58 protein-coding genes (2 of these 58 running past the window's edge) are annotated in these 54,649 nt (G+C 61.5%); 33 read left to right on the top strand and 25 right to left on the bottom strand.

The features are described 5' to 3' along the window. From DBR00_RS19035 to DBR00_RS19025, 3 genes are all read left to right on the top strand, one after another. Positions 1–823: the 3' portion of an SdiA-regulated domain-containing protein gene (locus tag DBR00_RS19035; protein ID WP_108486780.1), read on the top strand. The gene continues 119 nt to the left of window position 1, outside the view; only the last 823 of its 942 coding nucleotides appear in the window; its start codon lies off the left edge, out of view; the stop codon is at positions 821–823. An 83-nt stretch (positions 824–906) separates the two neighbouring features. Beyond that, positions 907–1,254 carry a NirD/YgiW/YdeI family stress tolerance protein gene (locus DBR00_RS19030; protein WP_108486779.1) on the top strand — a complete coding sequence of 116 codons (348 nt, stop codon included), beginning with the start codon at positions 907–909 and terminating at the stop codon, positions 1,252–1,254. A gap of 104 nt (positions 1,255–1,358) precedes the next feature. Beyond that, positions 1,359–2,279 carry an SdiA-regulated domain-containing protein gene (locus DBR00_RS19025; protein WP_108486778.1) on the top strand — a complete coding sequence of 307 codons (921 nt, stop codon included), beginning with the start codon at positions 1,359–1,361 and terminating at the stop codon, positions 2,277–2,279. On the opposite strand, the gene DBR00_RS19020 is transcribed toward DBR00_RS19025, so the two are convergent. After that, positions 2,260–3,657, bottom strand: a complete 1,398-nt coding sequence (locus DBR00_RS19020; RefSeq protein WP_108486777.1) for a NorM family multidrug efflux MATE transporter — start codon at positions 3,655–3,657, stop codon at positions 2,260–2,262. The two genes, DBR00_RS19025 and DBR00_RS19020, sit on opposite strands and share 20 nt — an antisense overlap. A 137-nt stretch (positions 3,658–3,794) precedes the next feature. Between DBR00_RS19020 and DBR00_RS19015 the strand changes: the two genes are divergently transcribed. Then, positions 3,795–4,724, top strand: coding sequence for a LysR substrate-binding domain-containing protein (locus tag DBR00_RS19015; protein ID WP_108486776.1), 930 nt, complete (start codon positions 3,795–3,797; stop codon positions 4,722–4,724). Between the two features lie 326 nt (positions 4,725–5,050). Next, positions 5,051–5,839 carry a gamma-glutamyl-gamma-aminobutyrate hydrolase family protein gene (locus tag DBR00_RS19010; RefSeq protein WP_108486775.1) on the top strand — a complete coding sequence of 263 codons (789 nt, stop codon included), beginning with the start codon at positions 5,051–5,053 and terminating at the stop codon, positions 5,837–5,839. A gap of 57 nt (positions 5,840–5,896) precedes the next feature. Here the strand turns inward: DBR00_RS19010 and DBR00_RS19005 are convergent, their stop codons facing one another. Together DBR00_RS19005 and DBR00_RS19000 are read right to left on the bottom strand one after the other, a co-directional pair. Further along, a complete protein-coding gene (locus DBR00_RS19005; RefSeq protein WP_108486774.1) occupies positions 5,897–7,396 on the bottom strand; it encodes a YifB family Mg chelatase-like AAA ATPase in 1,500 nt (499 codons plus the stop codon). A 39-nt stretch (positions 7,397–7,435) separates the two neighbouring features. After that, on the bottom strand, positions 7,436–7,705 hold the full coding sequence (locus tag DBR00_RS19000; protein WP_108486773.1) for an accessory factor UbiK family protein: 270 nt from the start codon (positions 7,703–7,705) through the stop codon (positions 7,436–7,438). Between the two features lie 427 nt (positions 7,706–8,132). Between DBR00_RS19000 and glnK the strand changes: the two genes are divergently transcribed. From glnK to sutA, 4 genes are all read left to right on the top strand, one after another. Beyond that, on the top strand, positions 8,133–8,471 hold the full coding sequence (glnK, locus tag DBR00_RS18995; protein ID WP_021700071.1) for a P-II family nitrogen regulator: 339 nt from the start codon (positions 8,133–8,135) through the stop codon (positions 8,469–8,471). Positions 8,472–8,507: 36 nt separating this feature from the next. Next, complete coding sequence (locus DBR00_RS18990) at positions 8,508–9,824, top strand: ammonium transporter (RefSeq protein WP_108486772.1); 1,317 nt, start codon at positions 8,508–8,510, stop codon at positions 9,822–9,824. Between the two features lie 166 nt (positions 9,825–9,990). Then, on the top strand, positions 9,991–11,241 hold the full coding sequence (locus DBR00_RS18985; RefSeq protein ID WP_108486771.1) for an ammonium transporter: 1,251 nt from the start codon (positions 9,991–9,993) through the stop codon (positions 11,239–11,241). Between the two features lie 275 nt (positions 11,242–11,516). Further along, positions 11,517–11,846 carry a transcriptional regulator SutA gene (sutA, locus tag DBR00_RS18980; protein ID WP_108486770.1) on the top strand — a complete coding sequence of 110 codons (330 nt, stop codon included), beginning with the start codon at positions 11,517–11,519 and terminating at the stop codon, positions 11,844–11,846. A 160-nt stretch (positions 11,847–12,006) separates the two neighbouring features. Here the strand turns inward: sutA and DBR00_RS18975 are convergent, their stop codons facing one another. The 6 genes from DBR00_RS18975 to DBR00_RS18950 are packed head-to-tail and all read right to left on the bottom strand — an operon-like array spanning position 12,007 to position 16,564. Beyond that, on the bottom strand, positions 12,007–12,702 hold the full coding sequence (locus tag DBR00_RS18975) for an HAD family hydrolase (RefSeq protein ID WP_108486769.1): 696 nt from the start codon (positions 12,700–12,702) through the stop codon (positions 12,007–12,009). After that, positions 12,699–13,595 (bottom strand): tyrosine recombinase XerC, encoded by an 897-nt coding sequence (gene xerC / locus DBR00_RS18970; RefSeq protein ID WP_108486768.1) that lies wholly within the window; start codon positions 13,593–13,595, stop codon positions 12,699–12,701. Before xerC ends, DBR00_RS18975 begins: the two co-directional genes overlap by 4 nt. A gap of 38 nt (positions 13,596–13,633) precedes the next feature. Beyond that, positions 13,634–14,332: a DUF484 family protein gene (locus tag DBR00_RS18965; protein WP_108486767.1), complete on the bottom strand. Its 699-nt coding sequence runs from the start codon at positions 14,330–14,332 to the stop codon at positions 13,634–13,636. Between the two features lie 13 nt (positions 14,333–14,345). Further along, entirely contained in the window at positions 14,346–15,176 is an 831-nt protein-coding gene (gene dapF / locus DBR00_RS18960) for a diaminopimelate epimerase (protein ID WP_108486766.1), read from the bottom strand. Between the two features lie 5 nt (positions 15,177–15,181). Beyond that, on the bottom strand, positions 15,182–16,429 hold the full coding sequence (lysA, locus tag DBR00_RS18955) for a diaminopimelate decarboxylase (RefSeq protein ID WP_108486765.1): 1,248 nt from the start codon (positions 16,427–16,429) through the stop codon (positions 15,182–15,184). 9 nt (positions 16,430–16,438) lie between these two features. Further along, complete coding sequence (locus tag DBR00_RS18950; protein ID WP_108486800.1) at positions 16,439–16,564, bottom strand: lipoprotein; 126 nt, start codon at positions 16,562–16,564, stop codon at positions 16,439–16,441. A gap of 147 nt (positions 16,565–16,711) precedes the next feature. Between DBR00_RS18950 and DBR00_RS18945 the strand changes: the two genes are divergently transcribed. The 5 genes from DBR00_RS18945 (at position 16,712) to DBR00_RS18925 (ending at position 19,714) form a co-directional block, all read left to right on the top strand. Next, a complete protein-coding gene (locus tag DBR00_RS18945; RefSeq protein WP_108486764.1) occupies positions 16,712–17,752 on the top strand; it encodes an AraC family transcriptional regulator in 1,041 nt (346 codons plus the stop codon). Positions 17,753–17,804: 52 nt separating this feature from the next. Then, complete coding sequence (gene cyaY, locus DBR00_RS18940; protein WP_108486763.1) at positions 17,805–18,137, top strand: iron donor protein CyaY; 333 nt, start codon at positions 17,805–17,807, stop codon at positions 18,135–18,137. Then, entirely contained in the window at positions 18,118–18,324 is a 207-nt protein-coding gene (locus DBR00_RS18935) for a DUF1289 domain-containing protein (RefSeq protein WP_108486799.1), read from the top strand. The genes cyaY and DBR00_RS18935 overlap by 20 nt, the downstream gene beginning before the upstream one ends. A gap of 118 nt (positions 18,325–18,442) precedes the next feature. Then, positions 18,443–18,853 carry a nucleoside diphosphate kinase regulator gene (rnk, locus tag DBR00_RS18930; RefSeq protein ID WP_108486762.1) on the top strand — a complete coding sequence of 137 codons (411 nt, stop codon included), beginning with the start codon at positions 18,443–18,445 and terminating at the stop codon, positions 18,851–18,853. A gap of 60 nt (positions 18,854–18,913) precedes the next feature. Further along, a complete protein-coding gene (locus DBR00_RS18925; RefSeq protein ID WP_108486761.1) occupies positions 18,914–19,714 on the top strand; it encodes a lipase family protein in 801 nt (266 codons plus the stop codon). A 1-nt stretch (position 19,715) separates the two neighbouring features. Here DBR00_RS18925 and DBR00_RS18920 read toward each other — a convergent pair whose 3' ends face one another. The 6 genes from DBR00_RS18920 to argH all read right to left on the bottom strand — a co-directional run bounded on the left by DBR00_RS18920 (position 19,716) and on the right by argH (position 25,647). Continuing rightward, positions 19,716–22,637 (bottom strand): class I adenylate cyclase, encoded by a 2,922-nt coding sequence (locus tag DBR00_RS18920; RefSeq protein ID WP_108486760.1) that lies wholly within the window; start codon positions 22,635–22,637, stop codon positions 19,716–19,718. Between the two features lie 213 nt (positions 22,638–22,850). Then, positions 22,851–23,105, bottom strand: coding sequence for a TIGR02647 family protein (locus DBR00_RS18915; RefSeq protein WP_108486759.1), 255 nt, complete (start codon positions 23,103–23,105; stop codon positions 22,851–22,853). Positions 23,106–23,201: 96 nt separating this feature from the next. Continuing rightward, positions 23,202–23,468 carry a hypothetical protein gene (locus DBR00_RS18910; RefSeq protein ID WP_108486758.1) on the bottom strand — a complete coding sequence of 89 codons (267 nt, stop codon included), beginning with the start codon at positions 23,466–23,468 and terminating at the stop codon, positions 23,202–23,204. Positions 23,469–23,492: 24 nt separating this feature from the next. Next, positions 23,493–23,972, bottom strand: a complete 480-nt coding sequence (locus DBR00_RS18905; RefSeq protein ID WP_108486757.1) for a GNAT family N-acetyltransferase — start codon at positions 23,970–23,972, stop codon at positions 23,493–23,495. 6 nt (positions 23,973–23,978) lie between these two features. Further along, positions 23,979–24,221 (bottom strand): hypothetical protein, encoded by a 243-nt coding sequence (locus tag DBR00_RS18900; RefSeq protein WP_108486756.1) that lies wholly within the window; start codon positions 24,219–24,221, stop codon positions 23,979–23,981. A gap of 31 nt (positions 24,222–24,252) precedes the next feature. Continuing rightward, positions 24,253–25,647, bottom strand: coding sequence for an argininosuccinate lyase (argH, locus tag DBR00_RS18895; protein ID WP_108538099.1), 1,395 nt, complete (start codon positions 25,645–25,647; stop codon positions 24,253–24,255). A gap of 254 nt (positions 25,648–25,901) precedes the next feature. On the opposite strand from argH, the gene DBR00_RS18890 reads away from it, so the two are divergent. The 8 genes from DBR00_RS18890 to rsd all read left to right on the top strand — a co-directional run bounded on the left by DBR00_RS18890 (position 25,902) and on the right by rsd (position 33,225). Beyond that, positions 25,902–26,984 (top strand): sensor histidine kinase, encoded by a 1,083-nt coding sequence (locus DBR00_RS18890; protein ID WP_108489094.1) that lies wholly within the window; start codon positions 25,902–25,904, stop codon positions 26,982–26,984. Then, entirely contained in the window at positions 26,981–27,727 is a 747-nt protein-coding gene (locus tag DBR00_RS18885; RefSeq protein ID WP_108489095.1) for a LytTR family DNA-binding domain-containing protein, read from the top strand. The genes DBR00_RS18890 and DBR00_RS18885 overlap by 4 nt, the downstream gene beginning before the upstream one ends. 92 nt (positions 27,728–27,819) lie before the next feature. Then, a complete protein-coding gene (gene hemC / locus DBR00_RS18880; protein WP_108489096.1) occupies positions 27,820–28,758 on the top strand; it encodes a hydroxymethylbilane synthase in 939 nt (312 codons plus the stop codon). Next, the gene (locus DBR00_RS21210; protein WP_108489097.1) at positions 28,755–29,528 is read left to right on the top strand and encodes a uroporphyrinogen-III synthase; all 774 of its coding nucleotides are present in this window, start codon (positions 28,755–28,757) and stop codon (positions 29,526–29,528) included. Before hemC ends, DBR00_RS21210 begins: the two co-directional genes overlap by 4 nt. Positions 29,529–29,544: 16 nt before the next feature. Further along, the gene (locus tag DBR00_RS18870; RefSeq protein ID WP_371920681.1) at positions 29,545–30,750 is read left to right on the top strand and encodes a uroporphyrinogen-III C-methyltransferase; all 1,206 of its coding nucleotides are present in this window, start codon (positions 29,545–29,547) and stop codon (positions 30,748–30,750) included. Next, on the top strand, positions 30,747–32,006 hold the full coding sequence (locus tag DBR00_RS18865; protein ID WP_108489099.1) for a heme biosynthesis HemY N-terminal domain-containing protein: 1,260 nt from the start codon (positions 30,747–30,749) through the stop codon (positions 32,004–32,006). Before DBR00_RS18870 ends, DBR00_RS18865 begins: the two co-directional genes overlap by 4 nt. 7 nt (positions 32,007–32,013) lie before the next feature. Then, positions 32,014–32,556, top strand: a complete 543-nt coding sequence (locus tag DBR00_RS18860) for a DUF3833 domain-containing protein (RefSeq protein WP_108489100.1) — start codon at positions 32,014–32,016, stop codon at positions 32,554–32,556. A 195-nt stretch (positions 32,557–32,751) separates the two neighbouring features. Then, complete coding sequence (rsd, locus tag DBR00_RS18855; protein ID WP_108489101.1) at positions 32,752–33,225, top strand: sigma D regulator; 474 nt, start codon at positions 32,752–32,754, stop codon at positions 33,223–33,225. Between the two features lie 12 nt (positions 33,226–33,237). On the opposite strand, the gene DBR00_RS18850 is transcribed toward rsd, so the two are convergent. Continuing rightward, complete coding sequence (locus DBR00_RS18850) at positions 33,238–33,882, bottom strand: FKBP-type peptidyl-prolyl cis-trans isomerase (protein WP_108489102.1); 645 nt, start codon at positions 33,880–33,882, stop codon at positions 33,238–33,240. Between the two features lie 126 nt (positions 33,883–34,008). Here DBR00_RS18850 and DBR00_RS18845 point away from each other — a divergent pair, with 126 nt between their 5' ends. Next, the gene (locus DBR00_RS18845; RefSeq protein WP_218276643.1) at positions 34,009–34,851 is read left to right on the top strand and encodes an AlgP family protein; all 843 of its coding nucleotides are present in this window, start codon (positions 34,009–34,011) and stop codon (positions 34,849–34,851) included. Here DBR00_RS18845 and DBR00_RS18840 read toward each other — a convergent pair. After that, positions 34,848–35,312: a TIGR02444 family protein gene (locus DBR00_RS18840; protein WP_108489103.1), complete on the bottom strand. Its 465-nt coding sequence runs from the start codon at positions 35,310–35,312 to the stop codon at positions 34,848–34,850. The genes DBR00_RS18845 and DBR00_RS18840 overlap by 4 nt on opposite strands. Before the next feature lie 50 nt (positions 35,313–35,362). On the opposite strand from DBR00_RS18840, the gene DBR00_RS18835 reads away from it, so the two are divergent. The 4 genes from DBR00_RS18835 (at position 35,363) to rhtB (ending at position 39,345) form a co-directional block, all read left to right on the top strand. Continuing rightward, entirely contained in the window at positions 35,363–37,273 is a 1,911-nt protein-coding gene (locus DBR00_RS18835) for an ATP-binding cassette domain-containing protein (protein ID WP_108489104.1), read from the top strand. Further along, the gene (locus tag DBR00_RS18830) at positions 37,270–37,857 is read left to right on the top strand and encodes a mechanosensitive ion channel family protein (protein ID WP_256583079.1); all 588 of its coding nucleotides are present in this window, start codon (positions 37,270–37,272) and stop codon (positions 37,855–37,857) included. The genes DBR00_RS18835 and DBR00_RS18830 overlap by 4 nt, the downstream gene beginning before the upstream one ends. A 6-nt stretch (positions 37,858–37,863) precedes the next feature. Next, the gene (locus DBR00_RS18825) at positions 37,864–38,631 is read left to right on the top strand and encodes a TerC family protein (protein ID WP_108489105.1); all 768 of its coding nucleotides are present in this window, start codon (positions 37,864–37,866) and stop codon (positions 38,629–38,631) included. 84 nt (positions 38,632–38,715) lie between these two features. Beyond that, complete coding sequence (gene rhtB / locus DBR00_RS18820; protein ID WP_108489106.1) at positions 38,716–39,345, top strand: homoserine/homoserine lactone efflux protein; 630 nt, start codon at positions 38,716–38,718, stop codon at positions 39,343–39,345. Positions 39,346–39,360: 15 nt separating this feature from the next. Here the strand turns inward: rhtB and DBR00_RS18815 are convergent, their stop codons facing one another. Further along, positions 39,361–40,134, bottom strand: coding sequence for an SDR family NAD(P)-dependent oxidoreductase (locus DBR00_RS18815; protein WP_108489107.1), 774 nt, complete (start codon positions 40,132–40,134; stop codon positions 39,361–39,363). A 121-nt stretch (positions 40,135–40,255) separates the two neighbouring features. On the opposite strand from DBR00_RS18815, the gene DBR00_RS18810 reads away from it, so the two are divergent. Beyond that, complete coding sequence (locus DBR00_RS18810; protein ID WP_108489108.1) at positions 40,256–42,136, top strand: FTR1 family protein; 1,881 nt, start codon at positions 40,256–40,258, stop codon at positions 42,134–42,136. A gap of 37 nt (positions 42,137–42,173) precedes the next feature. Here DBR00_RS18810 and DBR00_RS18805 read toward each other — a convergent pair whose 3' ends face one another. Genes DBR00_RS18805 through DBR00_RS18790 form a run of 4 tightly spaced genes read right to left on the bottom strand, consistent with a single transcriptional unit; the run spans position 42,174 to position 45,319 of the window. Further along, positions 42,174–42,917 (bottom strand): penicillin-binding protein activator LpoB, encoded by a 744-nt coding sequence (locus tag DBR00_RS18805; RefSeq protein ID WP_108489109.1) that lies wholly within the window; start codon positions 42,915–42,917, stop codon positions 42,174–42,176. 1 nt (position 42,918) lies between these two features. Beyond that, positions 42,919–43,509, bottom strand: a complete 591-nt coding sequence (gene lpoB / locus DBR00_RS18800) for a penicillin-binding protein activator LpoB (RefSeq protein ID WP_177480041.1) — start codon at positions 43,507–43,509, stop codon at positions 42,919–42,921. A 14-nt stretch (positions 43,510–43,523) separates the two neighbouring features. Further along, on the bottom strand, positions 43,524–43,919 hold the full coding sequence (locus DBR00_RS18795; RefSeq protein WP_108489111.1) for a YcfL family protein: 396 nt from the start codon (positions 43,917–43,919) through the stop codon (positions 43,524–43,526). A gap of 11 nt (positions 43,920–43,930) precedes the next feature. Continuing rightward, on the bottom strand, positions 43,931–45,319 hold the full coding sequence (locus DBR00_RS18790) for a COG3014 family protein (RefSeq protein ID WP_108489112.1): 1,389 nt from the start codon (positions 45,317–45,319) through the stop codon (positions 43,931–43,933). A 311-nt stretch (positions 45,320–45,630) separates the two neighbouring features. Here DBR00_RS18790 and DBR00_RS18785 point away from each other — a divergent pair, with 311 nt between their 5' ends. Further along, positions 45,631–46,080: a YaiI/YqxD family protein gene (locus DBR00_RS18785; RefSeq protein WP_108489113.1), complete on the top strand. Its 450-nt coding sequence runs from the start codon at positions 45,631–45,633 to the stop codon at positions 46,078–46,080. 100 nt (positions 46,081–46,180) lie between these two features. Here the strand turns inward: DBR00_RS18785 and DBR00_RS18780 are convergent, their stop codons facing one another. Together DBR00_RS18780 and elbB are read right to left on the bottom strand one after the other, a co-directional pair. Then, on the bottom strand, positions 46,181–46,651 hold the full coding sequence (locus tag DBR00_RS18780; RefSeq protein ID WP_108489114.1) for a thioesterase family protein: 471 nt from the start codon (positions 46,649–46,651) through the stop codon (positions 46,181–46,183). A gap of 411 nt (positions 46,652–47,062) precedes the next feature. Next, entirely contained in the window at positions 47,063–47,725 is a 663-nt protein-coding gene (elbB, locus tag DBR00_RS18775; protein ID WP_108489115.1) for an isoprenoid biosynthesis glyoxalase ElbB, read from the bottom strand. Positions 47,726–47,915: 190 nt separating this feature from the next. Between elbB and DBR00_RS18770 the strand changes: the two genes are divergently transcribed. From DBR00_RS18770 to ppk1, 3 genes are all read left to right on the top strand, one after another. Beyond that, positions 47,916–49,151, top strand: coding sequence for a sterol desaturase family protein (locus DBR00_RS18770; protein WP_108489138.1), 1,236 nt, complete (start codon positions 47,916–47,918; stop codon positions 49,149–49,151). A 245-nt stretch (positions 49,152–49,396) separates the two neighbouring features. Further along, positions 49,397–50,410, top strand: a complete 1,014-nt coding sequence (gene hemB / locus DBR00_RS18765; RefSeq protein ID WP_108489116.1) for a porphobilinogen synthase — start codon at positions 49,397–49,399, stop codon at positions 50,408–50,410. Positions 50,411–50,428: 18 nt separating this feature from the next. Next, on the top strand, positions 50,429–52,636 hold the full coding sequence (ppk1, locus tag DBR00_RS18760) for a polyphosphate kinase 1 (RefSeq protein WP_108489117.1): 2,208 nt from the start codon (positions 50,429–50,431) through the stop codon (positions 52,634–52,636). 59 nt (positions 52,637–52,695) lie between these two features. On the opposite strand, the gene ppx is transcribed toward ppk1, so the two are convergent. Next, positions 52,696–54,198 (bottom strand): exopolyphosphatase, encoded by a 1,503-nt coding sequence (gene ppx / locus DBR00_RS18755; protein WP_108489118.1) that lies wholly within the window; start codon positions 54,196–54,198, stop codon positions 52,696–52,698. A gap of 277 nt (positions 54,199–54,475) precedes the next feature. Here ppx and trxA point away from each other — a divergent pair, with 277 nt between their 5' ends. After that, positions 54,476–54,649: the 5' portion of a thioredoxin TrxA gene (gene trxA, locus DBR00_RS18750; protein WP_108489119.1), read on the top strand. 153 nt of this gene lie beyond the right edge of the window; only the first 174 of its 327 coding nucleotides appear in the window; the start codon lies at positions 54,476–54,478; its stop codon lies beyond the right edge, outside the window.

Raw genomic sequence — 54,649 nt, 5'->3', positions numbered from 1 at the left:
TTTCTGGTTTCAGGAACTGCAGGTGGGGGCAGCCGAGCAGCAGCAACATATCTGGCTGCCAGGCTATCAGGCTGTGCTGCAGGGCAAGCCGCTGCAGGGGCTTGAGCAGGAGGAGGTTTCCGGCCTGACCTACAGTGCCGACAGCAATACCTTGTTCATTGTCACAGGCAAATCCCCGCAATTGATCGAGTTGACCCTCGATGGTCAGGTGCTGCGGCGCATTGACCTGCATGGTTTTGCCAATCCCGAAGGCGTGGAAATGCTTGCTGATGGTCGCCTGGCGATCATCGATGAGCGCATGCGTACGCTGACCACGTTCAAGTTGGAAGCGCTGACCCGTAGCCTGGAGTTTGCCGAGCTGCCCTCGTTGGATCTGGGGTTTGCCGATGCGGGCAACAAGGGCTTTGAAGGGATTGCCTGGGACTCGCGCAACAACCGGGTGCTGCTGGGCAAGGAGCGTGGGCCGCTGGGTCTGTTCAGCCTGCCTTTCCCCGGTGAAGACGGTGCCACCGGTGTTATGCAGCCCATGGGCGGTGGGCACTTGTTTCTGCGTGATATTTCCTCGCTGACCTACGATGCCCGTACCGGCCACTCTCTGGTGCTGTCTGACGAGTCGCGGCTGCTGCTGGAGGTGGATGAGTACGGCGAACCGGTCAGCTTTATCAGCTTGGCGCGTGGTATGAATGGCCTGCGTGGCGGTATCGAACAGGCTGAGGGGGTGACCATGGATGCGCAGGGCAATATCTACATCGTCAGTGAGCCGAACCTGCTTTACGTGCTGCACAAGGAGCCGGCTGCGGCCTCGCCCACCCTGGCGGATTAAGCTTGGTTTAAGCGTCGATTAAGCCTGGCTTCAGCTACGCCCTCTACTCTGGCGCCATCACCAACTGATTAGAGGGTTACCCCATGAAGCGTTTCACTTTGGCTCTGCTGCTGGCTCCACTGTTCTCTACTGCTGCAATGGCCACCGGTTACACCGGCCCAGGCGTTACTGCCCAGGTCAGCACCGTGGCGGCAGCGCTGGATGCCGCCGATGACACCCCGGTGGTGCTGCAAGGGCAGATCGTCAAGCGCCTGCAGGATGAGCTGTATGAGTTCAAGGACGCCAGCGGCACCATCAATGTTGAAATCGATGATGAGCACTGGCCCGCTCAGGCCGTGTCTGAAACCGCTACGGTGAAAATCACCGGCGAGGTCGATCGTGACCTGATGAGTCGTGAGATCGACGTGGAGTTCCTCGAACTGGTCAACTGACGCCGACGTGTTGAGCCGCCTCTAATGGGGGGCTTGGCGCGCCAGCCAGCAGCGTGTCTGTTGGCTGGCGTTGTGGTGTTTTCTGGTATCGAGAGCAAGCGGGTATGCGTATTCACCTGTCCCTCAAGCACGTGTTGTGGTTCATCCCGGTGTTGGTCGTGTTGCTGCTTGGGCTGCTTGCCCAGGAGTACCGGCTGTTTGAACGTGCCTGGTTCAACGTGCAGCAATGGCGCCAGCACAGCCCCTCGCCCGTGCTGGCCATACGGCTATCCGACTATCAGGTTGAAATCGAGGCTCAGCCGATTGCCGGGCTGGATGATGATGTGTCGGCGCTGACCTTCGACCCTGACCGCAATAGCCTGTTTACCGTAACCAACCAGAAGGCGCAGCTGATTGAATTGTCACTGGCGGGCGAGATTCTGCGGCGGATCGACCTGCATGGTTTTGGCGATGCCGAGGCGGTCGAGTACATCAGCCAGGGCCTGTATGTGATCAGCGATGAGCGCCAGCAGCGTCTGATCAAGGTGCGTGTCGATGACACAACCACCGAGTTGCATGCCGATCAGGCACAGCAGTTCTCGCTGGGTATCGGCTTGAATGGCAACAAGGGTTTTGAGGGGCTGGCTTACGATTCGGCCGGTCAGCGCCTGTTTGTCGCCAAGGAGCGCGACCCGATGCGCATCTATGAGATTCACGGCTTCCCTCAGCGTGATCCGCAGCGCCCTTTCGCGGTACACGTGGTGGATGATCAGCAGCGCGATGCCGGGTTGTTTGTACGCGATCTGTCCAGCCTGCAGTTTGATGAGCGCAGCGGCCATCTGCTGGCGTTGTCCGATGAGTCGCGCCTGGTGCTGGAGCTGAATGTCGAGGGCAAGCCGATCAGCAGCCTGTCGCTGCTCGGTGGGCGCAATGGCCTGACCCGCAGCGTGCCCCAGGGCGAGGGCATCGCCATGGATAACCAGGGCGTGCTCTATCTGGTCAGCGAGCCCAATCTGTTCTATCGCTTCAAGAAGCCAGACGCTTAGGCTGTGGCGTGAAGGCGGTGGCCGTCGGTTGCAGCAGGCGCGCGGTTTTCCATTCAAAGCCCAGGGTCAGGCCGATCGCGGCGCAGGCCAGGCCACCAGCCAGCCCCCACCATACGCCTTCTGCGCCCCAGCCCAGCGGGAAGGCCAGCGTCCAGGCCAGCGGCGCGCCGACGGCCCAGTAACAGCCGAGACCGACCCAGAAAGTGGTCTTGGCGTCCTTGAGGCCGCGAATTGCACCCATGGCGATGGTCTGAATGCCATCGAAGAACTCAAACCAGGCGGCAATCGCCAGCAATGCTACGGCCACGCCCACCACCTCGGCATAGGCGCTGTCGCTGTGGTCGAGAAACAGTCCCACTACCCAGTGCGGCGCCAGCCAGAACAGGCAGGCGAAACCGAGCATGCACAGCGCGCCGAGGCCCAGGCCCAGGCGTCCGGCCTGGCGTGCCTGCAGCAAGCGGCCGGCACCAAAGTGCTGACCAATACGGAAGGTCACCGCGTAGGAAATCCCCACCGGCACCATAAAAGCCACGTATACCGACATGATTGCGATCTGGTGCGCCGCCAGTTGGGTGCTGCCCAGTGCGCCCATGCACAGCGCGGCAAAGGCAAACAGGCCGGATTCCACTGCATAGGTGCCGCCAATCGGCAGGCCCAGGCGCAGCAGCTCTTTCAGCTCGGTCCAGGCCGGCCGCAGCAGCCCGCGCCACAGCGGATAAGGGCGGTAGGCGCTGTGGTGCAGCACATGCCAGGCCAGCAGCAGCGCCATCACATTCATCACCACGGCGGTGACCAGGCCGATTCCAGCCAGACCCAGCGGCGGCAGGCCGAACCAGCCCTTGATCAGCGCATAGTTGAGGATGAAGTTGGCCAGCGCGCCGCCAATGCTGATGGCCATCACCGGGCCGGGGCGGCCGATGGCGCTGGTAAAGCCGCGCAACGCCATAAAACTCATATAGCCAGGCAGGGCAAACACCAGGGTGGAGAGAAACTGCATGCCGCCGCTGACGTTCTCCGGCTTCTGGCCGAAGTACAGCAACGCTGGGCCCAGGTTCCACAGTGCCAGGCCCGCCAGCAGTGCCAGCCCCCAGCCCAGCCACAGGCCATTCTGCGTCAGGCGGGTGACGCCGGCCGCGTCCTGCGCCCCGTGGCGGATGGCAACCAGGTTACCCACGGCGGCAATCACCCCGACGCAAAAGATCGAGACAAAGGAATAGCTGGCCGCGCCCAGCCCGCCTGCTGCCAAGGTGGCCGGGCCGAGCATGCCCATCATCAGCGTGTCGGTGAACACCATTAGCACATGGGCCAACTGCGCCGCGATCAGCGGGCCGGCAAGGGTCAAAATGGCGCGCAATTCGTCGCGCAAGGGCTGCAGCATGATGAGTTCAACTCAGTTAGACGCTTGCCCGGTGAATCCGCGCAGGCTAAGAATGCGCCTATTCTCAAGAGCCAGACGCCCCAGCACAAAAGGATAAAAGCGATGACAGGCATGACTATTACTCATGGATTGCAGTCGTGAGCCAGCGCCTGCCGCCGCTCTATGCCCTGCGCGCCTTCGAGGCGGCGGCGCGGCACAGTTCCTTTACCCGCGCCGCCGAAGAGCTGGCGATCACTCAGAGCGCGGTCAGCCGGCATGTGCGCACCCTGGAGGAACACTTCGCTTGCCGCCTGTTCGAGCGTCGCGGCCGCAGCCTGCAACTCACCGAGACGGCGCGCATGCTGCTGCCGGGGCTGCGCGATGGTTTCGAGGCCTTGGAGCGCGCCTGCAACACCCTGCGCGTCGACGACGCGGTGCTGCGCCTGAAAGCCCCGTCCACGCTGACCATGCGTTGGTTGCTGGCGCGCTTGTCGCGCTATCGCCTGAGCAGTGCCAGCGAGGTGCAACTGACCAGCGCCTGGATGGACGTGGACAAGGTGGACTTTCTGCATGAACCCTTCGACTGCGCCGTCCTGCTCAGTCAGGGCGATTTTCCGGAGGAATGGGAAAGCACCGAGCTGTTTGCCGAATGGTTGATTCCGGTCTGCGCGCCTGAGGCCTTGAGCGAACAGCCTTGGGATCTGCCACGTCTGCAAGACGCCGAACTGCTGCACCCCACCCCTGACCGCCGTGACTGGCGTCAGTGGCTGCAGGCCATGGGCCTTGCGGATCAGGTGCCGCTCAAGGGCGGCCAGGTGTTCGATACCCTGGAACTGGGCATGGTGGCGGCGGCGCGTGGCTACGGCGTGTCCATTGGTGATTTGGTGATGGTCGCCGAGGACGTCGCCCAGGGCCGGCTGGGCCTACCCTGGCCCAGTGCGGTGCCCAGTGGCTGCAGCTACTACCTGGTATGGCCCAAAGCGCGCCGAGGTCAGGAGCGCTTTCGCCGTTTGCGCGATTATCTGGTGGCGGATGTGGCCGCGATGCAGCTGCCACAGGTTGAGCGGGTGATGGGTTATAGCCGTTAGGGATCATGGACAGGTTGCGTAAAAAATATTGGACTATCTCTCACGGTTGTTTCGATAAAAATTATTCAATAACAACATGTTATATCTATTCATCAGCCTGGAAAGGTCATGCTAGCGGTCTGATTCTTTAACAATTCCTGCTGAATTGTTTGACATATTTTACGGCTTTGGCAGACTGGCCACAGGGTTTCGAACGCCACACAGGTCCTATGAGCACACCTGTGCAGGCAGCATGGCGGGCGAACCAGCGGTATAACAGGGAGCGTATGACGGCCGTCAACCTTCCTGCACAGCAACGGCAGGCCATGCCTGCCCCAAGGTGATGTATGTCCAACAACAATACGAAACAGCGCCCAGGCGCGCGTAAACCGGTTGTCCTGATGTCCATGGGCGCGCAAGAGCGCAAAGGGCATGCCTATCAAGTCATGACTCACAAATACATAACCCCGCTGGTCGAGCTGTCTGGCTGCGTACCGGTGTTGGTGCCCAGCTGCTGCGGGCCTGACGATATTGAGCAATACCTGTCGATGGCCGATGGTGTGTACCTGACCGGTGCCGGCAGCAACATCGACCCGGCCCTTTACGGACAGAAAAACCAGACCCCGACTAAGGGTCAGGATAAGGATCGTGATCTGTTCGATATTCCACTGATTCGCGCTGCGCTGGCCCGTGGCCTGCCGCTGTTTGCGATTTGCCGTGGGATGCAGGAAATCAACGTCGCCCTGGGCGGTAATATCCACCAGAAGGTCTATGAAGTGCCCGGCATGAATGACCATCGCGAAGACACCAGCGCGCCGGTGAATGTGCAGTACGCCGACAGCCACAGCGTGCGTCCGGTGCCGGGTAGCTGGTTTGCCGAACTGATGGGCGAGGCCGAGTTCCCGGTCAACTCGCTGCACGGACAGGCACTGGATCAGTTGGGCGATGGCATCGAGGCTCTGGCCCACGCCGAGGATGGTCTGGTTGAGGCGATTCACCTGCCAGGCGCCGAGCAATTCACCCTGGCGGTGCAGTGGCATCCGGAGTGGCAGGCAGCACAGAATCCACATTCGGTGAAGATCTTCAAGGCGTTCGGTGATGCTTGTCGTGAGCAGGCCGCTCGACGCGAACAGTAAGGGCTCTAGCTCCATATAAAAGAAGCCCCGCATGCGGGGCTTCTTTATGGGCACGGTTCAGGCACCGCTGATGCTGGGGCGGTACTGCAAGGCTTCACCCAGATGGCTGCGATGGATAGACGCGGCACTGTCCAGATCGGCCAGGGTGCGCGCCACCTTCAACACCCGATGGGCCGCACGCAGGCTCAGGCCCAGACGCTCGCAGGCGTTTTCCAACCATTGGCGGTCTTCGCCCTGCAGGCTGCAATGTTGCTGTACGCCATTAAGATCCAGGTGGGCATTGGCGCAGCCCTGGCGAGCCAGTTGCTGTTGGCGAGCCTGTACGACCTGGGCGGCCAGTTCGGCGCTGCTTGGGCCGGACTCGGCGTTGGCATCCAGCCGGGTGGTTTCCCGTGGCACGTTGAGGTGCAGGTCGATACGGTCGAGCAGCGGGCCGGAGAGTTTGCCGCGGTAGCGCTGGATCTGTTCAGTGGAACAGCGGCAGCGCCCGGATGGGTCGCCGAGATGCCCGCAGGGGCATGGATTCATTGCCGCCACCAGCTGAAAGCGCGCGGGGAAACGCACCTTGTCGCGGGCGCGGGCAATCACGATCTGCCCGCTTTCCAGGGGTTCACGTAAAACCTCCAGAACTTTTCTGTCGAATTCAGGAAGCTCGTCCAAAAAAAGCACGCCGTGATGGGCCAGGGTGATTTCACCCGGTTGCGGGCGACTGCCTCCGCCGACCAGCGCCGGGCCCGATGCACTGTGATGAGGCGTTCTAAAGGGTCTCTGTGGCCAAGCACTCAGTGGAATGTGGCTGGCCACGGAATGAATCGCTGCCACTTCCAGTGCTTCCTGCTCGTCCAGCGGAGGCAGTAGCCCTGGTAGGCGGCTGGCCAGCAGGGTTTTGCCGGTGCCGGGCGGCCCGGTAAACAGCAGGTTATGCGAACCGGCCGCCGCTACCAGCAGCGCGCGTTTGGCGGCGATCTGTCCCTGCACTTCGGCCAGGTCGGGGTAGGGCAGGATCTGGCGCAGCAAGCCCTGGGCTTGATATGGCGCAATCGGTGTCTGGTTATTCAGGTGGGCGGCTACCTCCAGCAGGTGCTCGACGGCAATGACCGTCAGACCGGACGCCAGGCTGGCTTCCTCGGCATTGGCTTTGGGCACTACTAAGGTGCGTCCGGCAGCGCGGGCTGCCAGTGCGGCGGGTAAGACGCCCTGCACTGGACGAATCGCCCCGGACAACGCCAGTTCCCCCAGGCATTCGAGGTGCTCCAGCGCGCTGGCCGGAACCTGGCCGCTGGCGGCGAGAATGCCGAGGGCAATCGCCAAGTCGAAGCGCCCGCCGTCCTTGGGCAGGTCGGCGGGTGCCAGATTCAATGTGATGCGCCTGGGCGGGAACTCGAAAGCGCAATTGAGGATGGCGCTGCGTACGCGGTCCTTGCTTTCCTTGACGGCGGTTTCCGGCAAACCGACCAGGGCCAGCGAGGGCAGGCCGTTGGCCAAGTGGGCTTCGACGGTGACGGCGGGGGCTTCAACACCCACTTGGGCGCGGCTGTGGACTATGGCCAGAGACATCGATCACTCCTTGATCGGCTGATGCATCCGCTGCGGGTGTTACTCGCGGGTGGCTGGGGTGTCTGCGCTGCGTGCTTCCATCTCGGCGACCTTGGCTTCGAGGGCTTCCAGGCGGGCGCGGGTTCGGGCGAGCACCACCATCTGACTGTCAAACTCATCACGGCTGACCAAATCGAGTTTGCTGAAAGCGCTTTGCAGCAACACCTTGAATTGCGCTTCAAATTCATTGCGCGGCAGCGGCACATCGCCATTGAACAAGCGCGAGGCGTGGGTGGTCAGGGCGTCCAGTAGGGCTTTGGGTGGCAGCATGGTGAGGTTCCGTTGGCAGGTGGCGGCAGTGTAGCACGCGCCATGAGTGGGCTTGGCGGGTGCGACGGCCGCAGGCTGAAGCCGTGCTTGCACGCTTTTTGCGCGCCCCGCATCCGATATGTGCACTGTTGTTGTGCGCGATTTGCCAGCCGATTTCTGCCAGATACCCGCTTTTGCTGGGTAACTGCATGAAATAAATCGCTTTTCGTTAATCTGGCAAGCTTTCTGCTAAGTCTCTCGTGACGCATGCACCGATGCAGTTCCGGTGCGTCAGGCGAAGCGGGGGAGCGTTTCGTCTGGTGTGGTTGGTTTATATCGGAGTAGCCGAGCTAGCGCGGTCGTAGCATTTCAAAAGCCAGACACTGCGCATAGACTTGGGCCGGGTTTGTTTTCCTGGGGCAAGTCCATCAATACGGGAGAAGAGTTAATGAAGCTAGTCACTGCCATCATCAAGCCGTTCAAGTTGGACGACGTCCGCGAGTCGCTGTCCGAGATCGGCGTGCAGGGTATCACGGTCACTGAAGTCAAAGGCTTCGGTCGCCAGAAGGGCCATACCGAGTTGTACCGCGGCGCTGAATATGTGGTCGATTTTTTGCCGAAGGTGAAGATCGACGTGGCGATTGCCGACGACCAGCTGGATCGGGTCATTGAGGCGATTACCAAGGCGGCCAACACCGGCAAGATCGGTGACGGCAAGATTTTCGTCGTCAATCTGGAACAGGCGATCCGCATCCGTACCGGCGAAACCGGCACCGACGCAGTTTAAGCCTCCAAACCCCCACACGCCCCAGGAGAAAACAATATGACTCTGCGTAAGATCGCAGGGCTAGGAGCCCTTTTGTCCCTCGTAACCCCTGGCTTGGCCATGGCTGACGAGGTTGTCCTTAACTCAGGCGACACCGCCTGGATGCTGACCGCCACCGTTCTGGTGCTGTTCATGACCATCCCAGGCCTGGCACTGTTCTACGGTGGCATGGTTCGTTCCAAGAACATCCTCTCGGTGATGATGCAGTGTTTCGCCATCACCGGCCTGATCAGCGTGCTGTGGGTCATCTACGGCTATAGCCTGGCATTCGACACCACTGGCATGGAGAAAGGTGTTACCAACCTCAACTCCTTTATTGGTGGTCTAAACAAGGCCTTCCTCAGTGGCCTGACGCCGGATAGCCTGATCGGCGCCTTCCCGGAAAGTGTGTTCATCGTCTTCCAGATGACCTTCGCCATCATCACCCCGGCCTTGATCGTCGGTGCCTTCGCCGAGCGCATGAAGTTCTCTGCGATGCTGGTCTTCATGGCCGTCTGGTTCACTCTGGTTTACGCCCCGATGTGCCACATGGTCTGGTCCGGCGACGGCGCTTTCCTCTGGGATGAAGGCGTACTGGACTTCGCCGGTGGCACCGTGGTGCACATCAATGCCGGTATCGCCGGTCTGGTGGCCTGTTTGGTGCTAGGCAAGCGCAAGGGTTATCCGACCACCCCGATGGCACCACACAACCTGGGTTACACCCTGATCGGTGCGGCTATGCTGTGGATCGGCTGGTTCGGCTTCAACGCCGGCTCGGCTATCGCTGCCAACGGCACCGCGGGTATGGCCATGCTGGTGACTCAGATTGCTGCCGCTGCCGCTGCCCTGGGCTGGATGTTCGCCGAGTGGGTCACCCACGGTAAGCCGAGTGCTCTGGGCATCGCTTCCGGCGTGGTTGCGGGCCTCGTCGCCATCACCCCGGCCGCCGGTACCGCCGGCCCGATGGGCGCACTGGTGATCGGTCTGGCGTCTGGCGTGATCTGCTTCTTCTGCGCCACCAGCCTCAAGCGCAAGCTGGGCTACGACGACTCCCTGGACGCCTTTGGCGTGCACGGTATCGGCGGCATCGTTGGTGCCATCCTCACCGGCGTGTTCGCTGCACCGGCCCTGGGCGGCTTCGGTTCGGTGGAAGACATCGGCGGCCAGGTCTGGATCCAGATCGTGGGTGTGCTGGTCACCGTGGTTTACACCGGCATCGTCACCTTCGTCATCCTCAAGGTGCTGGATCTGGTGATGGGCCTGCGGGTCAGTGAAGAAGCTGAATCGGTTGGTCTTGACCTCTCCGAGCACAACGAGCGCGGCTACAACCTGTAAGTCTAACTGCTGTGCAAAACGCCCGGCCTGCCGGGCGTTTTTTATGGCCAGCCATCCATGGCAGCCACCCTGCGTGCCGTCGCTACGCGCCGTTAAAAATGACTACCGATGATTTTCTTTGTCCGCGCCAACGGTGGCGCAGGTCCTACGGTACAACGGAGTACTTATGGAAAATACCGCACTGATTCCCTTGCAATACGCGCTCGACACCTTCTATCTGCTGGTCTGTGGTGCCCTGGTGATGTGGATGGCGGCGGGGTTTGCCATGCTCGAATCCGGCTTGGTACGGGCCAAGAACACCACCGAAATTCTGACCAAGAACATCGTCCTCTACGCACTGGCGTGCGTTATGTACCTGCTGTTCGGCTACGCGCTGATGTACGGCGGCGATGCCGGCGGTGTGCTGCCTAATCTGGGCTTTCTGATTGGTGAGGAACATGTGCCGGAAGTGGTCGTTGTCGGTGGTGATGGCGCGCCTTACTATTCCAAACGTGCGGACTTCTTCTTTCAGGTGGTGTTTGCCGCGACCTGCATGTCGATCGTCTCTGGCGCAGTGGCCGAGCGCATGAAATTGTGGGCCTTTCTCGCCTTCGCCGTGGTCATGTGCGGCGTGATCTACCCGGTAGAAGGCTATTGGACCTGGGGCGGTGGCTTCCTCAAGGCTGCCGGCTTCAAGGACTTCGCCGGTTCCGGCATCGTTCATCTGGCCGGTGCCACGGCGGCGTTGGCCGGGGTCATCCTACTCGGCGCGCGTAAGGGCAAGTACGGGCCCAAGGGGCAGATCAACGCCTTCCCAGGGGCCAACCTGCCGCTGGCGACGCTGGGCACTTTGATCCTCTGGTTCGGCTGGTTTGGCTTCAACGGTGGCTCGCAGCTCAAGCTGAGTAGCATAGAAGACGCCAACGCCGTGGCCAATGTGTTCGTCAACACCAACCTGGCGGCGGCGGGCGGACTGATCGCCGCCTTGCTGGTGGCGCGCATCCTGTTCGGTAAGGCCGACCTGACCATGGCGCTCAACGGTGCCTTGGCTGGCTTGGTGTCTATTACTGCCGAACCGCTGACACCGAGTGCTTTGCAGGCGGCGCTGGTCGGTGGCGTCGGTGGTGTGCTGGTGGTGTTCTCCATTCTCAGTCTGGACAAGCTGAAGATTGATGACCCGGTCGGGGCTATTTCGGTACACGGTACCGGCGGCATCTGGGGCCTGCTGGCGGTCTGCCTGACCAATAGCGACGCCAGCCTCGGCGCCCAGCTGTTGGGTATCGGTGCGATCTTCGCTTGGGTCTTTGTGGCCAGCCTGATCGCCTGGTCCATCATCAAGCTGGTGATCGGCCTGCGTGTCAGCGAAGAGGAAGAGTACGAAGGTGTGGATATCGCCGAGTGCGGTATGGAAGCCTATCCTGAATTCACCAAGCGCTGAGTTTCAAAGTTGTGTACAAGGGCGCCTTCGGGCGCCCTTTGTTTTTATGTGAGGGTGAACAAACAACATCTGGCGAGCCGTGTTGCCCTAAAACAGACGTTGGTGCGGTTGTGATCCACGGGCAACAGCCCCTAGAATGCGCGCCGTTGAGCGCAGATCGCCGATGCGCAGCGTTCAGCCACAGCCAGAACCCTGGAATTTTTATCAGCGACGTTAGAAAGCTGACGCAGCTGGGCTATAACTACTCTGCTTTTCGCAAGTCATGAGGTTGGAACATGAGCGACGAAGATCTGGAACACGACGAATTAGAAGGCGCTGAAGAAGACGAAGGCGAAGAACTGGCGGCCGCCGATGACGGCGACAGCGGTGATGAGGGTGACGGCGACGATGAAATTGTTCCGGCCAGCAAAAGCAAGAAAGCCAAGGCTGCCGTCGATGTAGAAGATCTGCCGAGCATCGAAGCCAAGCAGAAAGAACGTGATGCCCTGGCGCGCGCTATGGAAGAGTTTTTGGCCCGGGGTGGCAAGGTGCAAGAGGTGGAAGCCAACGTGGTGGCTGACCCACCCAAGAAGCCGGACAGCAAATACGGCAGCCGCCCCATCTAAAAGTCTGCCGAAAAACAAAAAGCCCGCATGCCATCAGCATGCGGGCTTTTTTGTGGCCTGCCATCCATGGCGGCCACCCCTTCGGGGCCGTCGCTGTGCGACGTCAAAAATCGCTCCCGGCGATTTTTAATGGCCGCCATTTGTGGCGGTTGAGCGCGGTTTACGCCCAGCTGTGCAGCAGCACTGGCAGTTCGGCCAGGCTGCGGATCTCCGCATCCGGGCGGTTTTCCGCGCCCCAGACCTTACCCTGAGGGTTGAACCAGATCGCGCGCAGGCCGGCCGCCTGCGCCCCGGCAATGTCGTCGCTGGGGTGGTCACCGATATGCACCGCGTGCTCGGCCGCGATACCGGCGCGCTTCAGCGCTTCGCTGAATGGCTTCGGGTCGGGCTTACCGACGCCCAGCTCCTCGGCGCACAGGGCGAACTGGAAGTAGTCGGCCAGGCCCAGGCGGCGCACATCGGCATTGCCGTTGGTGATCACCCCGAGCTGGAAGCGGTTGGCCAGGGCCTCAAGCGTAGGGTGTACCTCGGCGAACAGTTCGACCTGATGGCGTGCCGCGAGGAACACCTGAAAACCGGCCTCGGCCAGCGTTTGTGCATCCGCGTGTGCATAGCCGGCATCTGATAGGGCGTGGAAAAGAATGCGCCGGCGCAGTTCGCTGAGACGATGCTTGAGCATCGGTTCGGCCTGCAGCAAGGTGGTGCGAATCGACCACAGGTGCTCCACCGGCACGCCGCCGAGGCGTGGCGCATGCAGGGCCAGCCAATTGCGCAGTGCGGCTTCGGCGTCCTGCATCACCGGGGTGACATCCCACAGGGTGTCGTCAAGGTCGAAGGTGATCAGTTGAATGCTCATTCTGTGCTGCCTTTGCGTTTGGCCCGAGGGTGAGCCTGATCATAAACAGTGGCCAGGTGCTGAAAATCCAGGTGGGTGTAGACCTGTGTGGTGGCGATGTCGGCGTGGCCAAGCAGCTCCTGCACGGCGCGCAGATCCTGGGATGATTCCAGCATATGGCTGGCGAAGCTGTGACGCAGCATGTGCGGGTGCAGGTGCTGGCCCAGCTCACGCACACCGGCCTGACGCACGCGCAGTTGCACCGCGCGTGGGCCGATACGCCGGCCTTGCTGGCTGATAAACACGGCGCCATCGGCCGGGCTGGCCAGCGCGCGCAGTGGCAACCATTGCTCCATCGCTTCGCGTGCCATGCGCCCGATGGGCAGTTCGCGGGTCTTGTTGCCCTTGCCGATGACGCGTACCAAGCCGGCCGGCAGGTCGAGGCCGTCCAGATTGAGGCTGACCAGCTCGGACAGGCGCAGCCCAGATGAATAGAACAGCTCCAGCATGGCCTGGTCGCGGCGGGCGATAAAGTCGTCTTCCAGGGCGCCGTCGAGCAGTTGTGCGGCGCGGTCGGCATCCAGGGTTTTCGGCAGGCGACGTTCGCCCTTGGGTGGCGTCAGGCCGCTGGCCGGGTCGCTGTCGCAATGACCTTCACGAATCAGGTAGCGGTACAGGCCGCGCGCGGCCGAGAGCAGGCGGGCCAGGCTGCGGCTGGACTGGCCCTGCATGTGCAAACGGCCGATTATGCGGCGCAGACGTGGCGTGTCGAGCGCGCTCCAGCTGTCGATCTGCTCCTGGCTGCAGAACGTCAACAGCGTGCTCAGGTCGTGGCGATAGCCAATCAGGGTATGGGAAGAAAGCTGGCGCTCACTGCGCAGGTGTTCGAGGTAGGCGTCCAGGAGGTCTTGCATGGAGGCTCCCTGCGATACGGTCGCTGCGAGGTTTAGCGCTAGCGTACCGAGCGCAACGGTGTGGCAAAACCGGGAACGACGCGTGCCAGCACTTCGGCAATGTAGCCGAGGAACAGCGTGCCCAGCGAGCTTTTGTAATGCTGTGGATCGGCGCTGCCAATCGCCAGCACGCCATGCAGGCCCTGGTGGCTGATGCTGACCACCGCGGCCGAGCCAACCTGAGCACCGTCTTCGTTGCCAAACAGGAAGTTCAGCTCATGTTCACGCAGCACGCCGCAGATGGTTTTGCCACCGGCCAATAGCCCGCCAATGGCCTGATGCGCTTCGGCACTGCTGACCGAGCGGCCAACCGGCAGTGGTACATCGCAAAACAGGATCAGGCTGACAAAGGGCACCTGAAACTCGCGGCGCAGGCTGTCTTCAACGCAGCTGACCACTTCTTCCAGGCTGCTGGCATCGAGCAGGTCGAGTACCAGGCGGCGGGTCTTGTCGAACAGCCGGTCGTTGTCACGGGCCACGTCCATCAGTTGCGAGAGGCGGTGACGCATCTCGATATTACGCTCGCGCAGCAGCTTCACCTGACGCTCGACCAGTGACACGGTATCGCCGCGCTGGTGCGGAATGCGCAGCTCGGGGATCAACTCGTCGTGGTCGATAAAGAATTCCGGATGCAGGCGCAGGTAAGCGGCGACTGTTTCTGAATCCAATGGTTTGGGTGAATCCTGCTGGTCTGTCATAAGCGCTGCTCAGTCATAAGCGGACTTGTCCTTCGTACACCCGTACGGCGGGCCCGGTCATCATAACGGGCCGCCCTGGGCCTGCCCACTCGATGCTCAGTTTGCCGCCTGGCAGCTCGATCTGCAGCGGAGAATCCATCCAGCCCTGGCTGATAGCTGCCACTGCCGCTGCGCAGGCACCGGTACCGCAGGCCTGCGTTTCCCCGGCGCCGCGCTCCCAGACGCGCAGCTTGGCGTGTGTGCGGTCGAGCACCTGGAGGAAGCCGACATTCACCCGTTGCGGGAAGCGCGGGTGGTGTTCGAGCTTCGGCCCGAGGCTGTGTACCGGCGCGTTGTCGACGCTTTCGACGCGCAGCACGGCATGCGGGTTACCCATGGACACGGCGGCCAGCTCAACGGCCTGTCCGTCGACGGCCACGCTGTAGCTCAGCGCTTGCTGTTCGGCCTGGAACGGGATATCGGCAGGCACCAGGCGCGGTGCGCCCATGTTGACGCTGATCTGGCCGTCGTTGCGTACATCCAGCTCGATGATGCCGCCCTTGGTTTCCACACGGATTTGCTTCTTCACCGTCAGGCGCTTGTCCAGCACGAAACGGGCAAAGCAGCGTGCGCCGTTGCCGCACTGTTCCACTTCCGAGCCGTCGGCATTGAAGATGCGGTAGCGGAAGTCCACGTCCGGGTTGCTCGGCGGCTCGACAATCAGCAGCTGATCGAAGCCCACGCCGGTGTGACGGTCGCCCCAGGCCTTGGCGTTTTTCGGCTGGATATGCGCGTGCTGGCTGACCAGGTCGAGGACCATGAAGTCATTGCCGAGGCCGTGCATCTTGGTAAAGCGCAATAGCATCGGTTTTACTCCGGCAGGCGGCTTTCGCCCGCAAAGAGTTCGCCGAGCGTCTCGCGACGACGCACTTCGAAGGCCTGTTCGCCATCCACCATCACCTCGGCGGCGCGGCCGCGGGTGTTGTAGTTGGAACTCATGACAAAACCGTAAGCACCGGCCGAGCGCACAGCCAGCAGATCACCTTCGGCCAGGGCCAGGTCGCGGTCCTTGGCGAGGAAGTCGCCGGTCTCGCAGATCGGCCCGACGATGTCGTAGTTGCGGGTTGCGTCATCGCGCGGCTGCACGGCTACTACATCCATCCAGGCCTGGTACAGCGCCGGGCGGATCAGGTCGTTCATCGCCGCATCGACGATGGCGAAATCCTTGTGTTCGGTGTGTTTGAGGTATTCCACCTGAGTCAGCAGCACGCCGGCGTTGGCGACGATGTAGCGACCCGGTTCAAATACCAGGGCCAGGTCACGACCGGTCAGGCGCTCACGCACGGCGGCGATGTACTCGCCAGCCTGCGGTGGCTGCTCATCGCGGTATTGCACGCCCAGGCCACCACCCAGATCCAGGTGCCTGATGCGGATGCCGCGTGCAGCCAGGCGGTCAACCAGTACCAGCAGGCGATCCAGAGCATCGAGAAACGGTGCCAGGGCCGTCAGCTGCGAGCCTATGTGGCAATCGACCCCGACGATCTGCAGGTTCGGCAACTCGGCGGCGCGGGCATACACCGCTTCAGCCTGCTCGATGTCGATGCCGAACTTGTTTTCTTTCAGACCGGTGGAGATGTACGGATGGGTGCCGGCGTCGACGTCCGGGTTGACCCGCAGCGAAATCGCCGCCGTCTTGCCCAGCTCGGCGGCGACCACTTGCAGGCGTTCCAGCTCTTCGGTGGACTCGACGTTGAAGCAGTGCACGCCAACCTCCAGGGCGCGGCGCATGTCATCACGGCTTTTGCCGACGCCGGAGAAGACGATCTTGCTCGCTTCGCCGCCAGCTGCCAGGACGCGCTCCAGCTCACCGCGGGAGACGATATCGAAGCCAGCGCCGAGGCGGGCCAGGACATTCAGCACGCCGATGTTGGAGTTGGCTTTGACGGCAAAACACACCAGATGCGGCATACCCTGCAGGGCATCGGCATAGGTGCGGTACTGCGCCTCGATGTGCGCACGTGAGTAGACGTAGGTCGGCGTACCGAAGCGTTGGGCGATGGCAGACAAGGCCACGCCTTCCGCGAACAGCTGGCCGTCGCGGTAGTTGAAGGCGTTCATAGCTGGCCCTTATTCGGTTTGCGCAGGCGCTGGCTGGCTTTCTTCCGGCAGGTACAGCGGGCCTTTCTGGCCGCAGCCCGTGAGCAGGGTGCTGACAGCAAGCATCGCGATAAAGGCAGTAAACAACCGCTTCATGGTGAAATCCTTGTAATAAAGCATGATTGCGCCGGAGTATACCGACCCCCCGACGCCTTGCCTATGCGCCAGAATTCCCGTCTGGCGGGGCTTTGCCTGTATCTTTGGCGGAGTATTTGCGCTTACCACCCGCGTTCAGGAGCCCGGATGGATACCCCTGTAGTGGTCAACAGTTCGATTTCAGTCGCCTACCTGCAAGGGTTGCTCGACTACCTCGCCCGTCAGGGGCTCGATACGCCCGCGTTGCTCGAGCGCGTGCAGCTCAGTCCGCAGATTCTGGCCCAGCGCGATCAGCGCGTTGCCGCCAGTACTTACCTGGAACTGCTCGGCAATGGCGTGCAGTTGACCGGCGATGAGCAACTGGGCCTGCATCTGGGCGAGGCGGTGCGGCCGGGTTACTACGGAGTGCTTGGCTACCTGATCATGAGCTGCGCGACCCTCGCTGATGCGCTGCATCGCCAGGCGCGTTACGCCGCGTTGGTGGGGAATCTGGGGGTGGTCGATCTGGCTGATGAGCCGCCGCGTCCTGAGCTGGAACCGCAGGTGGCGCACAGCTGGCAGCCCTTGTTGCCGCAGCAGAAACGTCAACTCAGTGAAGAAACCCTGGCTGGCTGGGTAACCTTCGGCCACTGGATCAGCGGCCTGGATATTCCACCGACCGAGGTGCGCTTCCAGCATTCGGCTCCGGCGGATACCTCCGAGTACCTGCGGATTTTTCGCTGTCCGGTGCTGTTCGATCAAGCCGATAACGCCCTGGTCTTTCCCAGGCGCCTGCTCGCCACGCCACTTGGCCAGGCTGATGCCCAGGTGCGGGTGATGCTCGATGCCTATGCCGATCGCCTGCTCGGGGAAATCCAGCAGGGCAGCAGCGTGCTTGATCGTGCGCGGCTGGAATTGTCCCGGCAGTTGCCGGAGGCGGGCGCTGATCTGCAGCAAATCGCCGCGCGTTTGGCGCTCAGTCCGCGTACCCTGCAGCGGCGTTTGCGCGAGGCCGGGTTATCCTTCAACCAGTTGGTGGATGAAACCCGCCAGCAACTGGTGCTCAATTACCTGCGTGACCCGGCGCTGGAACTGGCGGAAATCGCCTTTCTGGTCGGGTTCAGTGAGCCCGGTTCGCTGGCTCGCGCCTTTCGTCGCTGGACGGGGCAGAGTCCTGGCGAGTACCGCCGTTGCTTGAATGACCATTAATCACCGCAGCCCAAGACTTTTGCAGTCGCTGGAATTTTTGAGGTAAGCCGTAATGAGTTTGACCGAAGCCCGCTTTCACGATCTGGTCGATGCCACCCAGCAGGCGGTAGAAGATATTTTCGATGACAGCGACCTGGACCTGGACCTGGAAAACTCAGGCGGGGTGCTGACCGTGCGTTTTGAAAACGGCAGCCAGCTGATCTTCAGTCGCCAGGAGCCGTTGCGCCAACTCTGGCTGGCCGCGCGTTCCGGTGGTTTCCACTTTGATTACGATCAGGCCAGCGAGCGCTGGATCTGCGACAGCAGTGACGAGCAGTTGGGTGAAATGCTGGCGCGCATCACCCTTGAACAATCCGGTGCTGACCTTGAGTTCGAAGAGCTCTGAGCCTGACGGCGGACAGGTCCTATCGCCCTGCCGTCGCCAGTGTTGTCTGGACGCTCAGGATATCTGCCTGGGTTGTGGCCGCACGCTGCAAGAGATTCTCGACTGGAGCAGAGTCGACGCGCCGCGCCAGCGCGCGATCTGCGCGGCGGCCGAGGTACGTCTGCAGCAGCGTAACGGCATGGTTTGACCGGGCGGTCTTGTTTATTTGAGTGGCTGTGGTACGGTCAGCCCACGTCTTGCAAAACCCCATCTTCGTGATGGGGTTTTGCTTTTTTCAGCATCCGTAAAGGAGATAGAACCGCACCATGACCAGCGCACCTTCACTCACCATTACTCGCCTTGACCTGCAGCGCCTGGAAAACCTGCTCGACAGCCTGGAGGACTTCGGTCCCGGCGCTCAAGCCTTGCAGGCCGAACTGGACCGCGCTGAGGTGGTGGGCCATGACGAAGTGCCGGCCGGTGTGGTGACCATGAACTCGCGCGTGCACTGCCGCGAGGAGAGCAGCGGCAAGGATTATCACCTGACTCTGGTGTATCCGCAGGATGCGGGTCAGGATGGCACCGTGAGCATCCTGGCGCCGGTGGGCAGTGCCTTGTTGGGCCTGTCGGTCGGTCAGCACATTGACTGGACGGCGCCCAACGGTAAGGTGCTCAAACTCACCCTGCTGGCGGTGGAATATCAGCCGGAAGCGGCGGGTGAGTACACGCGGGCCTAGCGTGCAGAGGGCGCGCAACCGACTAGAGTCAGAGTCAGTCAATTTTGGCAAGGAGGCCGTATGTCGAGTCTAGCGTTGTATTTTCCGCAGGCGTTCGACCTGCCCAGAGCCGTGCTGTGTGCTCAGCTGGTGAACGCCGCCTATGACCAGTACCAACAGTGGTTGAACCAGCGGCGGCCGAGACAGCCAGATGCGTTTACCTGGCAACCACCATCGCTGCCAGGCTGGCGTTTTGGTGCGCCGATCTGGAGCCTGCTCAATGATTTGCACTTTCTTAATGAGTCGGAGCCCTTTGGCTTTGTCGCGCGTGACCCGCAGGGCGAGGTCTATCTGGTGTTTCGCGGTACTGAAAGCGCGCAAGACTGGCTGGACGATCTGGAAGTCGACCAGTGCGCCTATCCTTGGCAGGCTGGCCTGGGTCATGTGCATGACGGCTTTCTCAGATTCTATGCATCACTGCGCGACCAGGCCTTGCAGGCCGTAGCTACTCAGCAGCCCAGCGGGCCACTCTGGGTGTGTGCACACAGCCTGGGTGGTGCGCTCTCCAGCCTGGCTGTGCTGGATCTGCGTGAACGCTGGCCGGACTTGCCCCTGCAGCACTACAGCTTTGCCAGCCCGCGCCTGGCCGCCCCGGATTTCGCCGCGCATTACAACGGACTACAGGTGCCGACCTTCCGTGTGGTGAATGACAGTGATCTGGTGCCGCAAGTGCCGCCAGGTGTGACCGGCAGGTGGCAATATCAACACCTTGGGCTGGCGGTAACCTTCAGCGCCAGCTACGCCTCAGTGGCTGCCAATCACAGCCTGGCCGATAGCTACCTGTATGCCCTGCAGAATCCGCAGGCACCGATGCGCAGCTGAATCAGGCCAGTTGCAGAGCCTGATTGAGCGCCGCCTCCAGGCGGCTCTTGTAGCGCAGGTAATGCACACTTTGCATATGCCCATCCCCCAGAACTGCCGACAGGTCAAGGTCGGTGATGTAACACGGGTAGCGTGCGCCATCGCGGCGCTGCGCGAGAATGTGCTGAGCGACGGCAGCGAACAGATCGCCGGCATATTCCAGTTCGGAGAACTCGCGGTGGTTGCAGTACAGGGTAACGTGTGAGCGCTTTTGTCCCGGCGTGCTGGTGCTGCGTCGCGGAGTGAGATCAAAGTTCTCCCCGCTAGACATGCGATGGCCATCCGCCGGCTCGACGATGGCCTGTACGTCATAGAACGGGTGGCTGATGGGCGACAGTGGCGGCGGCCTGCGCTCCAGGCGCTGAGGGCGCAGCGGGGCATCGGGCAGCACCTGGTAATACAGGATATCCAGTGGCTGATGAGCTGGCAGATTATCCAGCGGCAACAGGGCATTGCGCCGGTACAGCACCGACTGCAGAAAGCGTTGCAGCGGGGTCAGCAGGCTTTGCTCATCGCGGTATGGCATCTGTTGGCGCCACAGTGCGTTATGTTCATCAAGCACGCTGAGTTCGGCCAGGGCATTGGCTTCGTTCAGTCGGTAGAACACTTGAATGCACTGGGGTCTGCCCACGGGCAGAATCAGGGCCAAATCCTCGCCTTCCAGGGCGCTGCGGTCCAGGTGCAGCTCACTGTAGCCGGGCAGTTCCTCGCCCAGGTGTTCGATCAGTGCGGGCAGGTCTTTCAGGCTGGTGTGGCTGACGTGACCCGGTTTCAGCTCGAGCAGGTGATACTGCTGCTTGATCTGTAGCAGGTAGCGGTTGGCCTGCTCGCTGCTGAAACTGCCGAGGGTTTCGCGGAACAGCTCTTCAACCCGCTCGGCAATCGCCGTGGCACGATTACGACAGAAACAGCGAACTTGCAGGTTGGGCTTGCGCCCATTGCTGGGCAGGTTGTTAAGAAAATCGCGCAGGCAATCGAGCAGCGCATGCGGGCCGTCGTAGCGACTGACCAACAGTTCGTTCCAGCTGTTGAGGGTGACCTGGTCAATGGTCAGGATCAGGTTCTCGCGGACCCCCGAATAGCCCAGGGCGTCAGTCCTGCCAGTGGTCATGTGCATATTCATCTGGCTGTACTGCTTGAGCGGATCGACGCCGACGTTGACCAGTAGCAGCACCTCGCCAGGCACGCTGGCGCTGAGCAGAGCGCTTTCATCCACGGCGGGCAAGGGCAGTGGCACGACCTGCTGCAGGCTGCTGAGCAGGTTTGCAAGTTCGAACTCGGTAAGGTCGCTGTTGCCAGGGTGCAAAGACAGGCGTGTGCTGCTGTCAATCACGCCATTGCGTTGGCACCAGGCGAGCAGTTCGATCAACTCGCGTGAGCGTTTGAGCGGTGAGAAATCTTCCAGATCCTGAGCGCTGAGGCTGCCACTGTAGAGTGCCCAGAGGCTCTCGTTCGGATCTTCTGCACTGGGGCTCTGGGCCAGGGTCAGAATGTCTTCGGCGAGGTCTGGGGCAATGCCGGGGTTGATGAACTCAATCTTGCCAGCCTTGCGCTCGAAGGCGGCATACAGGCGGCGACCGAGGATGCCCAGATCACGGCTGTTAAGCGAGCTGCCGGCATGTTCGCTACGGGCAAATTCGGAGAGAAAGCGGTAGCTGTAGGTCAGCTCGTTAACCAGCATGCGCCGTTCGGCGCTGACCTGGCGCACCTTCCACTGGCTGCGGCTGTCGAGCATCGCCAGTTGGCGGCTGTCCCAGTTCCAGTCGCGGGTCAGGCGCTCCAGCAGCAGGCGTTGCCAGCTTTTGCGGTTATTGCGTGGCGGGCGGCTGAGTTTTTTATCGACCTTAAGGTACAGGCAGCGGCGGATCAGCTCCAGACGCTCAGACTCGCCCCGGGCCTTGAGGTATTCCTCCAGGCGCCGGTAGACCACGATATAGGGGTCGAGCTCATCGACGTCCAGGCGATTGGCGAACACCGCCTGCTTGAAACGCAGCGACAGGCATTCGACCTCGGGGTGTTCACTGGCATAGACCTCGGTAAGCAGCAGCTTGAGCACGGATTTGTAGGGTGACTCGATGCCCTTGAACAGCTGCCACATGCCAGCGCCGATAAACTCTTCTGGCGGAATGCGCGCCAGGTGGCCGAGGTCGAGCACGTCCTCGGCGCGGATAAAACGCTTGGCCAACAAGGTGCTGGTGTAGTGCTGGTAACGCGGCTCTTCATACACCGGCACCAACCACCACAGCGGCGTGCGCCCGCCGAGCCAAATGGCAGTGCGGTAGAACTCGTCAAGCAGCAGGTAGTGCTGGGTGGTGCCGCAGTCGTCTGAGGTCAGCTGCGCCTCGCGCTCGCCTTGGGTGAAGCGTGCCGGGTCGATCAGGAAGAAATGTGCTTCGGCGCCGAAGGTGGCCGCCCAGCTTTCCAGCAGCGCGCATTTCTTGTTCAGCTCATGCAGCTGCTGTGGGCTCAGGTCGCTGGCGTGGCAGACCCACAGGTCCATGTCACTCTGTTCGGCCTGGGCTACGGTGCCCAGGCTGCCCATCAGAAACAGTCCGTGGATCGGCAAGGATTGCTTGCCGCGATAGGGCTTGTAGGCGAATGAGCGGGTCAGGCGCTGGGCCTCAGCCAGCAACTCGTCGTCCGGTTCGAAGCCACTGAGACCTGCAGGCGTCAGCCCTGAGACATAGCCGGGTAACAGGGGGTGATTCACATGAAACAGTAGCGGCAGCAGGCGCAGGACCACTTGCTGGCGTGTCGACAGTGCCTGCATGGCACGCTGCAGACGACTTTCGTTGAGTTTGAGGAAGCGTGCGCGCAGCTGGGTCAGGACCTTGCGGTCGATACCGTCGTCAATGTCCGGGCGGATTTCCTGGGTACGCGTCATGCTCATGCTCGCTGCGAGGGTAAGGCAAGCCTATCAGTTGCCTCGTCTCTTGGAACCTGTTGTTGCGTGTCTGTCGCGCTTTTGCAATGTAATCGGCAGGCCGCTCGGCACGGGGCTCCGGGCGGCCTGCATGGGGGCAGTTATGATGGCTTTACGGGTTTTGTCGCCGGGCTGTGCGGTATCTGTTGCGGTATTGCCCGGCAAGGGAGTGGGTCAGGTGAGCAGGGTCTGTTTGGGTGTCAGGATCGTCAGTAGACCCTGGGCGTGTTCAGCGGCATCAATGCCCAGGCTGGTCAGATAGCCGCCATCGGGTTCGCTGATCAGTCCCTTCTCATGCAGGCGGGTAATTGCGCCCTGTGCCTTGAACGATGCGTTGTTATGTACCTTGAGTCCTTCCTGATGATTGCTCAGGTTATACAGGGCGAGGATTTCCAGCTCATCGATCAGGTCGGAAGTAAAAGCTTTCATGGCGACTCCGTGTTGTTGTTATGGCTGCCCTGCAGTGTAGTCCGGGCGCCACAGCCTGCCGATTTTTGCCCCGGCGGGTCGGCCCTGTGTGGTGTCTTAGTCGGTGTTCGGCAGTTCAGGCAGCGCGCGCAGGCCGTGTTCATAGCGGGCCAGGTCAAAGGGACGGTCATCGCGCAGCATGACGTCGATTTCATCGGCCAGCACCAAGGCCATCAGTTCAAGGATCTCGTCGCGTTCATAACCGACCAGCGTCAGCTTGTTCAGCACCGCCTGGACAAAGGCCGGTTCGCCGGCCTCCAGCTGGTTTTCGATCGCCTGGGTCAGGGTGTCCTGGGCAAAATCTTCGTCTTCTTGCTCGCTCATGCGCGACTCCGGTAGATGGCGGTTTCAGCCCTGGGCAAAATCCAGCAGGGCTTGGCCGGTAAGGCGGTAGGTGGTCGATTCGTCCTGCGGGCGGGCGCCAAACGCTTGGTAGAACTCAATGGCTGGTTGGTTCCAGTCCAGCACGATCCACTCGAAACGGCCACAGTCCTTGGCCACTGCCAGTTGCGCCAGATGCCGTAGCAGGGCTTTGCCCGCGCCCGCGCCACGTTTTTCCGGGCTGACGTAGAGGTCTTCCAGGTACAGCCCGTGCTTGCCCAGCCAGGTCGAATAGTTGAAAAAGTACACCGCATAGCCGATGGGCTGGCCCTCATGCTCGCAAATCAGTGCATGGACGTTACTGTTCGGGCCGAACAGGCTCGCTTGGATGCCGATCACATCGGTTTTTACCTCATGCTCGGCGTTATCGTAGATCGCCAGATCGGTGATAAAGCGCAGGATCAGAGCCGCGTCTTCGGCAGTAGCGGTGCGGATATGCAGGGACATGGGTACTTATCCGTAGAGAGAAACTAGGACAGTCAGCGGCAGGCCGACCACACAGAGAAAGCCAAAGGCGCTGACCCAGCTACTGCGCGGGTCCATCGGGTCGGATACACGCAGCGGCAGGCGCGAGTAGCGGCCCAGCGTCAGTAGACGCAGCGCCAGCCAGCCGCTGGCATAGAAGAGGTAGTTGGAAATCAGCTCCAGTACGACCTCTGCCAGGACAGACAGGCCGCGTAGCAACAGTTCGAACATGGGACATCCCTTTCCCTTGGTGAGTTGACGATCAGCGCGTCGCCAGCAGTTCCTTGCCGCGCACAACAGCTGCACGCACTTGGTTCGGTGCGGTGCCGCCGATATGGTCGCGGGCGTTGACAGAGCCTTCCAGGGTCAGCACGGCAAATACGTCCTGCTCGATCTGCTCGCTGAATTGGCGCAGTTCTTCCAGGCTCATCTCGGCCAGGTCCTTGCCGGACTCGACACCGTACTTCACCGCGTGGCCGACGATTTCGTGGCAGTCACGGAACGGCAGGCCTTTACGCACCAGATAATCGGCCAGGTCGGTGGCGGTGGAGAAGCCGCGCAGCGCCGCTTCACGCATGATCGCGTGCTTGGGCTTGATCGCCGGGATCATGTCGGCAAAGGCGCGCAGCGAATCGCGCAGGGTGTCGGCGGCGTCAAACAGCGGTTCTTTGTCTTCCTGGTTGTCCTTGTTGTAGGCCAGCGGTTGGCCTTTCATCAGGGTCAGCAGGCCCATCAGTGCGCCGAATACGCGGCCGCTCTTGCCGCGCACCAGCTCGGGGACGTCGGGGTTTTTCTTTTGCGGCATGATCGAGCTGCCGGTGCAGAAGCGATCCGGCAGGTCGATGAACTGGAACTGCGCAGACGTCCACAGCACCAACTCTTCGGAGAAGCGCGACAGGTGCATCATCGCCAGCGAGGCAGCGGCGCAGAATTCGATGGCGAAGTCACGGTCCGATACGCCGTCCAGCGAGTTGCCGCCCACGGCGTCGAAACCCAGCAATTGTGCGGTGATTTCACGCTGAATCGGGTAGGTGGTGCCAGCCAGCGCGGCGCTGCCGAGCGGCATGCGATTGGTGCGTTTGCGGCAATCGACCAGGCGCTCGTAGTCGCGGCTGAGCATCTCAAACCAGGCCAGCAGGTGATGGCCGAAGGTCACCGGTTGCGCGGTTTGCAGGTGGGTGAAGCCGGGCATGATGGTCGCCGCTTCACGCTCGGCCTGCTCCAGCAAACCCTGCTGCAGGCGGGTGATTTCGCCGAGGATCAGGTCGATTTCGTCGCGCAGCCACAGGCGAATATCGGTGGCCACCTGGTCATTACGGCTGCGCCCGGTGTGCAGTTTTTTACCGGTCACGCCGATGCGGTCGGTCAGACGCGCTTCGATGTTCATGTGCACATCTTCCAGGTCGACGCGCCAGTCGAACTGGCCGGCTTCGATCTCGCCCTGAATCTGCGTCAGGCCGGCGATGATCGCGTCGCGTTCCGCATCAGTCAGTACGCCGACCTTGGCCAGCATGGTGGCGTGGGCGATGGAGCCCATGATGTCGTGGCGATACAGGCGCTTGTCGAATTCGACGGAGGCGGTAAAGCGGGCAACAAAGGCATCGACGGGCTCGCTGAAGCGGCCGCCCCAGGATTGGTTGGTTTTTTCAGTGCTCATGGGCTTCGCTCGGCTGGTGCGCTAAAACGGGCAGGCCGCGCTGGGGCGGCCGGCAAGACAGAAAAGTGCGCCGATAATAACAGGCTGACCGGCAAATTCGCCGCGTCACGTTGTCGGTGGTCGCAGCTAGGCTTGAACGAGGCAATGTTGCGCCGTTCACAGTTTTATCGCGGCGGGCGCATTTCGGTGCTTTATTTTGCCCGGTCGCAGCTGTCTATCTTGCTGCTGGCGCGGCTCACGCGGAAACTGCGGCGATGAAAATAAAAAGCGCTTTATCAGAAAAACAACCACCACTGGTCGATGACTTCTTCGTGCCCGAACTCTGCCAGCCAGAAGCCTTGCTGAGCATGGTGCTGCTGGCCGAGTTGCTGGTGCTGGTGCTGGTGTTGTCCGAACCGATGCTGCCAGGCTTCGACTGGGTGCGTCTGGCGCTGACGTCGCTGTTTGTGCAATGGATCGTGCTGCTCTCGGCGGCCGTGCTCTGCCGCCTGCGCCCGTTAATGGCGCGCATGCCGGCGGCCACTGCCGGCGCCTTGTGCTGCGCGATTGTGGTCACCCTGAGTCTGATCTGTACCGCTGTGGCGGATTACTACGAGCTGGGCGGGCCGTTGCCGCGTACTGGCGAGGTCAACCTGTATCTGCGCCATGCCTTGATCAGTCTGATCATGTCGGCGCTGCTGCTGCGCTACTTCTATCTGCAAAGTCAGTGGCGCAAGCAGGAGCAGGCCGAGTTGCGGGCGCGTATCGAGTCGCTGCAGGCGCGTATTCGTCCGCACTTTCTGTTCAACAGCTTGAACAGCATCGCCAGCCTGGTGGTGGTCGACCCCTACAAGGCCGAGCAGGCGGTGCTGGATTTGTCCGATCTGTTCCGCGCCAGCTTGGCCAAGCCCGGCAGCCTGGTGCCCTGGCGCGAAGAGCTGGAGCTGGCACAACGATATTTATCGATTGAGCGCTATCGGCTCGGCGAGCGTCTACAGTTGCAGTGGGAGATTGTCGATGTGCCGGACGATCTGCCGATTCCACAACTGACGCTGCAGCCCTTACTGGAAAACGCCTTGATCTACGGCATTCAGCCGCGTATCGAGGGTGGCCTGGTGCGGGTCGAGGCGAGTTATCACGAGGGGGTATTCCAGCTGTGCGTGAGCAATCCATATCAACAGCTCGGCGAGGCACCGCCCTCGCGCGGTACACACCAGGCGCTGACCAATATCGATGCGCGACTGGTGGCACTTTTCGGGCCGCGAGCCAGTCTCAGCGTAGAGCGCCGTGACGGACGCCACTTCACTTGTCTACGCTATCCTTGTGCGATACCCAAGCAGGAAGCCCGTGCATTATGAATGTCCTGATTGTCGATGATGAACCCCTGGCCCGAGAGCGCCTGAGCCGTATGGTGGGCGAACTCGATGGCTATCGTGTGCTTGAACCCGCAGCCAGCAACGGTGAAGAGGCCCTGAGCCTGATCGACAGCCTGAAGCCGGATGTGGTGTTACTGGATATCCGCATGCCCGGCCTGGATGGGCTGCAGGTGGCGGCCAAGCTGTGTGAGCGCGAAGCACCACCCGCCGTGATTTTCTGCACCGCCCATGATGAGTTTGCCCTGGAAGCCTTCCAGGTCAGCGCTGTGGGTTATCTGGTCAAACCGGTGCGCGCAGAAAGCCTCAGTGAGGCGCTGAAGAAAGCTGAGCGGCCCAACCGTGTGCAACTCGCCGCCCTGACCCGTCCTGCCGTAGACAGCGGTGGCGGCCCGCGCAGCCATATCAGTGCACGCACCCGCAAAGGCATCGAGCTGATTCCGCTGGATCAGGTGATCTACTTTATTGCCGACCATAAATACGTAACCCTGCGTCACGCGGGCGGCGAAGTGCTGCTGGATGAGCCGCTGAAGGCCTTAGAAGACGAGTTTGGTGATCGCTTTGTGCGCATTCACCGCAATGCACTGGTCGCTCGCGAGCGTATCGAACGCCTGCAACGTACGCCGCTTGGGCACTTCCAGCTGTACCTCAAGGGGATGAACGAGGAAGCGCTGATCGTCAGCCGCCGGCATGTGGCCGGGGTGCGCAAGCTGATGCACAACCTCTGAGGCTGATCAGGCGATCCGGATGACTCCGGGTCGCAGGCCTGATCCGGGCCAGCCTGTTATTATCCCCGGCAGTTCGTTTTCTGGAATTGCCCATGTCTCGCGAAATCCGCATCGCCACCCGTAAAAGTGCCCTGGCCCTGTGGCAGGCCGAACACGTCAAAGCCCGCTTGGAGCAGGCCCACCCTGGCCTCAAGGTCAGCCTGGTGCCCATGGTCAGCCGTGGCGACAAGCTGCTCGACGCGCCGCTGGCGAAGATTGGCGGCAAGGGTCTGTTTGTCAAAGAGCTGGAAACCGCCCTGCTGGAGAATCAGGCCGATATCGCCGTGCATTCGATGAAGGATGTGCCGATGGATTTCCCCGAAGGCCTGGGTCTGTACTGCATCTGCGAGCGGGAAGACCCGCGCGATGCCTTCGTGTCCAACACCTATGCCAGCCTCGATGCCTTGCCCGCAGGCAGTGTGGTCGGTACCTCCAGCCTGCGCCGCCAGGCCCAGCTGCTGGCGCGTCGCCCGGATCTGAAAATCCAGTTTCTGCGGGGCAACGTCAACACCCGTCTGGCCAAACTGGATGCCGGCGAGTACGACGCGATCATCCTCGCCGCTGCCGGGCTGATTCGCCTGGGCTTTGCGGAGCGTATTCGTTCTTCGATCAGTGCTGAAGACAGCCTGCCGGCCGGTGGCCAGGGGGCGGTCGGCATCGAGTGCCGCACGGCTGACAGCGAGATCCATGCGCTGTTGGCGCCGCTGCATCACCGCGACACCGCGCTGCGGGTTACCGCCGAGCGTGCGCTGAACAAACACCTGAACGGTGGCTGCCAGGTGCCCATTGCCTGTTATGCCGTGCTGGAAGGCGAACAGCTGTGGCTGCGCGGCCTGGTCGGTCAGCCTGATGGTGGTTTGCTACTGCGGGCCGATAACCGTGCTTCGGTCGCCGAGGCCGAGCAGCTGGGTGTGCAGGTCGCCGAAGCCCTACTGGCCCAGGGCGCAGCGGCCATTCTGCAAGCCGTTTACGGCGAGGCCGCAGCCGAGTGACGGGGTGGCGTGTGCTGCTGACGCGCCCGGCGCAGGAATCGGCCGCGCTGGCGGCAACCTTGGCTGAGCAGGGCATCTACAGCAGCAGCTTGCCGCTGTTGGCTATTGAAGCCCTGAATGAGAGTGCCGAGCAGCATGCCCTGCTTGCCGATCTGCCCCGTTACAGCGCAGTCATTGTGGTGAGCAAACCCGCGGCGCGGCTGGGTCTTGACCTGCTGGGTCGCTATCAATTGTCAGTGCCTGCGCAACAGCCCTGGTTCAGCGTGGGCGCGGCCACGGCGCAGATTCTCCGTGAGCATGGCCGGCAGGTGTTTTACCCGGAAGAGGCCGATGACAGCGAGGCGCTGCTCGCCCTGCCGCCGCTACAGCAAGCGCTGGCGGCGAGCGCCAATCCACGGGTGTTGATTCTGCGCGGTGAGGGTGGCCGAGAGTTACTGGCCGAGCGCTTGCGCGGCCAAGGCGCGCAGGTGGACTATCTGCCACTGTATCGCCGGGTGCTGCCGGATTACCCGTCAGCGGCTCTTATCGAGCGGGTCCGGGCTGAACGCCTGAACGCCCTGGTGGTCAGCAGTGGGCAGGGCTTGCTGCATCTGCATGAACTGGCTGCTGATGCCTGGCCCGAATTGGCCCGGTTACCTGTGTTTGTACCCAGCCCGCGTGTTGCCGAGATGGCCCGTGCGGTGGGTGCGTACTCTGTTGTGGATTGTCGCGGTGCGAGTGCCGCGGCGTTGCTGGCAGCGTTGCAGACGCAACCTGCCCCCGATCTCTGACGCAAAGGATGGATACGTGAGCGAAGCAACTACTCCGAAAGACCAAGGCCCGCACGACCACGAAGTAAAACAACCTGAACAGGCAGCGCTGGATGCTGCCACTGTTTTGCCGGCTACGCCCGCGCCTGCTGCAAGCAAACCGGCTTCGCGTGGCAACGGTCTGGCGCTGCTGGCCTTGTTGGTCGCGGCTGCGGGCGTCGGTGCAGGTGGTTGGGGGCTTTGGCAGTTGCAGGCGCTGGACGCTCGCGAGCAGCAACAGGAAGGCCGCTTGCTGGAGGCGCGTAATGAGGCGCAAAGCCTGGTGCGCACTGGCGAGAAACTGGAGCAGCGGTTCGATCAGCTGCCGAGTGTCGAGGAATTGGAAAGCCGTCGCCGTTTGCTGATGCAGTTGCAGGGCGATCAGCAAGTGCTCAACCAGCGTCTGGAAACCGTGCTCAGTGCCAGTCGTCAAGACTGGCGCCTGGCTGAGGCCGAGCATCTGCTGCGCCTGGCCAGCCTGCGACTGTCCGCGTTGCAGGACATCAACAGCGCCACTGAGCTGGTTCAGGCTGCCGATGAGATCCTTCACGAACAAGATGATCCGGCGACATTTGCTGCCCGTGAGCAGCTGGCCAAGAGCCTGCAAGCGCTACGCTCGACGGTGAATCCCGACCGTACCGGGCTGTTCCTGCAGCTTGGTGCTTTGCGTGAACAGGCGGCTCAGCTAAACGCTCAGGCGCCCAGTTTCGCAGGTCAAGGTGGTGTGCTCAGTGAGTTGGCCGATGCCGGTGCGGTCGAGCCGCAATGGTGGCAGCGTGCTCTGCAGACCTTGTCGGAATACTTCCGCATTGACTTCAATGCGGACCGCAATATCCGTCCCCTGCTGGCGGGGCAGAGCCTGACCCAGGTGCGTCTGGCTCTCAGTCTGGCGCTGGAGCAGGCGCAATGGGGTGCCTTGCATGGCCAGACGGCGGTGTACCAGCAAGCCCTGCAGCAGGCTCGTGAGGTGCTGGATGCGCACTTTGATGTGGATAACCCCAACAGCCGAGCCCTGCGCGTACGGCTCGATGAATTAGCGCAGCAACCAATTGCCGTGACGCCGCCGGACCTGAGCCCTGCGTTGAATGCCCTACAGGCGTATCTGCAGGCCAAGCAGGCTGCGCGTCTGCTGCCGGGCGGTGAGGCGCAGCCTGCGGCGGCCCACGATGACGTCGAGGCGCAATTGCAGGAGGCCCTGCAATGAAGCGCCTGTACTGGTGGCTGCTGATTCTGGCGCTGCTTGTCGGCGTCGCCAGCCTGGTGTTGTTCGGCCTGCCGCTGGCCGAGCACAAAGGCTATGTGCTGATTGCCTTCCAGGGCTTTCGCTATGAGTCCAGCCTGTGGGCGTTTGTCGCGTTGATCCTGGTGCTTGGGTGGCTGGTGTATCTGCTGCGCTGGAGCCTGAGGGCGCTGGTGACCTCGGGCAGCCTGCTTAACCCCTGGTCACGTCTGCACAGCCGTCGGCGCGTACGCTTGGCCTCCGAACAGGGCTTTCTCGACCTGGCAGAAGGCCGTTGGGCACGTGCGCTGCGTCATCTGAAGCAGGCTGCCTACAACTCACCGCAGCCGCTCAGCTACTACCTGGGGGCGGCGCAGGCAGCCAATCAGCTGGGGCAGTACGAGGACAGCGACGGTCTGCTGGAACAAGCCCTCAACCGTCAACCGCAGGCGGAACTGGCGATTGCCCTGCAGCATGCCGAGCTGCAGCTGGCGCGCGGGCATACCGAGGCCGCGCTGGAGACTCTGCAGGCGATGCGTGCACGGCACCCCCATCATCATCTGGTGCTGCGTCAGTTGCAGCAGCTCTACCGGCAGTCGGCGGATTGGTCGGCCTTGCTCGGTCTGCTGCCCGACCTGCGCAAGGAGAAGGCCCTGGGCAACGCCGAATTGAGCGAGCTGGAACGTCAGGCCTGGCGGGGTCGCCTGCTTCAGGCAGGGCATGCGAGGGGCGATGCGCCGGCGTCCCTGGCGGCGCTGCAACAGACCTGGCGGGCCATGTCGACGGCGCAGCATCAGGAACCCGAACTGCTCGCGGTGTATGCCGAACAGCTGCGTCAGCTGGGTGCCGAGGGCGAGGCCGAAGAACTGCTGCGCCAGTACCTCAAGCAGCATTACGACGTGGCGTTGGTGCGCCTGTATGGCTTGCTGCACGGGCGTGATCCGGGGCGGCAACTGCAAGTGGCAGAGAGCTGGCTGAAGCAGCATCCGAATGACGCTGCGCTGTTGCTGACCCTGGGTCGTCTGTGTCTGCACAGCCAACTGTGGGGCAAGGCCAGGGATTACCTGGAAAGCAGCCTGACCTTTCAGCGTCACCCGGAAACCTGCAGCGAGTTGGCCCGCCTGTTGGCACAGCTGGGTGAGCTGGAGCGCAGCAACAGCCTGTATCAGGAGGGCCTGCATCTGCTGGATGCGCGCCTGTGTCCGGTGGCTCTACCGGCGCTAAATGAAATGAACCACTGAGGTGTCTATGCGAAGGCTGTTGCTGTTGTGTCTGCTAAGCGTGCTGGCAGGTTGTGCGGGCCCACAGGTGAGTGATTACGTTCGTGAACAACCGAGTCTCGAACTGAGTGATTACTTCAACGGCGAGCTACAGGCCTGGGGCATGTTCCAGAATCGCTCCGGAGAAGTGATCAAGCGCTTTCACGTCGCCATGACCGGCACCTGGGACGGTGATGTGGGCGTGCTCGATGAGCGCTTCACCTACAGCGACGGCAGCACCGAGCGACGTGTCTGGACATTGCGCAAGCAGGCTGACGGCAGCTGGCGGGGTACGGCGGCCGATGTGGTTGGCGAGGCTATCGGTGAGGTCGCTGGCAACGCCTTGCATTGGCGTTACCAGCTGCGGCTGAAGGTCGATGACTCAACCTATGTGGTTGATTTTGATGACTGGATGTTCCTGATGGACGGTCAGGTCATGCTCAATCGGGCGCGTATGTCGAAGTGGGGTGTTGATCTTGGTCAGGTCACCTTGAGCTTTTACAAGCCTGTGGTGGCTGAGAAGGCGGAGTAGTCGCCGGTTAAACGCTTGTATGAAATTTTCTCCGGCACTGCCTTGAAGGCTGCAGCCCGCGGGAATAATCTGGCTCGCGAGTACCGCCGGAAAGTTGCCGTTTCACGGTTGTCTTCCCAGACCTTGCTGTGATTGACAAAAAAATGTCTCTGGCAGGCGAACAACACTAATAGCGATAGGGAAGTAGAGGTCATCATGCTTGAGAGTTGTCAGAACGCCCAAGAACGCTGGGGTGGGGTTCACCTGCTGATTGACCGCTGGCTGCAAGAGCGCAAGGAGCTGGTGCAGGCATACGCCGCCATCAATGACTCGGCGCAGGCACCGAGTGCCAACGCAGAAGCCCTGCAGCACTTCTGCGAAATTCTCGTGGACTATGTGTCCGCCGGGCACTTCGAGGTCTATGAGCAGCTGACCAGCGAAGCCAAGGCGTTCGGTGACCAGCGTGGCCTTGATCTGGCTAAGCAGATCTACCCGCGTATCGAGGTCATTACCGAGGTGGCCCTGGCCTTCAATGACCGTTGTGACAACGGCGACTGCCACGACTCGGTGTCCCTGCTCGATGAACTGAAACGCCTGGGGCAACTGCTGCATGAGCGCTTCGAGCTGGAGGACTGCCTGATCGAAGTCCTGCACAATGCTCATCAGGAGCAGGTCGCGCCTGCCCTCTGACACGCTGATCTACTATTCCTTGGTGTCGAGCAGTTCCAGCTCGAACACCAGGGGTGAGTAAGGCGGAATCAGATCGCCTGCACCTTCCTCGCCGTAAGCCTGGGCTGATGGAATCACCAGACGCCATTGTGCCCCCACCGGCATGTCCTGCACGGCACTGCGCCACCCAGCAATTACGCTGTCGAGACGAAACCACTGCGCGGTCTGGCTTTCATCAAACTGGCTGCCATCGGCCAGATAACCGATGTAGCGCACCTGGATGCGGTCTTTCGGGCCAGGTTTGGCGCCACTGCCGGCACGCAGCTCCTGCACCAGCACACCATTGTTCAGCACGCGGATACCGGCCTTGGCCTTCTCGCCTGCGAGAAAGCGCTTCTCCGCTGCCTTGGCCCTTTCGATGCGTTCCGGGGCGGCAGCCAGGTGCGCTTCATGTTCGGCCAGCAGGCTTTCGATGCGCTTCTCATCCAGCGCCAGAGGCTCATTGCGGTAGGCCTGGCGCAGCCCATCGAGCAGCGCCTGCAGGTGCAGGTCGGGCACTTCGTCGCGCAGCCGTTCACCGAGTTTGACGCCCAGGCTGTAGGCCAGATCGTGTGAGTGATCATCGGCCTGGACCGTAGAGGCAAGCAGGCAGATCAGGAGCAGGGTCAAGCGAGACATGGAGGTTCTCCGGCCGAGGATGGCCCGATTATGCCAGCCAGGTGCTCAAGCTCAAGGCGTGAGGTGGCAAGGCGAGTGTGAGGCGGTCTAGTATGAGCGTTATCTTCATCCGCCAGGAGGCGTGTCATGTCGCTTACAAAGAATGCAAAGAAGAAGTCCGTGAGTACTCCGCTGCACCTGCTGCAGCAACTTTCCAGTAGTCTGCTTGAGCACCTGGAGGACGCCTGCACGCGCGCCCTGGTCGATGCTGAAGAATTGCTCGCCAAACTGGAGAAGCAACGCGGTAAGGCCCAGGAAAAGCTGCACAAGGCACGCAGCAAGATGCAGGACGCAGCCGTCGCCGGCAAGGCCAAGGCCCAGGCCAAAGCCAAGGACGCTGTGGCTGAACTTGAGCAATTGCTCGATACCCTGAAGGATCGGCAAAGCGAGACCCGCAGCTATATCGCCGGGCTCAAGCGTGATGCGCAAGAGAGCCTGAAACTGGCCCAGGGCGTGGGCAAGGTCAAGGAGGCCGTGAGCAAGGCCCTGGACAGCCGCGCTGTCAAAGCTGCACAGGTTAAACCCGCCGCCAAGCCCGCTGCGGCCAAGGCACCCGCTAAACCTGTGGCCAGCAAAGCCGCTGCCAAACCTGCAGGGAAAAGCCCCGCCGCGGCTAAAGCACCAGCCAAGCCCGCGGCGAAAACTGCCGCCAAACCAGCGGCGAAGAAACCCGCTGCAGCCAGCGACACCAAGCCGGCGGCGAGCAAAGCGGCCACTGCAGCAGCACCCAAGGCAGTGAGCAAACCTGTGGTGAAAAAGGCTCCAGCCAAACCGGCGAGCAAACCAGCGGTAAAACCGGCAGCAAAACCTGCAGCCAAAACACCGGTGGCCAAGCCCGCCAGTAAGCCCGCAGCGGCCAAGCCGGCAGTCGTTGAGGCCACTGCTGCGCCAGCTGTCAGCCCAGCCAGTACCCCTGCCAGCGCCGTTTAAGCGGTGAGGTGTGCCGCCGCGACGCGCAGCCTGTGCAGCGCGTCGCGGTTGGCCTGCGCTGGGGCCAGGCATTCCAGCCAGTCCGGTGATGCATCTGTGCGCACCGCCTCCCAGGCCTGACAGCGCGCCGCCAGGCGCTCCAGCTGTTCGCGCTCTGCAGCCAGTTCCAACTGTTTCACCTGTTCGCGCAACCGCGCCAGGGTCTCATCGCTTTGGGCGGCTTCACGCCAGCCTTGGCGTAAGCAGCGTAGCGGCACCACCACCTGCTGCCGCCAGGAGTAGGCCAGTTCACGCAATGCCTCGGCATGTTCCTCGGTACAGGCAATCTGTCGGCGTTCCAGCCAGGCGGCACACAGCAGCAGGCAGACATCGGCCCCCTCGTTCTGCAGCAGCAGGCAGGTGGCTTCGACATCACGCGCTTGGTAGAGGGTTTGGGCAAACCGCCACAGGTCAGTAGGCATGGTGCTTTCCGGGCTTATCAAAAAGGACTCTGGTAGACTCCGCCGCCATTATGATCCGACTCCAGAACCTGACTTTACAGCGTGGCCCTCAGCGTCTGCTAGAAAGCGCCGAGATGACCCTGCACCCCGGCCACAAAGCCGGTCTGATTGGCGCCAATGGTGCCGGTAAATCCAGCCTGTTTGCCCTGCTGCGTGGCGAGCTGAGTGCCGACGCGGGCGATTGCCTGATCCCTGGCGATTGGCGCGTGGCCCACATGCGCCAGGAGATCGAGGCCGTCGAGCGCCAGGCGGTCGATTATGTGCTGGATGGCGACGTACGCCTACGTTGTGTGCAGGCCGAGTTGGCGCAGGCCGAAGCCGCCCATGACGGTGCCGCCGTAGCCCGCCTGCACACCGAGCTGGATACCCTCGATGGCTATTCGGCTGACGCACGTGCGCGCAAGCTGCTGGCTGGGCTGGGCTTTGACAGTGCGCAGATGGACCGCCGCGTCGGCGACTTCTCCGGTGGCTGGCGCATGCGCCTGAACCTGGCGCAGGCGCTGATGTGCCCGTCCGACCTGCTGCTGCTCGACGAACCGACCAACCACCTCGACCTCGACGCGATCCTCTGGCTGGAAAGCTGGTTGAAAGGTTACCCCGGTACTTTGCTGCTGATCTCCCATGACCGTGATTTCCTGGATGCCGTAGTGGACCACGTTGCCCACCTCGATCAGCAGAAACTGACCCTCTATCGCGGCGGCTACTCGGCCTTCGAGCGCACCCGTGCCGAGCGTCTGGCGCAGCAGCAACAGGCTTATGAGAAGCAGCAGGCGCAGCGCGCGCACATGGAAAAATACATCGCCCGCTTCAAGGCCCAGGCCACCAAGGCGCGTCAGGCGCAAAGCCGGATCAAGGCTCTGGAACGGATGGAAGAGCTGTCGGCGGCGCATGTCGATTCGCCTTTCGACTTCAGTTTCCGTGAGGCCGACAAGATCTCCAGTCCGCTGCTCAGCCTGAGCGAAGGCCGCCTGGGTTACGGCGACAAGGTGGTGCTGGAGAAGGTCAAGCTGAGCCTGGCGCCCGGTGCGCGGCTGGGTCTGCTCGGACCGAACGGTGCGGGTAAATCGACCCTGATCAAGCACTTGTCGAACGAACTGCAACCGATCAGCGGCCATCTGCAGCGCGGTGAGAATCTGGTGGTCGGCTACTTTGCTCAGCATCAGCTCGATGCTCTGGACGACCATGCTAGCCCGCTGCTGCATTTCCAGCGCCTGGCCCCGACCGAGCGTGAGCAGGCCCTGCGTGATTTCCTCGGCGGCTTCGATTTCCGCGGCCCGCGTTGCGATGAGCCGGTGCAGAACTTCTCCGGTGGCGAAAAGGCTCGCCTGGCCCTGGCGCTGATTGCCTGGGGCAAGCCCAACCTGCTGCTGCTCGATGAACCAACCAACCACCTCGACCTGGAAATGCGCCTGGCATTGACCATGGCCCTGCAGGAGTTTTCCGGTGCCGTGGTGGTCGTGTCGCACGATCGTCACCTGCTCAAGAGCACCACGGATGAATTCCTCCTGGTTGCTGATGGCCAGGTGCGGCCGTTCGACGGTGATCTGGAAGATTACGCGCGCTGGCTGGTGGACTACCGCGCGCGGCAGGCACCGGCCAGCAGCGGCGACAGCAACCCGGACAAAACTGACAAGCGGGTGCAGCGCCAGGCGGCAGCGGCCCTGCGCCAGCAATTGGCTCCACACAAACGTGAAGCCGAGAAGCTGGAGAAGGAGCTGGGCCAGGTGCAGGACAAGCTCGCGGCTGTCGAAGCCCGTTTGGCTGAAAGTGACATCTACGATGCCGTGCGTAAGGACGAACTGCGCGATGCCTTGGCCGAGCAGGCCAAACTGAAAGTGCGTGAAGCCGATCTGGAAGAGCGCTGGTTACAGGCGCTGGAAACCCTGGAGGCTCTGCAGGCTGAGCTGGAGGCCGCCAGTTGACGTTTGAGTGGCCTTCTTACGCATGGCTGTTGACCTATAGCGAGCCGCTGATTCGCGCAGGTCAGGTACTGCTGATTCTGTTCTTGGCCTGGGGGCTGCAACGCTTTTTGGCGCGTGGCCTGAATAGCTTGGGTGCACGTTATCCGCAGCTACCGGCCGAGGTGCTGTTACCGCTGCGCGGAACGGTGCGATGGCTGATCATGGGCAGTGCATTCATGCTGGTGCTGGAGCGGTTGGGCGTGTCGGCTGAGGTTCTGTGGACGGCGCTCACAGGGTTTGTGGCTGTCGCCGCTGTCGCGTTCTTTGCTATCTGGAGCGTGCTGTCCAACCTGTTCTGTGCGCTGCTGATCATCACCCTGGGGCCGTTCCGTATCGGCGACTGTGTTGAAGTCATCGAAAGCGCTGACAAGCCTGGAGTCAAAGGCCGTGTCTTGTCGGTGAACCTGTTTTACACCACCCTCGAAGACCTCAGTGAGGAAGGTGTGGGCGCGCTGATGCAGGTGCCCAACAGTCTGTTTTTCCAAAAGGCCGTGCGCCGCTGGCGCAATGGCGAACTCCCCTCACCCCGAAACAAAGAGGTTTAAGCATTTATGGAATGGTTGGCCAGCCCGGAGCTCTGGGTCGCTTTTCTGACATTGACGGCCTTGGAAATCGTCCTCGGCATCGACAACATCATTTTTATCTCGATCCTGGTCAGTCGTCTGCCCAAGCATCAGCAACCCAAGGCGCGTTTCTTCGGCCTGGCCCTGGCCATGGGCACGCGGATTCTGCTGCTGCTATCGATCAGTTGGGTGATGCGCCTGACCGCCGATCTGTTCCATGTATTCGACCAAGGCTTCTCCGGCCGTGATCTGATCCTGTTCTTCGGTGGCCTGTTCCTGCTGTGGAAGAGTACGGCGGAGATCTTCCACAGCCTGGAAGGTGAAGAAGAAGCGCAAACCGTCGGTGGCAAGACCTATGGCTTCATGGGCATCATCGTGCAGATCGCGATCATCGACATCGTGTTCTCCCTGGACTCGGTAATCACTGCGGTCGGCCTGGTCGACAACGTGCCCGTCATGGTCGCGGCCATTGTGATTTCGGTGATCGTGATGATGCTGTCAGCCGGCACTATCAGCGACTTTATCGACAAGCACCCGAGCCTGAAAATTCTTGCCCTGTCGTTCCTCATCGTGGTCGGTACCGTGTTGATCGCCGAAGCCTTCGAGGTGCATGTGCCGAAGGGTTATGTGTACTTCGCCATGGCCTTCTCGCTGGCGGTGGAAGCCGTCAATATCCGCATGCGCACCGCTCGTGCTCGTGCACGCAAGGAAGAAGACGCGGAGCCAGTGCAGTTGCGCAAGGACTTGCCAAACTAAGCCACAGGCTGGGCGAGGCAATCGACAAGGGGTAGGCTAAGGCCTACCCCTTTTTATTTCGCATTTGTTTGATGGAGAAATGCCATGGCACTGGAAACCTGGCTTGCGTTCTTTGTGGCCTGTTGGGTCATCAGCCTGTCGCCGGGTGCCGGGGCGATTGCCTCGATGTCCGCAGGGCTGCAATACGGGTTTCTGCGCGGTTACTGGAATGCCCTGGGCCTGCAGTTGGGCCTGGTGTTGCAGATCGCTATCGTGGCCGCCGGTGTCGGGGCGATTCTGGCCGCGTCGGAATTGGCCTTTAGCCTGATCAAGTGGTTCGGTGTGGTTTACCTGGTGTACCTCGGCTATCGCCAATGGCAGGCGCTGCCCAGCGACATGAGCGCACAGACCGAACGGCCCATCGGCCGACCGCTGACTCTGGTGCTGCGCGGTTTTCTGGTCAACTTCAGCAACCCCAAAGCGATTGTGTTCATGCTCGCGGTGCTGCCGCAGTTCCTTAACCCGCAGGCGCCGCTGCTGATGCAGTACCTGGTGATGGGCGTGACCATGATCTGCGTCGATCTGATTGTGATGGCCGGTTACACCGGTCTGGCCGCACGTGTGTTGGGCGCGTTGCGTTCGCCGCGTCAGCAGAAGCTGATGAACCGCACTTTCGGCGCGCTGTTTGTGGGGGCGGCGGCACTGCTGGCCAGCGTACGTCGCGCGCCAGTCTGATCTTCCCGGACATAGTTACCAGGGAATCGGCTGGCCGTCCCAGCCCCAGAACGTGCCGGTCTGAGCCGGGCCGTGCTGCTCAATCTGCGCCAGCAGGCATTCGGCGGAGTAGCATGGGGTAAACAGTTTGTCGGCGGGCACATTGGCCTGAAAGGGTTTCGACAGGTCGGTGTTGGTGGTGCCGGGGTGCAGGCTGAGCACGCAGCTGTTGGGGTTGAGCCGGCTCAGCTCAATGCTCGCCGTGTGCAGCAGTTGATTCAACGCGGCTTTGCTGGCGCGGTAGCTGTACCAGCCGCCGAGGCGGTTGTCGCCAATCGAACCGACCCGCGCCGACAGCGCCGCCACTGTGCAGGCATGCTGGCCGCGTAGCAGCGGCAACAAATGCTTGAGCAGCAAGATCGGCGCAAAGCTGTTGCGCTGAAAGGTTGCCAGCAACCCCTCAAGCGTGATCTGACCCAGGCCCTTTTCCGCTTTCGCCGCGCCGTCCTGCAGCACGCCAACGGTGCACAGCAGCAGGTGCAGGCGCGGGATGACGGTGCGTAAATGCGCGGCCAGCTCGCTTAGCGCCTGTTCATCGCACACATCCACATCCAGACAGTGCAAGCGTTGGCCGTATTGCGCTTGTAGCTCAAGCAGGCCGGGCGCCTGACTGGCTTGGCGGGTGATGGCCCAGACCGCGGCGACATCGGTGCGGGCGAGCAATTGTGTGGTCAGCGCCAGGCCGATCCCCCGACTGGCGCCACAGACCGCAACATGCGCGGGTTCATTCAGGCGTTGCCAAAAAGTCATCGCATCACTCCTGCACCGTTGCGACGATCCGTCGCGGGCCATGGTCGATCAGTGGTTGAGGAAAGTTATTAGGAGGGCAACAATCGAATGTCATCCATTCGTATTTGGGATCAACTCCTATATGACTTTCGTTTTACGTTTCTGCAGCTGGTTGCTGGTGCCTGTGTTGGCATTCTGCAGCCTGGCTGTTATGGCCGAGCCCATCGAGGGCGCGGCGCAAGCATTGCACCTGCTCGGTTACCTGGGCGCTGACTACCCGGCCACCGTGGCCAATGGTCAGGTGATCGACTCCGGCGAATACCGTGAGCAGCTTGAGTTTCTTACTGTACTGCAAGGGCTGATCGTTGCGCTGCCAGCGCGTAGCGAGCAAGCCGAGTTGGAACAGGGCGTTGCCAGTCTGCGCCAGGGCATTGAACAGCGTGTCGACGGCGGCCAGGTTGCTCAGCAGGCACGGCAGCTGGCCGCGACCCTGGCCAGCGCTTATGGGGTCAGTCAGACCCCGGCGATTACCCCCGATCCTAGCCGTGGCGCGCCGCTGTTTGCCCAGCACTGCAGCGTGTGCCACGGTGATAGCGGTGCGGGTGATGGGCCGGCCGGTATCGGCCTGGAGCCGCCTCCAGCCAACCTGCGCGACCTGGCGCGGCTCAACCGTTTGAGCCTGTATGACCTGTTCAATACCATCGGTCTGGGCATCGAAGGTACGGACATGGCGGCTTTTGCCGATCAGTTGGATGAGCGTCAGCGCTGGGACCTGGCCAGTTATATCGCCGGCTTCAGTGCCGAGCCGGTTGCCGTCGGCGCGCCGTTCACGATGGCGGTGTTGGCCGGCACAACCCCGGATGAAGTGGCGGCAGCGCAGGGTGATGAGGCGGCTGCACGCTTCCGTGCCCAGCGTGCGCAGCCGCCGGTGCAGCAGCGCGGCCCGCTGCAGTTGATCGAGCACACTCGCGCCACCCTGGAGCAGAGCCTGGCAGCCTACCGGGCGGGCGATCACGAGCAGGCCTATGATCTATCCGTTGGCGCTTACCTGGAAGGCTTCGAGCTGGTCGAAAGCGCCCTCGATAACCTCGACTCGGTGCAGCGCAAGACCACCGAGCGTGCGCTGATGGCTTACCGCCAGGCGCTGCAGGATGGCCTGTCGGTACCCCTGGCAGCGCAGCGGCTGGAGCAGGCCAAGGCCGAGCTGGCGACGTCTGCCGCCTTGCTCGACAGCGATGGCCTGTCGGCTTCGCTGAGTTTCTTCTCCAGCCTGCTGATTCTGCTGCGTGAAGGGCTGGAGGCGATTCTGGTGCTGGCGGCGATTCTCGCCTTCCTGCGCAACACTGGCCAGCAACAGGCGGTGCGCAGCGTGCATATCGGCTGGGGCCTGGCGCTGCTGGCCGGCGCGGGCACCTGGGCGTTGGCGGCGTACTTGATCGATGTCAGCGGTGCGCAGCGTGAACTGCTGGAAGGCGTGACTGCGCTGTTCGCCAGCGTGATGGTGCTCTGGCTCGGGGTGTGGATGCATGATCGCCGGCATGCCGCAGCCTGGCAGGATTACATCAAGAGCAGTCTGGTCGGCGGTGGCGGTCGTTTCGGCTTTGCCGTGCTGGCGTTCTTCTCGGTGTACCGCGAGTTGTTTGAAGTCATCCTGTTCTATGAAACCCTATGGCTGCAGGCTGGTCCGCAAGGCCATGGCATGGTGCTGGCCGGTGCGGCCGCGGCGCTGGTGCTGCTGCTCGGGCTGGCCTGGGTGATCCTGCGCGGCTCGCGCAAGCTGCCGCTGGCAACTTTCTTCGGTGCTAATGCAGTGTTGCTCTGCGTGCTCTCGGTGGTGTTCGCCGGCCATGGTGTGGCGGCGCTGCAGGAAGCCGGGGTGCTGGCGACGCAGCCGGTGGCGTTTTTCGAGTTCGACTGGCTGGGTATTCATGATGACGCCTACAGCCTGGCGGCCCAGGCCACGGCGCTGGCGGCCATCATCCTGTTGTATGGGCGCAGCCAATTGACTCGCAAGGTCGCCTGAGCCAGAAAAAACAGGCGGCCATCGGGCCGCCTGTGGATTAACGCAGAATGACCGGCGCTTCGTTGGGGGGCAGTGTGCTGTTGCCTGACGGGCTTTGCAGGCCAGGGGTACGGTTACCGAGCAGTTGCTCGTGCAGCTGACCGGCAACGTCTTCACCCAGCGCCTTGGACACATCGCGGATTACTCGCCCGCGATTGGGGGTGACGCGGATATCGTTGCCATTGACCAGTTTCACGTCCTGCGCTTCACCCATGGCGGTGAACGCCGAGGTGATTTCGTAGGTTCGGGTATTGATCAGGCTGAAATCCGCCACCAGGGTCAGGCCGAGCACCTTGGAGTAGCTGTCGGTTTCGGCTATGTCGTTGAGGTCCTGGCGGAAGTCGATATCCGACAGGGTGCCGAACAGCACATAGTCAGCGCCCTTGAAGTGACCCTGCTTGATCCGCGCGATGACGTCGTAGAGGCCTTCGTTCTGCTTGGCGGTGTAGGGTTTGCCCTGAATCAGCTGGAACATCCGTGATTTGAGGATCTCGCCCTTGATGTCACCGGTGAACTTGCGCAGTTCGCCGCGCTCAACGTAGCTGTAGGTTCCTTCCACTTCGTTGTAGCTGGACGAGTTGCTTGCCGAAAAGCCACTGGCCTGGGCCTGGCTGTGCGCACTGACCACGCGGATGTATTCGCGTACACGTTCCTCGTAAGCCAGATCGGTGACCGCGATCTTGGGTGCAGCCTGGGCCAGCCCGGCGATGCCGAGCAGCAGTAATGCGATCAGATGCTTCATCTCAGCGCTCCGTAGTTTTGCGGATTTCTTTTTCGTCCATCCACTCGGCCAGGCCGCTTTCCACATCGACCAGTTGCAGGCTGAACTTGTAGAACACGTCTTTGTAATCGCTGCTGCGTTTGACGATGGAGCTGATCGAGCCTTCCAGGCGGTATTGGGCAGCAATCATGTTGCCGGTTTTGGCTACCGTGGAGTTCTTGTACAGGCCGCTCTGGTTCTGCAGCTTCAGCTGGTCAACCTGGCTCTGCATGTCGACATTGTCACTGGCGAAACGGGCTACACCGCTCTTCAGCAACTGGGTCTTGATCGATGTGGTGATTTCGCGGGTATCGATGTACTCGCTGGTCTTGTTCTTCACATCGTATACCTGCACCACCGGACGACCCTGCAGCACGCCAGACTGAGCCAGCGAGCGGGTCATCGATTCGGCGATCATCTGCAGATCGGTGGAGCCGAACTCATTGGTTACCAGCTCGACAGCCTTGCTGTCGCCATAGCTGACATTGCCGCCACCGAGCACGGGCGACGAGGTGGAGGCACAGCCACTGGCCAGCAGAGCAAGGGCGGCTACGAAGGAAAGGCGTGCAAACAACATGGCGATCTCTCTTAACGGAACAGGTTGACGTTATTGTCGGGCGTCTGGACTTCCAGACGGAAATCGGTGGCCTGCGGCACTGGGGCGATGGCAGGCAGGTAGGCGGTTTGCGTGCCGTACAGGGTCAGGCTTTTCCAGCCTTCTTCGCCGGCAACCGGGAACCCGTCATTGCCCAGCCAGGCAAAGCGGTAGTACATGGATTTGTTTTTGTGGCTGCTGTTCTTCAGCTCGACTTTGACGGTGAGAAAACCGTTTTCACGGGCAACGCGCATGGCACCGACTTCGATGTGCTCCATGCTGCCGAGCGATACCACCTTGCTGGCCGCGCTGCCTGGTGCAGGCGGGGGCGGTGTGGCACAGCCGGCCAACAGGGCCAGGCCGAAAATGGCAAAAAGCGGACGTGACATCATCTGTCTCCTTAAAGGCTAGAGGCCTGTGCCACACTGGGCAGCGGCGCGGGTGTAACCAGATTGGCGGCGGTGCCGCTGGTGAAAATCTGCCTGCCGATCAGGCGCAGTGGCACAACCTGGTAGTTCTGTTCAACCTTCAGACGTACCTGACTGTCGGCGAGTTGCAGCAGATGCTCACCTTTTTTCAGTCGCAGGCGAATGATCTGGGTGTTGTCGGGCAGGGTGCGCCAGGTGCGTTCATCGGCGCCTTCGGTGATGGCCGATGCGATGCCTACGGCCAGGCCTGCGAGCGGGTTGACATCGTTGAGCTGTTTTTGGGCCACGCTGCGTGTGGCGGCACGTACGCTGGTGCGCAGAATGATGCCGGGCATGTCGTCACGCAACGCGCGGCGCGACATGGCTTCAGTGCTGTTGAGTTCAGTCAGGCTCAGGCTCTGTGCGTCCAGCGACAGGCTGCTGATGTCTGCAGTGGAGGCATCGCTTTTAATCACCGGGAAGGACAGCGGGGTGATGATCAGACCACTGCTGGTTGGAATTGGCAGAGGAATGCGGACCGAGTCCCGTGCCGGAGCCAGCCCGGTTTGCACCACCAGCAGCACATCGCTTTGATCGGCTGCACGGGCGTCGGGCTTGTCCAGCTCAAGCAGTGCCTGCTCCAGCAGCGGCGTGTCAGGGCGTAATTCAGCAGCCTTGCGGTAGCCAGGGGCGGCCATGCCGCGTTCGCCCAGCGCTTCATAAACGAAGCCGGACAGGTAGTGGCTGAAGGCGCTCTGATAGCTGTTCTTCAGGCTGATCACCTCTGGGGCATTCAGCGACTCCACGGGGTAACCCTGGAGGTCCTTGAGTTCGGCCGTGACGCCCTGTTTTTCGGCCTCTTCCTCGCGCTTGAGGTATTCCTTGTCGCGCAGTTCAGCAATCAGTGCTTCGCGCTCATGGGTCTTCTTGATTTCAACGCGCGCCGCTTCGAAGTCGCCTAAGGCCAGGTGGTTGATGGCCATCTGGGTGGTTAGCATGACTTTTTCGTAGTCATACCCTTCATAACGGCGCACCCGGTCATTGACCAGAAAGCTGCCGAATTCGCCCAGGTATTTGTTTGGGTCGCCGCGCACAGCTTCTTCCCACGCCATGACCTGCTTGTCAGCCTCGGTCCAGGCGGCCAGGCTACCTTGCAGATCGCCTTTGCTGCGCAGCAGTTCGCCTTTCTCGAAGTAGTAGAGAAGGTCTTTGCTTTCGCCGTTGTTGTTCTTTTCCAAGAGCGCCAGGGCTGCGTCGATATCACCGTTTTGCAGGTGCTGGTTGGTTTGGGTCAGCTCGCTTTCGTAGCTGCGGAAAGCCGCACAGCCGCTTAGGAGCAAAGACGCGCACAGCATGAGCGCGACTAGAGCACGAGATTGCATCGGATACTCACATTTTCATCGGGTTCGTAAATTCTGCCGACTCTGCGGTCAGCAAGACGAGGTCCGCTTGGCGTGCATTGCTTTTGGCTATCCTGCCAATCCCTCATAAGCGCGAGGGCCAAAATACCTTTTGGGCATAAATGGTGGGGGCGAAATTATATGCCCAATTTTGTGGTGCGTAATGGCAATTTGTTCGCGTCCAGACCAGCTGTCGTCTCTCAGGGGATGACACTCAGCGTGAACAGTGGCGGCGAGCATGGCTCGCAGGTTGCAACTGGCATAATGATGCTTTGCTGAGGGAGAACACGCGCATGCGAGTCTGGATTGATGCCGATGCCTGCCCTAAGGCGGCCAAGGATCAGGTGGTGAAGTTCGCCCTGAAGCGGCGCTTCGAGGTGCTGCTGGTGGCGGGGCAGGCGCAAGTCAAACCGGCCTACAGCTGCGTGCGGCTGATCGTGGTACCCAGTGGCCCGGATGCGGCGGATGATTACCTGGTTGAACACGCTGTGCCAGGTGAGTTGGTGATCTGCAGCGACGTACCGCTGGCCGACCGCCTGGTGAAAAAAGGCGTGGCGGCTCTCGACCCACGCGGCCGCGAGTTTGATGAGCGCAACATGGGCGACAAGCTGGCCGTGCGTAACCTGTTTACCGAGCTGCGCGAACTGGGCCAGGTCGGCGGCGGTCAGCCGCCGTATGGCGAGCGCGACAAACAGGCGTTCGCCAATTCACTGGACCGCATCCTCACCCGCTTGAGCCGTTAGTGCATCCTGCGTGCTGCTGTGGGAGGCGCTTCAGCGGCGAGCCTTGGCGTCTCATGCGGCTAAAGCCCTCCCGCATCGCTGCTCTCTGAACCGACCTGGACTATCCGCACAGATAAGTGCCAGTGCCGACAGCGACCAGGGTGCCATCGTCGCTGTGCAGTTCGCTGCGCACCACCGCCACCTTGTTGCCTGTGCGCAAGAGCACGGCGGTGGCGGTAAAGCGCTGGCCGCGGCCGGGGCGCAGGTAGTCGATGCGCAGGTCGATGGTGCCGAGCTTTGACAGCCGCGCCATGCGCTCGGCGCTGGACAAATGCTGGTGCTTATCGAAGGCGCCAATCAACGCCATGGCGCCGCCAGCCACATCCAGCAACGAGGAAATCACCCCGCCATGCAGAATGCCGTGGACAAAGTTGCCGATCAGTTCGGGCTTCATTGGCAGGTGCATGGTCACGCGCTGGGCGCTCAGCTCATCCAACTCGATACCGAGCACCTGATTGAAAGGAATGCGCTGAAAAAAGTTGCTGACCGCCTGCTGTAATTCAGCGGTGAGCTCAAAAGGTGGGTTGTTCATGGAGATCGTGCCTGGGCGAAGGGATGCTCAACCTGTCGCACTCGAGCTGATCTGGCCAGTGGCGCGGCTGGAGTGCCGCGCGCATTGGCGTGATTGACCTGATATGCCGGGCTGAGCCGGCCAATTAACAGATCGTTGGAAAAAACGTAGGCGAGGCAGGCAAGACAAGGCGCTACGTTAGCAACAGCCTCCGGCTGGTCAACACGGCCGAGAAACGCAGCGTAGCGGAGTAACAGCCAGCGGCTGACCCGCAGGGTGAGCGCAGCGAATCAAGCGGAGTTTACGGGCTGTAAATGAGCATGACTCGTTTCACTCGCCCTTCGGGTCGGGCTAAAGCGCGTTAGCCGCCAGCGGCTTCCGAGGCCGTTTTTAACGCAGTATTGCCAACGCAGGTAGTTTTTCAGCGATCTGTCAGGCTGGGTGGCTGAGCTCCAATACCCGATCCACCAGCTTGTTGATCCCCGAGGCGGCCTCACTGATCGACTGGGCGAGCATATAGGCCGGGGTGGTTATCAGCTTATGTTCGGCGTCTTCGACAATCTCGCTGACTTCACACTCATGGTGCTCGGCGCCCATCTGCACCAGAGTCGCGGCGGTTTCATGGTCCTTGCCGATGGTGCAGATCACGCCGTTGCCGAAGATCTTCGCGGCCAGCGCCGGGGCGATGCAGATCAGGCCCACCGGTTTGCCGGCTTTGACGAAGGCCTGGGTAGCGCTCAGTACATCGGGCTGCACCGTGCAGTTGGCGCCGCTGATGGCGAAGTCGGAGAGGTTTTTCGCCACGCCAAAACCGCCGGGCAGGATCAGCGCATCGAAGTCGCCGACATGCAGCTCCTTGACGTCCTGGATCTTGCCGCGGGCAATGCGTGCTGACTCAACCAGTACGTTGCGCGTGTCGTCCATTTCGTCGCCACTGTAGTGATCGACTACGTGCAGCTGCGGTACGTTGGGGGCGAAGCACTGCACCTGCGCGCCGCGCTGATCGAGGCGCAGCAGGGTGATCACGCTTTCATGGATTTCCGCGCCGTCATAGACGCCACAGCCGGAAAGAATCACCGCGACTTTCTTGCTCATCAAATTCTCCTGAATAACCCGCTGTATCGAATTGAGTCGTGTCCTGTCGTCGCCTGAGCCCTAATGTCGCCATATGCCACCCAGGTTGGCATGGCGCGCCGCGAGGCGGATGTGACGCTGGGCTAGGATTTGTTCAGCATCCTAGCCGTTAGCCGCGTGCTGCGATATGGCCTATGCAACAGGTGAAACCATGAATTACATCCTCTATGCCGTACCGTTCTTCTTTGCCTTGATCGCCCTGGAACTGCTGCTCGACCGCTGGCGCGGGGTCAGCACCTACCGCTTCTCCGACGCCCTCAACAGCCTCAGTGCAGGGGTGCTGTCGACCACCGTGGGCCTGCTGACCAAGGCCGTCGGGTTGCTCACCTACACCCTGGCCTGGCAACACTTCGGCGTGTTCGAGTTGTCGGCCAGCAGCCTGTGGGTCTGGCTATTGGCGTTTGTGTTTTACGACTTTTGCTATTACTGGAACCATCGCCTGGGGCACGAGCGCAATGTGCTCTGGGCCGCGCACTCGGTGCACCATCAGAGCGAGGACTACAACCTCTCCACGGCGCTGCGGCAGACCAGTACCGGTTTTATTTTCGCTTGGATCTTCTACCTGCCGATGGCCGTGGCTGGTGTGCCGCCGCTGGTATTCCTCACCGTGGCGGCGCTCAACCTGCTCTATCAGTTCTGGGTGCACACCCGGCATATCCCCAAATTGGGCTGGTTCGAGTGGTTCTTTATCACACCGTCCAACCACCGCGTGCACCATGCGCAGAATGCTGTGTATATGGATCGCAATTACGGCGGTGTGTTCATTCTCTGGGATCGGTTGTTTGGCACCTTTCAGGAGGAATTGGACGAAGAACCGGTGATATTCGGCGTAACCACGCCGCTGGCCAGCTGGAACCCGCTGTGGGCCAATGCGCAGTTCTATGTTGCGCTGTGGCAGGACGCGGTACGGGCCGAGTCCTGGTGGGACAAGCTGCGCATCTGGTTTATGCGCACCGGCTGGCGCCCGGCCGATGTCGCGGCCAACTACCCGCAGAACAAGCCGGACCTTAGCCAGTTCGTCAAATTCGACGTGCCGCTGAGTCTGACGCAGAAGCTCTACGCCGGTGTGCAGTTCAGCCTGTATGTGGTGGCGGGCACCTGGCTGCTGGGCATGGGCGACACACTGAGCCTGACGCAGGCGCTGCTGGGCATCGTCTGGATGGCCGTGGGGCTGATGACCATCGGCTGCTGGCTGGAAAACCGGCCGACGGCCAAGCGTCTGGAAATACTGCGTCTACTGTTCAACCTGCCGGCGGCCTGGCTGGCTCTGCAACTTGGTCTGCTGACCGCTCAGCCACTGCTCTGGGCGCTGCTGCTGGGTTACAGCCTGCTCAGTGTCGGTGCGCTGTTCTGGACGCCGCGCGGACATAATCCCGTGCCTGCTTAGGCAGAGACTGCTGCTGAACCCGATAACGCTGGACAGGCCCAGGCCTGCTCCACCGTTATGCGTTTAAGCCTTGTTATTCGGCCTACCTTCCTGCTTTTCCGGCATATCCTCGCGCCCGTCGCGGCGCTATGCTTGCTGGGCTTGCGGCAAGCAGTCGCAGCGCTGTCGTGCGTTGTCATACTTTGGTCATAATGGCCGCTTATAACTGTCACACTCGCCCGTTGCTGCGGGCTTCGGAGTCTGCCGTGAGCTTTACCCCCGCCAATCGCCTGTTTCCCGCCACTCGCCTGCGTCGCAACCGCCGTGATGATTTTTCCCGGCGTCTGGTGCGGGAAAACCGCCTGAGTGTCGATGACCTGATTCTGCCGGTGTTCGTCCTCGACGGCGAAAACCGCCGCGAAGCGATTGCCTCGATGCCCGGCGTCGAACGCCTGTCCATCGACCTGCTGCTCAAGGAAGCCGAGCACTGGGTCGCTTTGGGTATTCCGGCGCTGGCGCTGTTCCCGGTGACGCCGCTGGAGAAGAAATCCCTGCTGGCGGAAGAAGCCTGGAACCCGGACGGCATCGCCCAGCGCGCCATCCGTGCTCTGCGCGCCAAATTCCCCGAACTGGGGGTGATCAGCGACGTGGCACTGGACCCATTCACCACGCACGGCCAGGACGGCATCCTTGATGATTCCGGCTATGTGATGAACGATGTTACGGTCGATGCATTGGTCAAGCAGGCGCTCTCGCATGCCGCTGCCGGTGCCCAGGTGGTCGCGCCCTCGGACATGATGGATGGCCGCGTACAGGCGATCCGCGAGGCGCTGGAGCTGGCCGACCACAGCAATGTGCGGATCATGGCCTACTCGGCCAAGTACGCCAGCGCCTACTACGGCCCGTTTCGCGACGCGGTGGGTTCGGCGGCCAACCTGGGCAAGGCCAACAAGGCCAGCTACCAGATGGACCCGGCCAATGGCGATGAAGCCCTGCATGAAGTGGCGGCGGACCTGGCTGAGGGCGCGGACATGGTCATGGTCAAGCCGGGCATGCCCTACCTGGACATCCTCTGGCGGGTCAAAACGGAATTCAAAGTGCCGACCTTTGTCTATCAGGTCAGCGGTGAGTACGCCATGCACATGGCAGCGATCCAGAATGGCTGGTTGGGCGAGGCGGTGATTCTTGAATCACTAACCGCCTTCAAACGTGCGGGTGCTGATGGCATCCTGACTTATTTCGCCGTGCGCGCGGCAGAACTGCTGAAGCAGGGGCAGTAGGCCCCACAGGAACTCCAGATGAACACCGAAGGACTCAGTAACACCGAATTGCAGGACGCCCAGCCGGTCGTCGAGGACGCCGCCGTGGTCGAGGCGCCACCTGCCGAGGCACCCGCTCCGGTGGTTGTCCCGGCGCCTGTGGTGATCCACAACCTGGATGACAGCAGCCTGTATATTCACCGCGAGCTGTCGCAGCTGCAATTCAATATCCGCGTGTTGGAACAGGCGCTGGATGAGTCCTATCCGCTGCTGGAGCGGTTGAAGTTTCTGCTGATCTTCTCCAGCAACCTGGATGAGTTCTTCGAAATTCGTGTGGCCGGTTTGAAGAAGCAGATCAACTTCGCCCGCGAACAGGCCGGCGCGGATGGCTTGCAACCGCATCAGGCGCTGGCACGGATTGCCGAGTTGGTGCACGAACAAGTGGATCGTCAGTACGCGATTCTTAACGACACCCTGTTCCCGGCGCTGGCCAAGCACAACGTCAACTTTATCCGCCGGCGCTTCTGGACGGCCAAGCACAAGGCCTGGGTACGTCGCTATTTCCGCGACGAGATCGCGCCGATCATCACCCCGATCGGCCTCGACCCGACCCACCCGTTTCCGCTGCTGGTGAACAAGAGCCTGAACTTTATCGTCGAACTGGAAGGCATTGATGCCTTCGGCCGCGACTCCGGTTTGGCGATCATTCCGGCCCCGCGTTTGCTGCCGCGCATCATCAAAGTGCCGGAAGAGGTTGGCGGGCCGGGGGATAATTTTGTCTTCCTCTCATCGATGATCCACGCCCATGCCGATGACCTGTTCCAAGGCATGAAGGTTAAAGGTTGCTACCAGTTCCGCCTGACCCGTAACGCTGACCTCTCAGTCGATACCGAAGACGTCGAAGACCTGGCCCGCGCCCTGCGTGGTGAGCTGTTCAGCCGCCGTTATGGCGATGCCGTGCGCCTGGAGGTGGTCGATACCTGCCCGCGCCCGCTGCTCGATTACCTGCTCAAACAGTTCAGCCTGACCGAGGCCGAGCTGTACCGGGTCAATGGTCCAGTCAACCTGACCCGCCTGTTCAGCATCACCGGCCTGGAAAGCCACCCGGAGCTGCAGTACACACCGTTCACCCCGGTGATCCCCAAACTGTTGCAGAACGCCGAGAACATCTTCAGCGTGATCAGCAAGCAGGACGTGCTGTTGCTGCACCCCTTTGAATCGTTCACCCCGGTGGTCGATCTGCTGCGTCAGGCGGCGAAAGACCCGCATGTGCTGGCTATCAAGCAGACGCTGTACCGCTCCGGGGCCAACTCGGAGATCGTCGACGCGCTGGTGGAAGCCGCGCGTAACGGCAAGGAAGTCACTGCGGTGATCGAGCTGCGCGCGCGCTTCGATGAAGAGTCCAACCTGCAACTGGCCAGCCGCCTGCAGGCGGCTGGTGCGGTGGTGATTTACGGTGTGGTGGGTTTCAAGACCCACGCCAAGATGATGCTGATTTTGCGCCGCGAAGCCGGCGATATTGTCCGCTACGCACACCTGGGTACCGGTAACTACCACGCCGGTAACGCCAGGCTGTACACCGACTACAGCCTGCTCACCGCTGATGTTGCGCTGTGTGAAGACGTGTCCAAGCTGTTCAGTCAGTTGATTGGCATGGGTAAGACCCTGCGCATGAAAAAGCTGCTGCACGCGCCGTTCACCCTGAAGAAGACCCTGCTCGACATGATCGCCCGCGAAACCGCGCTGGCGGCCGAGGGCAAGCCGGCGCATATCATTGCCAAGTTCAACTCGTTGACCGATCCGAAGATCATCCGTGCGCTGTACAAGGCCAGCCAGACCGGGGTGAAGATCGATCTGGTGGTGCGCGGCATGTGCTGCCTGCGTCCTGGGATTATCGGGGTGTCGCACAATATCCAGGTGCGCTCGATCATCGGTCGCTTCCTTGAACACACGCGCGTGTTCTATTTCCTTAATGGCAGCGAGGAGAAAATTTACCTGTCGAGTGCCGACTGGATGGAGCGCAACCTCGACAAGCGCGTCGAGACCTGCTTCCCGGTGGAAGGCAAGAAGCTGATTCTGCGGGTTAAAAAGGAGCTGGAAAGCTACCTGACTGACAACACCCAAGCCTGGGTGCTGCAGCCGGACGGGCGTTATCTGCGTGTCAGCCCAAGCGGTAACCAGAACCCACGCAGCGCGCAGGCAGGCTTGTTGGAGAAGCTGACGGCACCGCTGATCAGCGCCCGCTAGGCAAGTGGGCTGATACCCATCGCCATTGCCCTCTGCCAATGCGGGGGAGGGCGTGAGCGTCACCTCACACTCAGTTCAATCCCGATCCGTTTGAGCCACTCCGCTTCCTGGGTGAAATCTGCCTGGGTCAGCGGGTTGCTCTCCAGCCAGCCCTCAGGGAACTGAATCTCCAGACGCTGTTCGGCCGCTTTGAGCTGCACGTTGGGCATTTCCTGAGTACCACGGATGTGGTGGAACAGGATGGCAAAGCGCAGCAGTACGCACAGGCGGATCAGCTTGATGCCTTCGGCGCCGAACTCGGCAAACTTGTCCTTGGGAATATTGCGTCGGTGGCCGCGCACCAAGAGCGCGAGCATCTGTTGATCTTGACGTGAGAAGCCGGACAGGTCGGAGTGCTCGACCAGATAAGCGCCGTGCTTGTGGTATTGGTAGTGAGCGATGTCCAGGCCCACTTCATGCACCTTGGCCGCCCAACTGAGCAGCTCGCGGTGCCAATCGTCTTCCAGCTGCCAATCCCCGGTGACCTTGTCCAGCGCAGAGAGTGCCTTGCTCTCCACTCGCGCGGCTTGCTCCAGGTCGACGTGATAGCGCTCCATCAGCGAACTCAGCGTGCGCTCGCGCACGTCCTCATGCTGATGGCGGCCCAGCAGGTCGTAGAGCACGCCTTCGCGCAGCGCACCTTCGGAATGGCTCATGCGCTGGATATCGCAAGCGTCGAAGATCGCTTCGAGAATCGCCAAGCCCGCCGGGAAGATGCCTCGGCGATCCGGCTTGATGCCGTCAAGGTCGAGCTTTTCTACTTCGCCGATCTTGAACATCTTGCGTTTGAGCCAGGCCATGCCGGCTGCATTGACTTCACCGGAGCCGAGCCCGGCGGCCTGAATGGCCAGACCTACGGCTTTGATCGTACCCGATGCGCCGACGGCATCTTCCCAGCCCAGGCGGCGCAGGGCGTGCTCAATGCCCATGATTTCCAGGCGCGCAGCGGTGTAGGCCTGAGCGTAACGCGCCGGGGTAATCTTGCCATCCTTGAAAAAACGCTGGGTGAAGCTGACGCAGCCCATCTGCAGGCTTTCGCGGATCAGGGGTTCGAAACGCTGACCAATGATGAACTCGGTACTACCACCGCCGATATCGGCGACCAGGCGTCGGCCAGGGGTGTCGGCAATGCTGTGTGATACGCCGAGGTAGATCAGTCGCGCTTCTTCGCGTCCGGAGATGACTTCAACCGGGTGGCCGAGGATTTCTTCGGCGCGGCGGATGAATTCGCCACGGTTACGCGCCTCACGCAGGGCATTGGTGCCCACGACGCGTACTGCACCTTCCGGCAGGCTGGCGGTCAGCTGAGCAAAGCGGCGCAGGCAGTCCAGCCCGCGCTGCATGGCCTCTTCACTGAGTAGGCGCTCTTCATCAATGCCAGCTGCCAGTTGCACCTTGTCGCCGAGGCGTTCGAGGATACGGATCTCGCCATGGTCGGCTTTGGCCAGCACCATATGGAAGCTGTTGGAGCCCAGGTCGATAGCAGCAATCAAAGGAAAAGACTCGGCAGGGGTATACGGCATGGAGAACCATCTCATTGCGGAACCGTGCCATCGTGCCACGATAGCCCAGCTCCGCCAACGCATACTGATGTCGCAGGTCTGTTGGCTGACCTTGTTAAGGGGGTCGCACAGCGAGGGCTGAGGGTTTGCCGGCTGTCTGAATAAACTGTGATATGGCTGTCCAGGCGACAAATTTCGCTATGGGTCATAGAGAAGCTCAATTGCCACTGCCTTCCTGTGTAAGGAAAGCCGGGCTATGATGTCGGCCATCTTTTGCTTCCGAATACGGAGACTTTCCATGAGCGACTTCATCACCAATGTCAGCGATGCCAGCTTCGACCAGGATGTGATCCAGGCTGAAGGTCCGGTACTGGTCGATTACTGGGCTGAGTGGTGTGGCCCTTGCAAGATGATTGCGCCGGTGCTCGATGAGATTGCCCAGGTCTATCAAGGCAAGCTGAAGGTCTGCAAG

The sequence above is a fragment of the Pseudomonas sp. HMWF032 genome, assembly GCF_003060885.1.
Taxonomy (GTDB): Bacteria; Pseudomonadota; Gammaproteobacteria; order Pseudomonadales; family Pseudomonadaceae; genus Aquipseudomonas.
The sequence above is the reverse complement of the archived record's forward strand: the minus strand, read 5'-3'. Positions and strand labels throughout refer to the sequence as shown.

What these genes read in the sequence shown, in the direction of transcription:
- DBR00_RS19030 (WP_108486779.1), top strand. Translation starts at nt 907, where the DNA reads ATGAAGCGTTTCACTTTGGCTCTGCTGCTGGCTCCACTGTTCTCTACT.
- DBR00_RS19025 (WP_108486778.1), top strand. Translation starts at nt 1,359, where the DNA reads ATGCGTATTCACCTGTCCCTCAAGCACGTGTTGTGGTTCATCCCGGTG.
- DBR00_RS19020 (WP_108486777.1), bottom strand. Translation starts at nt 3,657, where the DNA reads ATGCTGCAGCCCTTGCGCGACGAATTGCGCGCCATTTTGACCCTTGCC.
- DBR00_RS19010 (WP_108486775.1), top strand. Translation starts at nt 5,051, where the DNA reads ATGTCCAACAACAATACGAAACAGCGCCCAGGCGCGCGTAAACCGGTT.
- DBR00_RS19005 (WP_108486774.1), bottom strand. Translation starts at nt 7,396, where the DNA reads ATGTCTCTGGCCATAGTCCACAGCCGCGCCCAAGTGGGTGTTGAAGCC.
- DBR00_RS19000 (WP_108486773.1), bottom strand. Translation starts at nt 7,705, where the DNA reads ATGCTGCCACCCAAAGCCCTACTGGACGCCCTGACCACCCACGCCTCG.
- glnK (WP_021700071.1), top strand. Translation starts at nt 8,133, where the DNA reads ATGAAGCTAGTCACTGCCATCATCAAGCCGTTCAAGTTGGACGACGTC.
- DBR00_RS18990 (WP_108486772.1), top strand. Translation starts at nt 8,508, where the DNA reads ATGACTCTGCGTAAGATCGCAGGGCTAGGAGCCCTTTTGTCCCTCGTA.
- DBR00_RS18985 (WP_108486771.1), top strand. Translation starts at nt 9,991, where the DNA reads ATGGAAAATACCGCACTGATTCCCTTGCAATACGCGCTCGACACCTTC.
- sutA (WP_108486770.1), top strand. Translation starts at nt 11,517, where the DNA reads ATGAGCGACGAAGATCTGGAACACGACGAATTAGAAGGCGCTGAAGAA.
- DBR00_RS18975 (WP_108486769.1), bottom strand. Translation starts at nt 12,702, where the DNA reads ATGAGCATTCAACTGATCACCTTCGACCTTGACGACACCCTGTGGGAT.
- xerC (WP_108486768.1), bottom strand. Translation starts at nt 13,595, where the DNA reads ATGCAAGACCTCCTGGACGCCTACCTCGAACACCTGCGCAGTGAGCGC.
- DBR00_RS18965 (WP_108486767.1), bottom strand. Translation starts at nt 14,332, where the DNA reads ATGACAGACCAGCAGGATTCACCCAAACCATTGGATTCAGAAACAGTC.
- dapF (WP_108486766.1), bottom strand. Translation starts at nt 15,176, where the DNA reads ATGCTATTGCGCTTTACCAAGATGCACGGCCTCGGCAATGACTTCATG.
- lysA (WP_108486765.1), bottom strand. Translation starts at nt 16,429, where the DNA reads ATGAACGCCTTCAACTACCGCGACGGCCAGCTGTTCGCGGAAGGCGTG.
- DBR00_RS18950 (WP_108486800.1), bottom strand. Translation starts at nt 16,564, where the DNA reads ATGAAGCGGTTGTTTACTGCCTTTATCGCGATGCTTGCTGTCAGCACC.
- DBR00_RS18945 (WP_108486764.1), top strand. Translation starts at nt 16,712, where the DNA reads ATGGATACCCCTGTAGTGGTCAACAGTTCGATTTCAGTCGCCTACCTG.
- cyaY (WP_108486763.1), top strand. Translation starts at nt 17,805, where the DNA reads ATGAGTTTGACCGAAGCCCGCTTTCACGATCTGGTCGATGCCACCCAG.
- rnk (WP_108486762.1), top strand. Translation starts at nt 18,443, where the DNA reads ATGACCAGCGCACCTTCACTCACCATTACTCGCCTTGACCTGCAGCGC.
- DBR00_RS18925 (WP_108486761.1), top strand. Translation starts at nt 18,914, where the DNA reads ATGTCGAGTCTAGCGTTGTATTTTCCGCAGGCGTTCGACCTGCCCAGA.
- DBR00_RS18920 (WP_108486760.1), bottom strand. Translation starts at nt 22,637, where the DNA reads ATGACGCGTACCCAGGAAATCCGCCCGGACATTGACGACGGTATCGAC.
- DBR00_RS18915 (WP_108486759.1), bottom strand. Translation starts at nt 23,105, where the DNA reads ATGAAAGCTTTTACTTCCGACCTGATCGATGAGCTGGAAATCCTCGCC.
- DBR00_RS18910 (WP_108486758.1), bottom strand. Translation starts at nt 23,468, where the DNA reads ATGAGCGAGCAAGAAGACGAAGATTTTGCCCAGGACACCCTGACCCAG.
- DBR00_RS18905 (WP_108486757.1), bottom strand. Translation starts at nt 23,972, where the DNA reads ATGTCCCTGCATATCCGCACCGCTACTGCCGAAGACGCGGCTCTGATC.
- DBR00_RS18900 (WP_108486756.1), bottom strand. Translation starts at nt 24,221, where the DNA reads ATGTTCGAACTGTTGCTACGCGGCCTGTCTGTCCTGGCAGAGGTCGTA.
- argH (WP_108538099.1), bottom strand. Translation starts at nt 25,647, where the DNA reads ATGAGCACTGAAAAAACCAACCAATCCTGGGGCGGCCGCTTCAGCGAG.
- DBR00_RS18890 (WP_108489094.1), top strand. Translation starts at nt 25,902, where the DNA reads ATGAAAATAAAAAGCGCTTTATCAGAAAAACAACCACCACTGGTCGAT.
- DBR00_RS18885 (WP_108489095.1), top strand. Translation starts at nt 26,981, where the DNA reads ATGAATGTCCTGATTGTCGATGATGAACCCCTGGCCCGAGAGCGCCTG.
- hemC (WP_108489096.1), top strand. Translation starts at nt 27,820, where the DNA reads ATGTCTCGCGAAATCCGCATCGCCACCCGTAAAAGTGCCCTGGCCCTG.
- DBR00_RS18865 (WP_108489099.1), top strand. Translation starts at nt 30,747, where the DNA reads ATGAAGCGCCTGTACTGGTGGCTGCTGATTCTGGCGCTGCTTGTCGGC.
- DBR00_RS18860 (WP_108489100.1), top strand. Translation starts at nt 32,014, where the DNA reads ATGCGAAGGCTGTTGCTGTTGTGTCTGCTAAGCGTGCTGGCAGGTTGT.
- rsd (WP_108489101.1), top strand. Translation starts at nt 32,752, where the DNA reads ATGCTTGAGAGTTGTCAGAACGCCCAAGAACGCTGGGGTGGGGTTCAC.
- DBR00_RS18850 (WP_108489102.1), bottom strand. Translation starts at nt 33,882, where the DNA reads ATGTCTCGCTTGACCCTGCTCCTGATCTGCCTGCTTGCCTCTACGGTC.
- DBR00_RS18845 (WP_218276643.1), top strand. Translation starts at nt 34,009, where the DNA reads ATGTCGCTTACAAAGAATGCAAAGAAGAAGTCCGTGAGTACTCCGCTG.
- DBR00_RS18840 (WP_108489103.1), bottom strand. Translation starts at nt 35,312, where the DNA reads ATGCCTACTGACCTGTGGCGGTTTGCCCAAACCCTCTACCAAGCGCGT.
- DBR00_RS18835 (WP_108489104.1), top strand. Translation starts at nt 35,363, where the DNA reads ATGATCCGACTCCAGAACCTGACTTTACAGCGTGGCCCTCAGCGTCTG.
- DBR00_RS18825 (WP_108489105.1), top strand. Translation starts at nt 37,864, where the DNA reads ATGGAATGGTTGGCCAGCCCGGAGCTCTGGGTCGCTTTTCTGACATTG.
- rhtB (WP_108489106.1), top strand. Translation starts at nt 38,716, where the DNA reads ATGGCACTGGAAACCTGGCTTGCGTTCTTTGTGGCCTGTTGGGTCATC.
- DBR00_RS18815 (WP_108489107.1), bottom strand. Translation starts at nt 40,134, where the DNA reads ATGACTTTTTGGCAACGCCTGAATGAACCCGCGCATGTTGCGGTCTGT.
- DBR00_RS18810 (WP_108489108.1), top strand. Translation starts at nt 40,256, where the DNA reads ATGACTTTCGTTTTACGTTTCTGCAGCTGGTTGCTGGTGCCTGTGTTG.
- DBR00_RS18805 (WP_108489109.1), bottom strand. Translation starts at nt 42,917, where the DNA reads ATGAAGCATCTGATCGCATTACTGCTGCTCGGCATCGCCGGGCTGGCC.
- DBR00_RS18795 (WP_108489111.1), bottom strand. Translation starts at nt 43,919, where the DNA reads ATGTCACGTCCGCTTTTTGCCATTTTCGGCCTGGCCCTGTTGGCCGGC.
- DBR00_RS18790 (WP_108489112.1), bottom strand. Translation starts at nt 45,319, where the DNA reads ATGCAATCTCGTGCTCTAGTCGCGCTCATGCTGTGCGCGTCTTTGCTC.
- DBR00_RS18785 (WP_108489113.1), top strand. Translation starts at nt 45,631, where the DNA reads ATGCGAGTCTGGATTGATGCCGATGCCTGCCCTAAGGCGGCCAAGGAT.
- DBR00_RS18780 (WP_108489114.1), bottom strand. Translation starts at nt 46,651, where the DNA reads ATGAACAACCCACCTTTTGAGCTCACCGCTGAATTACAGCAGGCGGTC.
- elbB (WP_108489115.1), bottom strand. Translation starts at nt 47,725, where the DNA reads ATGAGCAAGAAAGTCGCGGTGATTCTTTCCGGCTGTGGCGTCTATGAC.
- DBR00_RS18770 (WP_108489138.1), top strand. Translation starts at nt 47,916, where the DNA reads ATGAATTACATCCTCTATGCCGTACCGTTCTTCTTTGCCTTGATCGCC.
- ppk1 (WP_108489117.1), top strand. Translation starts at nt 50,429, where the DNA reads ATGAACACCGAAGGACTCAGTAACACCGAATTGCAGGACGCCCAGCCG.
- ppx (WP_108489118.1), bottom strand. Translation starts at nt 54,198, where the DNA reads ATGCCGTATACCCCTGCCGAGTCTTTTCCTTTGATTGCTGCTATCGAC.